General features: G+C 70.9%; 50 protein-coding genes (1 of these 50 running past the window's edge). 25 read left to right on the forward strand and 25 right to left on the reverse strand.

Features of this window, described 5'->3' with window-relative positions; genetic code table 11:
- Together J2W20_RS15150 and J2W20_RS15155 are read right to left on the reverse strand one after the other, a co-directional pair.
- Positions 1 to 1,140, reverse strand: the 5' portion of a protein-coding gene (locus tag J2W20_RS15150) for a glycoside hydrolase family 15 protein (protein ID WP_307007529.1). It extends 699 nt beyond the left edge of the window; 1,140 of the gene's 1,839 nt are visible here — the first part of the coding sequence; its start codon is at positions 1,138 to 1,140; the stop codon falls past the left edge of the window.
- 1 nt (position 1,141) lies between these two features.
- Positions 1,142 to 2,164, reverse strand: a complete 1,023-nt coding sequence (locus J2W20_RS15155; protein WP_307007530.1) for a glucose 1-dehydrogenase — start codon at positions 2,162 to 2,164, stop codon at positions 1,142 to 1,144.
- 250 nt (positions 2,165 to 2,414) lie between these two features.
- Here J2W20_RS15155 and J2W20_RS15160 point away from each other — a divergent pair, with 250 nt between their 5' ends.
- A complete protein-coding gene (locus J2W20_RS15160; RefSeq protein ID WP_307007532.1) occupies positions 2,415 to 3,266 on the forward strand; it encodes a VanW family protein in 852 nt (283 codons plus the stop codon).
- 22 nt (positions 3,267 to 3,288) lie between these two features.
- Here J2W20_RS15160 and J2W20_RS15165 read toward each other — a convergent pair whose 3' ends face one another.
- The 5 genes from J2W20_RS15165 to J2W20_RS15185 all read right to left on the reverse strand — a co-directional run bounded on the left by J2W20_RS15165 (position 3,289) and on the right by J2W20_RS15185 (position 6,912).
- Complete coding sequence (locus J2W20_RS15165; protein ID WP_307007533.1) at positions 3,289 to 3,693, reverse strand: DUF779 domain-containing protein; 405 nt, start codon at positions 3,691 to 3,693, stop codon at positions 3,289 to 3,291.
- Complete coding sequence (gene adhP / locus J2W20_RS15170) at positions 3,693 to 4,721, reverse strand: alcohol dehydrogenase AdhP (RefSeq protein ID WP_307007535.1); 1,029 nt, start codon at positions 4,719 to 4,721, stop codon at positions 3,693 to 3,695. Before adhP ends, J2W20_RS15165 begins: the two co-directional genes overlap by 1 nt.
- Positions 4,722 to 4,822: 101 nt before the next feature.
- On the reverse strand, positions 4,823 to 6,346 hold the full coding sequence (gene adh / locus J2W20_RS15175) for an aldehyde dehydrogenase (RefSeq protein ID WP_307007536.1): 1,524 nt from the start codon (positions 6,344 to 6,346) through the stop codon (positions 4,823 to 4,825).
- Positions 6,347 to 6,469: 123 nt separating this feature from the next.
- Positions 6,470 to 6,709: a hypothetical protein gene (locus J2W20_RS15180; protein WP_307007538.1), complete on the reverse strand. Its 240-nt coding sequence runs from the start codon at positions 6,707 to 6,709 to the stop codon at positions 6,470 to 6,472.
- Positions 6,706 to 6,912, reverse strand: coding sequence for a hypothetical protein (locus tag J2W20_RS15185; protein ID WP_307007539.1), 207 nt, complete (start codon positions 6,910 to 6,912; stop codon positions 6,706 to 6,708). The genes J2W20_RS15180 and J2W20_RS15185 overlap by 4 nt, the downstream gene beginning before the upstream one ends.
- 76 nt (positions 6,913 to 6,988) lie before the next feature.
- On the opposite strand from J2W20_RS15185, the gene J2W20_RS15190 reads away from it, so the two are divergent.
- Positions 6,989 to 7,651 (forward strand): response regulator transcription factor, encoded by a 663-nt coding sequence (locus J2W20_RS15190; protein WP_307007540.1) that lies wholly within the window; start codon positions 6,989 to 6,991, stop codon positions 7,649 to 7,651.
- Between the two features lie 40 nt (positions 7,652 to 7,691).
- Here J2W20_RS15190 and J2W20_RS15195 read toward each other — a convergent pair whose 3' ends face one another.
- Both J2W20_RS15195 and J2W20_RS15200 read right to left on the reverse strand, forming a co-directional pair.
- Positions 7,692 to 8,693: a CapA family protein gene (locus tag J2W20_RS15195; protein ID WP_307007542.1), complete on the reverse strand. Its 1,002-nt coding sequence runs from the start codon at positions 8,691 to 8,693 to the stop codon at positions 7,692 to 7,694.
- 21 nt (positions 8,694 to 8,714) lie between these two features.
- Positions 8,715 to 9,425: a hypothetical protein gene (locus tag J2W20_RS15200; protein WP_307007543.1), complete on the reverse strand. Its 711-nt coding sequence runs from the start codon at positions 9,423 to 9,425 to the stop codon at positions 8,715 to 8,717.
- Between the two features lie 134 nt (positions 9,426 to 9,559).
- Between J2W20_RS15200 and J2W20_RS15205 the strand changes: the two genes are divergently transcribed.
- Both J2W20_RS15205 and J2W20_RS15210 read left to right on the forward strand, forming a co-directional pair.
- Positions 9,560 to 10,063, forward strand: a complete 504-nt coding sequence (locus tag J2W20_RS15205; RefSeq protein WP_307007545.1) for a LysM peptidoglycan-binding domain-containing protein — start codon at positions 9,560 to 9,562, stop codon at positions 10,061 to 10,063.
- Positions 10,063 to 10,521 carry an SRPBCC family protein gene (locus tag J2W20_RS15210; RefSeq protein ID WP_307007546.1) on the forward strand — a complete coding sequence of 153 codons (459 nt, stop codon included), beginning with the start codon at positions 10,063 to 10,065 and terminating at the stop codon, positions 10,519 to 10,521. The genes J2W20_RS15205 and J2W20_RS15210 overlap by 1 nt, the downstream gene beginning before the upstream one ends.
- Here the strand turns inward: J2W20_RS15210 and J2W20_RS15215 are convergent.
- Together J2W20_RS15215 and J2W20_RS15220 are read right to left on the reverse strand one after the other, a co-directional pair.
- Positions 10,472 to 12,280 (reverse strand): glycoside hydrolase family 15 protein, encoded by a 1,809-nt coding sequence (locus J2W20_RS15215; RefSeq protein ID WP_307007547.1) that lies wholly within the window; start codon positions 12,278 to 12,280, stop codon positions 10,472 to 10,474. The two genes, J2W20_RS15210 and J2W20_RS15215, sit on opposite strands and share 50 nt — an antisense overlap.
- A 13-nt stretch (positions 12,281 to 12,293) precedes the next feature.
- Positions 12,294 to 12,770: a hypothetical protein gene (locus tag J2W20_RS15220; protein WP_307007548.1), complete on the reverse strand. Its 477-nt coding sequence runs from the start codon at positions 12,768 to 12,770 to the stop codon at positions 12,294 to 12,296.
- 277 nt (positions 12,771 to 13,047) lie between these two features.
- On the opposite strand from J2W20_RS15220, the gene J2W20_RS15225 reads away from it, so the two are divergent.
- From J2W20_RS15225 to J2W20_RS15260, 8 genes are all read left to right on the forward strand, one after another.
- Positions 13,048 to 14,418, forward strand: coding sequence for an MFS transporter (locus tag J2W20_RS15225; protein ID WP_307007550.1), 1,371 nt, complete (start codon positions 13,048 to 13,050; stop codon positions 14,416 to 14,418).
- Between the two features lie 116 nt (positions 14,419 to 14,534).
- Entirely contained in the window at positions 14,535 to 15,182 is a 648-nt protein-coding gene (locus J2W20_RS15230) for a GntR family transcriptional regulator (RefSeq protein WP_307007551.1), read from the forward strand.
- 36 nt (positions 15,183 to 15,218) lie between these two features.
- Positions 15,219 to 16,007 carry an aspartate/glutamate racemase family protein gene (locus tag J2W20_RS15235; protein WP_307007552.1) on the forward strand — a complete coding sequence of 263 codons (789 nt, stop codon included), beginning with the start codon at positions 15,219 to 15,221 and terminating at the stop codon, positions 16,005 to 16,007.
- Positions 16,004 to 17,539, forward strand: a complete 1,536-nt coding sequence (locus J2W20_RS15240; protein ID WP_307007553.1) for an amidohydrolase family protein — start codon at positions 16,004 to 16,006, stop codon at positions 17,537 to 17,539. Before J2W20_RS15235 ends, J2W20_RS15240 begins: the two co-directional genes overlap by 4 nt.
- 3 nt (positions 17,540 to 17,542) lie before the next feature.
- A complete protein-coding gene (locus J2W20_RS15245; protein ID WP_307007554.1) occupies positions 17,543 to 18,268 on the forward strand; it encodes a maleate cis-trans isomerase family protein in 726 nt (241 codons plus the stop codon).
- Between the two features lie 207 nt (positions 18,269 to 18,475).
- Positions 18,476 to 19,498 carry a 3-oxoacyl-ACP synthase III gene (locus tag J2W20_RS15250; protein ID WP_307007556.1) on the forward strand — a complete coding sequence of 341 codons (1,023 nt, stop codon included), beginning with the start codon at positions 18,476 to 18,478 and terminating at the stop codon, positions 19,496 to 19,498.
- Entirely contained in the window at positions 19,492 to 22,185 is a 2,694-nt protein-coding gene (locus tag J2W20_RS15255) for an alpha/beta fold hydrolase (RefSeq protein WP_307007607.1), read from the forward strand. Before J2W20_RS15250 ends, J2W20_RS15255 begins: the two co-directional genes overlap by 7 nt.
- Entirely contained in the window at positions 22,182 to 23,165 is a 984-nt protein-coding gene (locus tag J2W20_RS15260) for an NAD-dependent epimerase/dehydratase family protein (RefSeq protein ID WP_307007558.1), read from the forward strand. Before J2W20_RS15255 ends, J2W20_RS15260 begins: the two co-directional genes overlap by 4 nt.
- A 51-nt stretch (positions 23,166 to 23,216) precedes the next feature.
- Here J2W20_RS15260 and J2W20_RS15265 read toward each other — a convergent pair whose 3' ends face one another.
- The 7 genes from J2W20_RS15265 to J2W20_RS15295 all read right to left on the reverse strand — a co-directional run bounded on the left by J2W20_RS15265 (position 23,217) and on the right by J2W20_RS15295 (position 28,439).
- Complete coding sequence (locus J2W20_RS15265) at positions 23,217 to 23,507, reverse strand: hypothetical protein (protein WP_307007559.1); 291 nt, start codon at positions 23,505 to 23,507, stop codon at positions 23,217 to 23,219.
- A gap of 103 nt (positions 23,508 to 23,610) precedes the next feature.
- A complete protein-coding gene (locus J2W20_RS15270; RefSeq protein ID WP_307007560.1) occupies positions 23,611 to 24,330 on the reverse strand; it encodes an SDR family NAD(P)-dependent oxidoreductase in 720 nt (239 codons plus the stop codon).
- On the reverse strand, positions 24,327 to 25,094 hold the full coding sequence (locus J2W20_RS15275; protein ID WP_307007561.1) for an SDR family NAD(P)-dependent oxidoreductase: 768 nt from the start codon (positions 25,092 to 25,094) through the stop codon (positions 24,327 to 24,329). The genes J2W20_RS15270 and J2W20_RS15275 overlap by 4 nt, the downstream gene beginning before the upstream one ends.
- Positions 25,087 to 25,263: a hypothetical protein gene (locus J2W20_RS15280; RefSeq protein ID WP_307007562.1), complete on the reverse strand. Its 177-nt coding sequence runs from the start codon at positions 25,261 to 25,263 to the stop codon at positions 25,087 to 25,089. The genes J2W20_RS15275 and J2W20_RS15280 overlap by 8 nt, the downstream gene beginning before the upstream one ends.
- Positions 25,260 to 26,468 carry an MFS transporter gene (locus J2W20_RS15285; RefSeq protein ID WP_307007563.1) on the reverse strand — a complete coding sequence of 403 codons (1,209 nt, stop codon included), beginning with the start codon at positions 26,466 to 26,468 and terminating at the stop codon, positions 25,260 to 25,262. The genes J2W20_RS15280 and J2W20_RS15285 overlap by 4 nt, the downstream gene beginning before the upstream one ends.
- A complete protein-coding gene (locus J2W20_RS15290) occupies positions 26,465 to 27,355 on the reverse strand; it encodes a polysaccharide deacetylase family protein (protein WP_307007564.1) in 891 nt (296 codons plus the stop codon). Before J2W20_RS15290 ends, J2W20_RS15285 begins: the two co-directional genes overlap by 4 nt.
- A 67-nt stretch (positions 27,356 to 27,422) precedes the next feature.
- Positions 27,423 to 28,439: an asparaginase gene (locus tag J2W20_RS15295; protein WP_307007565.1), complete on the reverse strand. Its 1,017-nt coding sequence runs from the start codon at positions 28,437 to 28,439 to the stop codon at positions 27,423 to 27,425.
- 292 nt (positions 28,440 to 28,731) lie between these two features.
- On the opposite strand from J2W20_RS15295, the gene J2W20_RS15300 reads away from it, so the two are divergent.
- A complete protein-coding gene (locus J2W20_RS15300; protein ID WP_307007566.1) occupies positions 28,732 to 29,751 on the forward strand; it encodes a LacI family DNA-binding transcriptional regulator in 1,020 nt (339 codons plus the stop codon).
- A 58-nt stretch (positions 29,752 to 29,809) separates the two neighbouring features.
- Here J2W20_RS15300 and J2W20_RS15305 read toward each other — a convergent pair whose 3' ends face one another.
- Genes J2W20_RS15305 through pxpA form a run of 5 tightly spaced genes read right to left on the reverse strand, consistent with a single transcriptional unit; the run spans position 29,810 to position 34,051 of the window.
- Entirely contained in the window at positions 29,810 to 30,787 is a 978-nt protein-coding gene (locus tag J2W20_RS15305) for a 5-oxoprolinase subunit C family protein (protein ID WP_307007568.1), read from the reverse strand.
- A complete protein-coding gene (locus J2W20_RS15310) occupies positions 30,777 to 31,679 on the reverse strand; it encodes a 5-oxoprolinase subunit B family protein (protein WP_307007569.1) in 903 nt (300 codons plus the stop codon). Before J2W20_RS15310 ends, J2W20_RS15305 begins: the two co-directional genes overlap by 11 nt.
- A complete protein-coding gene (locus tag J2W20_RS15315; RefSeq protein ID WP_307007570.1) occupies positions 31,676 to 33,028 on the reverse strand; it encodes an acetyl-CoA carboxylase biotin carboxylase subunit in 1,353 nt (450 codons plus the stop codon). Before J2W20_RS15315 ends, J2W20_RS15310 begins: the two co-directional genes overlap by 4 nt.
- Positions 33,025 to 33,270: an acetyl-CoA carboxylase gene (locus J2W20_RS15320; protein ID WP_307007571.1), complete on the reverse strand. Its 246-nt coding sequence runs from the start codon at positions 33,268 to 33,270 to the stop codon at positions 33,025 to 33,027. Before J2W20_RS15320 ends, J2W20_RS15315 begins: the two co-directional genes overlap by 4 nt.
- A gap of 31 nt (positions 33,271 to 33,301) precedes the next feature.
- Positions 33,302 to 34,051, reverse strand: a complete 750-nt coding sequence (gene pxpA, locus J2W20_RS15325; protein ID WP_307007572.1) for a 5-oxoprolinase subunit PxpA — start codon at positions 34,049 to 34,051, stop codon at positions 33,302 to 33,304.
- Between the two features lie 111 nt (positions 34,052 to 34,162).
- On the opposite strand from pxpA, the gene J2W20_RS15330 reads away from it, so the two are divergent.
- Complete coding sequence (locus tag J2W20_RS15330) at positions 34,163 to 35,605, forward strand: PucR family transcriptional regulator (RefSeq protein WP_307007574.1); 1,443 nt, start codon at positions 34,163 to 34,165, stop codon at positions 35,603 to 35,605.
- Positions 35,606 to 35,639: 34 nt separating this feature from the next.
- On the opposite strand, the gene J2W20_RS15335 is transcribed toward J2W20_RS15330, so the two are convergent.
- A complete protein-coding gene (locus J2W20_RS15335; RefSeq protein WP_307007575.1) occupies positions 35,640 to 36,062 on the reverse strand; it encodes a ChaB family protein in 423 nt (140 codons plus the stop codon).
- A gap of 233 nt (positions 36,063 to 36,295) precedes the next feature.
- On the opposite strand from J2W20_RS15335, the gene J2W20_RS15340 reads away from it, so the two are divergent.
- The 9 genes from J2W20_RS15340 (at position 36,296) to J2W20_RS15380 (ending at position 48,605) form a co-directional block, all read left to right on the forward strand.
- Positions 36,296 to 37,522, forward strand: coding sequence for a glycoside hydrolase family 26 protein (locus J2W20_RS15340; protein WP_307007577.1), 1,227 nt, complete (start codon positions 36,296 to 36,298; stop codon positions 37,520 to 37,522).
- A 111-nt stretch (positions 37,523 to 37,633) separates the two neighbouring features.
- Positions 37,634 to 38,656: a LacI family DNA-binding transcriptional regulator gene (locus J2W20_RS15345; RefSeq protein WP_307007578.1), complete on the forward strand. Its 1,023-nt coding sequence runs from the start codon at positions 37,634 to 37,636 to the stop codon at positions 38,654 to 38,656.
- A 40-nt stretch (positions 38,657 to 38,696) separates the two neighbouring features.
- A complete protein-coding gene (locus tag J2W20_RS15350; protein ID WP_307007580.1) occupies positions 38,697 to 39,992 on the forward strand; it encodes an extracellular solute-binding protein in 1,296 nt (431 codons plus the stop codon).
- Between the two features lies 1 nt (position 39,993).
- A complete protein-coding gene (locus tag J2W20_RS15355; RefSeq protein WP_307007582.1) occupies positions 39,994 to 40,965 on the forward strand; it encodes a carbohydrate ABC transporter permease in 972 nt (323 codons plus the stop codon).
- Between the two features lie 2 nt (positions 40,966 to 40,967).
- On the forward strand, positions 40,968 to 41,843 hold the full coding sequence (locus J2W20_RS15360; RefSeq protein WP_373458024.1) for a carbohydrate ABC transporter permease: 876 nt from the start codon (positions 40,968 to 40,970) through the stop codon (positions 41,841 to 41,843).
- A 13-nt stretch (positions 41,844 to 41,856) separates the two neighbouring features.
- Entirely contained in the window at positions 41,857 to 42,903 is a 1,047-nt protein-coding gene (locus J2W20_RS15365; protein ID WP_307007583.1) for a glycoside hydrolase family 130 protein, read from the forward strand.
- Between the two features lie 51 nt (positions 42,904 to 42,954).
- A complete protein-coding gene (locus J2W20_RS15370; protein WP_307007584.1) occupies positions 42,955 to 44,016 on the forward strand; it encodes a glycoside hydrolase family 130 protein in 1,062 nt (353 codons plus the stop codon).
- Between the two features lie 22 nt (positions 44,017 to 44,038).
- On the forward strand, positions 44,039 to 45,958 hold the full coding sequence (locus tag J2W20_RS15375; protein WP_307007587.1) for a hypothetical protein: 1,920 nt from the start codon (positions 44,039 to 44,041) through the stop codon (positions 45,956 to 45,958).
- A gap of 97 nt (positions 45,959 to 46,055) precedes the next feature.
- A complete protein-coding gene (locus J2W20_RS15380) occupies positions 46,056 to 48,605 on the forward strand; it encodes a glycoside hydrolase family 2 protein (protein ID WP_307007589.1) in 2,550 nt (849 codons plus the stop codon).
- Here J2W20_RS15380 and J2W20_RS15385 read toward each other — a convergent pair.
- Complete coding sequence (locus tag J2W20_RS15385; RefSeq protein WP_307007592.1) at positions 48,555 to 49,442, reverse strand: LysR family transcriptional regulator; 888 nt, start codon at positions 49,440 to 49,442, stop codon at positions 48,555 to 48,557. The two genes, J2W20_RS15380 and J2W20_RS15385, sit on opposite strands and share 51 nt — an antisense overlap.
- Before the next feature lie 154 nt (positions 49,443 to 49,596).
- Here J2W20_RS15385 and J2W20_RS15390 point away from each other — a divergent pair, with 154 nt between their 5' ends.
- Together J2W20_RS15390 and mmsA are read left to right on the forward strand one after the other, a co-directional pair.
- Positions 49,597 to 50,757 (forward strand): iron-containing alcohol dehydrogenase, encoded by a 1,161-nt coding sequence (locus J2W20_RS15390; protein ID WP_307007594.1) that lies wholly within the window; start codon positions 49,597 to 49,599, stop codon positions 50,755 to 50,757.
- A 41-nt stretch (positions 50,758 to 50,798) separates the two neighbouring features.
- Positions 50,799 to 51,853: CoA-acylating methylmalonate-semialdehyde dehydrogenase (gene mmsA / locus J2W20_RS15395; protein ID WP_307007596.1), on the forward strand; the 1,055-nt coding region annotated here is incomplete at its 3' end.

Here is a 51,853-nt window from a genome sequence, read left to right on the forward strand (position 1 = left end):
GTCCCAGATCTTCTCGAGGTGCTCCATGATGGCGATCTGGAGGTCCCACGACTCGTCGCCGTCGTCGGAGAGGGTGTTGCGGGTCAGCGCGAGGCCGTCGAGCACCTCGCCCCAGACGTCGAGCTGGAACTGGCCCGCGGCCGCGTTCCCCGTGCGTACAGGGGAGGACCCCTCGAAGCCGGGCAGCCAGTCGAGCTCCGCCTCCGGCAGGCGGCGGGCCCCGTGGAGCGAGTACATGATCTGCAGGTCGGCGGGGTCGCCGGCCACCGCGCGCAGGAGCCAGTCCCGCCACGCCGCGGCCTCGTCGGTGTACCCGCCTGCCATGAGGGACTGCAGCGTCCACGTCGCATCCCGCAGCCAGCAGTAGCGGTAGTCCCAGTTGCGGGGGCCGCCGATCTGCTCGGGCAGGGACGTGGTCGCGGCCGCGACGATCCCGCCGGTGGGCATGTAGGTCAGGGCCTTGAGCGTGATCAGCGAGCGCTGGATCGCCTCGCGGTACGGTCCCGTGGCCTGGCTCCGGGCCGTCCACTGCTCCCAGTAGTCCACGGTCCGCTTCAGGGCCTTCTCGGCGTCCACGCCCCGGGGAGGCTTCTCGTGGCTCGGGCCCCACGTGAGGACAAAGGATGCCCTCTCCCCTGCGGCGACGGTGAAGTCGCCCACCGTGCGGAAGTGCTCGCCGCGGACCGGGACGCTGCTGGCAAGGTAGACCGAGTCGGGGCCGGCGACGGCGTGCACGCCCCTCTCGGTGCGCCGCACCCACGGGACAACGTGCCCGTAGTCGAACCTGAGCACGAGCTCGGTGTGCATCTTCACGCTGCCGCTGACGCCCTCGACGATCCGCACCACATCGGCCACCCCGTCGCGCGGGGGCATGAAGTCGATGACCCGGACGGTGCCGCCCTCGGACTCCCACTCCGTCTCGAGGATGAGCGTTCCCTCGCGGTAGTGCCGGCGGGTGCAGGCCCCGGCGCCCTCCGGGGCGATGATCCACCGCCCCGCCTCGGAGTCAGCCAGAAGGGACGCGAAGCAGGCCGGTGAGTCGAAGTGCGGCAGGCACAGCCAGTCGATCGACCCGTCGGTGGCCACGAGGGCCGCCGTGTGCAGGTCGCCGATGAGGGCGTAGTCCTCGATCCGCGCCATCTCAGGCCCCCTGGACGTCGAGGACTACCTTGACGTCGTCCTGCTGGCGCTCGAAGGCCTTCGCGAAGTCCTCCAGGGGCACCCGGCGGGTGATCAGCCGGGCCAGCCAGTCGCCGTCGGCCTTCTTCAGCGCCTCCGCGGCGGCCTCGTAGTGGCCGCGGTTGGCGTTGACCGAGCCGAAGACCACGTCGTTGCCGAGCACGGCCTCGCGGTTCGCCGCGCCGACGTCGACCGGGAGCCGCTTCCCCGTGGACGAGACGCCCGTGAGGCACGTGACGGCGTCCAGGCCGTGCCGGGTGATGGTCTCCATGACCACGGAGGGCACGCCGGTGCACTCGACGAGGACGTCGGCGAGGACCCCCGAATCGGTGAGCGTGTCCGTGTGGTAGGTCGCCCCGAGCGCCTTGACGAGCTCCGGCTTCGGGCCGTCCTTCACCTGGTCGAAGACGTGCACCTCGAGGCCCCGCTGGACTCCCAGCAGCGCGGCGAGCAGCCCGACCGGGCCCGCGCCCGTCACGACCGCGACCTTCGGGTCGAAGAACGCCCGCTCCCCGATGGCCTCGGTGTGCTGCCAGGCCTTGGCCACGATCGTGGTCGGCTCGAGCAGGACGCCCACGTCGGCGAGCGCGGGATCGAGCTTCACGACGGCGTCCGGGTCGGCGCGGTACTGCTCGCGGGCGAACCCGTGGAGGCCCTTGATGCCGTGCTCGGTGTACTTGCCGTTGCGGCACATGTCCCACTGGCCCTGGGCGCACGCTGGGCACGGCACCGGGTCGGGCCGGCGCACGATGCCCACCACGAGGTCGCCCTCCGCGAGGCCGGAGCCCTCGGGCGCCGAGAGGACGCGGCCGAGGTTCTCGTGGCCGAGGATGAGGTGGTCGCTGCCGTCCGGCGCCTCCCCGTACTCGCCGGAGACGATCTCCTTGTCTGTCCCGCAGAGGCCGACGGCGATCACCTCCACCAGCACGCTGCCCTCGCCCTCTGCCGGCGCGTCCACCTGCAGCAGCTCGAGGGAATCCTTCACACCCGGTCGTACGCCCAAAGCCCTCACGGGGTCCACCTTCCATCCTGTCGCTGTCCGTTGTCTCTCTCGCGTGAAGGCTTCCCGCGGGTGGGGGCGTCGAAACGGATTCTGGGCGGACGCCGAGGCAGCTCCCAGCGGACTCCCGGGCGGCCCCGGGGCACCGCCCGGCGGCGCGCGGCCGCCGCACGCCGGCGGGCGCGGTCCACCGCCCTATGCTGGGGCCATCATCGAGGCAGCTGAGGTGGGATCCATGGCGCGCAGGCTATTCGGCGAGATTCACCCGATCACCTACCGCATGTCCGTGGCAAAGGGCAGGGTCCTGCGGAATGTGAGTGACCTCCGGCCGTCCTTGCGCCTGGCGAGGGCCCGCGATGCGGCCGACCTCCCGGCGGTCGTGTACCGGCACAGTTCCCTGATCCGCAGGCGCCTGGGCAACGTGGACCCGGAGCTCCGGGAGAACAAGGCGGTGAGCCTGTCCATCGCGGCGCCGAAGGTGGACGGCGTGCTGATCCGCCCCGGAGAGGTGTTCTCGTTCTGGAAGCTCGTGGGGCCGGTGACCGCCCGGCGCGGCTACAGGGAAGGCCTCACGATCGACCACGACCGGGCCGCGAGCGGGATCGGCGGCGGAATGTGCCAGTTCACCAACCTCATCCATTGGATGGTGCTCCACGCGCCCCTCGAGGTCGTGGAGCACCATCACCACTCCGGGCTCGACCTCTTCCCGGACTTCAACCGCCAGATCCCCTTCGGCACGGGGACCTCGATCGTGTACAACTACCTGGACTACCGCTTCCGGAATCCCACCCCGCAGACGTTCCAGCTGCGGGTCTCCGCCGGGGCCGAATACCTCTCCGGGGAGCTCCGCGCCGAATCCGCCCTCCCGCTCAAGTACCACGTCCATGAGCAGGACTCCTGCTTCTTCCGGCAGGACGGGAACGTCTACCGGCACAACTCCATCTACCGGACCGCGCGGGACAAGAGGACCGGGCTCGAGGTGCTGCGGCAGCACGTGTCCACCACCACGGCGCTGGTCTGCTACCCCGAGGAGCTCATTCGCCACCCGATCCTCGACGGGCGCCCAGCCGCCGTGGCATCCCGGTGACCGAGGCGGGAACGGACGGGCCCTACGGGATGTCCAGGATCTCGCTGCGGATCAGGAACCGCTGCCCCTCAGGGGCCTCGAGGGAGAAGCCGCTCCCCCGCCCCATCACCACATCCACCGTGAGCTGCGTGTGGGACCAGTAGCCGAACTGCTCCCGGGACATCCAGAAGGGCAGCTCCCCGCGCCCGGGCAGGTCGAACACGCCCAGGAGCACGTCCGCGTCGCCCGTGATGAGGTCCCCGTCGGGGTAGCACATGGGCGCGGACCCGTCGCAGCAGCCGCCGGACTGGTGGAACATGAGCGGCCCGTGGCGCTCCCAGAGGGTGTCCAGGAGGGCCAGCGCGGGCGCGGTCAGCGCGACCCGGGAGAAGTCCTCGCCGGGCCGCACCGGCCGTGCCGCGAGCGCTGCCGCGTGCTCGGTGGCCATCAGTACTTGATGACCACGCGGCCGTCGATCTTGGCGTGGTGCATCTCGTCGAAGACCTGGTTGATCTCCTCCAGGTCCCGCGTGTGGAACGTCGGGTGGATGAGCCCGCGCGAGTAGAAGTCGAGCGCCTCCTCGAGGTCCTGCCGCGTGCCGACGATCGAGCCGCGGATCGTGAGGCCCTTGAGCACGATGTCGAAGATCGGCGCCGGGAAGTCGCCCGGGGGCAGCCCGTTGAACACGATCGTCCCGCCGCGCCGCGCCATGCCGATCGCCTGGCCGAAGGCGGCCGGGTGGACGGCCGTGACGAGGACGCCGTGGGCGCCGCCGGTGGCCTCCTGGATGGCCGACGCCGGATCCTCGGCGAACGCGTTCACGGTCACCTCGGCGCCGTGCTTCTTCGCGAGGGCGAGCTTCTCGTCCGCGACGTCGACGGCGGCCACGCGCATGCCCATCGCCACCGCGTACTGCACGGCGATGTGGCCGAGGCCGCCGATGCCGGAGATGACGACCCACTCGCCGGGACGGACCTCGGTCTGCTTGAGGCCCTTGTACACGGTGACCCCGGCGCACAGGACCGGGGCCACCTCGTACGGGTCGGAGCCCTCGGGGATCCGGGCGGCGAACCTGGTGTCCACCAGCATGTACTGCCCGAACGAGCCGTCCACGCCGTAGCCGCCGTTCTGCTGGGCCTCGCACAGGGTCTCCCAGCCGGTGCGGCAGTACTGGCACGTGCCGCACGCGCTCCACAGCCAGGCGTTGCCGACGAGGTCGCCCTCGGCGACGTCGGTGACGCCCTCGCCGACGGCGACGACGGTGCCCACGCCCTCGTGGCCGGGGACGAGCGGGAGCTTGGGCTTGACGGGCCAGTCGCCCTGGGCCGCGTGGAGGTCGGTGTGGCAGACGCCGCTCGAGATGAGCTTCACGAGCGCCTGGCCCGGGCCGGGCGTGGGCACCTGCAGCTCGTCGACGGTCAGCTCGTCCCCGAAGGTGTGGACGACGGCGGCCTTGAAGGTCGTGGGAGTGGTCATGGTCATGCTCCTTTGCATGGCGGGGTGGGGGTGGAAGGCGGGGCGCACGACGGCGGGGGGTCGCCGCCGTCGTGCGCCCTGGGGCAGGCGTGGGGTGCGGCCTAGAAGAAGCCGAGCTTGGACTCGGCGTAGGAGACGAGCAGGTTCTTGGTCTGCTGGTAGTGCTCGAGCATCATGAGGTGGGTCTCGCGCCCGATGCCGGAGGACTTGTAGCCGCCGAACGCCGCGTGCGCGGGGTAGGCGTGGTAGTTGTTCACCCAGACGCGCCCGGCCTGGATGTCGCGGCCTGCGCGGTAGGCGGTGTTGCCGTCGCGGGACCAGACGCCGGCGCCGAGCCCGTAGAGGGTGTCGTTGGCGATCTCGAGGGCTTCCTCGTAGTCGGAGAACTTGGTGACGGAGACGACGGGGCCGAAGATCTCCTCCTGGAAGATACGCATCCGGTTGCTGCCCTCGAACACGGTGGGCTCGACGTAGTAGCCGCCGGAGAGCTCCCCGCCGAGGTCAGCGCGCCTGCCGCCGGTGAGGACCTTGGCACCCTCGGCCTTGCCGATCTCGATGTAGGAGAGGATCTTCTCGAGCTGGTCGTTGGAGGCCTGCGCGCCGATCATCGTCTCGGTGTCGAGCGGATTGCCCTGCTTGATCTTCTTGGTGCGCTCCACGACGTCGCCGAGGAAGCGATCGTAGATGCCCTCCTGGATCAGCGCGCGGGACGGGCAGGTGCAGACCTCGCCCTGGTTGAGGGCGAAGAGGGTGAAGCCCTCCTGGGCCTTGTCGTAGAAGGCATCGTCCTTCGCGGCGACGTCGTCGAAGAAGATGTTCGGGCTCTTGCCGCCAAGCTCGAGGGTGACCGGGATGAGGTTCTGGGACGCGTACTGCATGATGAGCCGGCCCGTGGTGGTCTCGCCGGTGAAGGCGATCTTGCGGATGCGCGGGCTCGAGGCCAGCGGCTTGCCGGCCTCGACGCCGAACCCGTTCACGATGTTGAGCACGCCGGCGGGGAGGAGGTCGCCGATCAGCTCGGCCAGGACGAGGATGCTCGCCGGGGTCTGCTCGGCCGGCTTGAGGACCACGGCGTTGCCGGCAGCGAGGGCGGGGGCGAGCTTCCACGTGGCCATGAGGAGCGGGAAGTTCCACGGGATGATCTGCCCGACCACGCCGAGCGGCTCGTGGAAGTGGTACGCGGTGGTGTTCTCGTCGATCTGGGAGAGCGAGCCCTCCTGGGCGCGGATGGCGCCGGCGTAGTAGCGGAAGTGGTCGACGGCGAGCGGCAGGTCGGCGGCGAGGGTCTCGCGGACGGGCTTGCCGTTGTCCCACGTCTCGGCGACGGCGAGCATCTCGAGGTTCTCCTCGATGCGCTCCGCGATGCGGTGCAGGATGAGCGCGCGCTCGGCCACGGAGGTCTTGCCCCAGCCCGGGGCGGCCTTGTGGGCGGCGTCGAGGGCGAGGTCGATGTCCGCGGCCTGCGAGCGGGCGACCTCGCAGAACACCTTGCCGGTGACCGGGGTGATGTTCTCGAAGTACTCTCCGCCGACGGGGGCGACCCACTCGCCGCCGATGAAGTTCTCGTAGCGGTCCTTGAAGGTGACCTTGGATCCCTCGGTACCGGGGAAGGCGTAGACGGTCATGGCGAAACTCCCTTGTCTCCTGGTGCCGGTGGACCGGCGTTGCAGTGAGCGTAGGAGTGGAGGGGTTGCAGGCTGGTTGCAGATGTGTGGTGCGGATCACGGGCGGCAGCGGCCGCCCCCGGGTCAGCGCCGACGGAGGCGGTACGGGCCGCCGAGCTGGCCGACCGGAATCGGGACACCCGCCCACGGCAGGGTGGTTCCCGGGACGAAGACCGTCTCAGCGTTGAAGCTGCGCTGCCGGCGGCGCCCGGAGGCGACCTCCCAGACGACGTAGACCCGGCGGCCGTCGGTCGCCACGGCGTACCCGTGGACCTCCATCCCGCCGTCCCTGACGATGACCCTCTGGGCGTCAGGGGACGTCACGTGCGGTCTGCCCCCTGGGCGTGGAACGAGAGGCCGCGCTCGTGCAGCGCCGCGACGATCTCCTGCTCGCGCTCCGCCAGCGCGTCAGCGGATCCACGCGTCCCGCGGTCGCCCGCCTGGCGCAGGGCATCCTCCACTTCGGCGAGCTCCACGATGAGTTCGCGGACCGTGGCGTGGTCCCTTTCGGCTGGCCTCTGCAACATAACGTCCACGCTAGGAGGAACAGACAAGTCTGTCTTCACCCCAAAGGGTGAAGGCCGGATGCATAGAATGAGGACCATGGGTGCGATTCGTGCGGCCTTGGTCAACGACTACGAGGTCGTGGCCCAGGGCCTGGTCAGCATGCTGCGGGAGTACCGCGACGCCGTCCGCGTCGTCGAGGTGGACCTCAGCAGGACCGTGGGGCAGCCGGTGGACATCACGCTGTACGACACCTTCGCGGCCACGCAGGGAGACGGCGAGGCGGTGCGCAAGCTCGCGGCCAACCCGCTGGCGGGCAAGGTCGTGGTCTACTCGTGGAATCTGGACCCCGCGCTCGTCTCGGCGGCGCTCGCCAACGGGGCCACGGCCTACGTCTCCAAGAGCCTCCCCGCGCGCCACCTCGTCTCGGCGCTCCAGGCCGTGCACCGCGGTGAGCTGCGGGCGCTGGCGCCAGCCGACGGATCCGGGACCGGAGTCCGCGGCGACTGGCCTGGCAGGGAGGAGGGCCTCACGCCGCGCGAGGCCGAGGTGCTGGCCCTCATCACCCAGGGCCTGGGCAACGCGGAGATCTGCGAGAGGACGCACCTCTCCATCAACTCCGTCAAGACGTTCATCCGCAGCTGCTACCGCCGGATCGGGGTGACGAACCGGAGCCAGGCCATCCTGTGGGGCATCGAGCACGGCTTCCGCCCCGACCGGGCACGGATCCGCGTCGACGAGGCGGGGCGGGAGCAGCGCTAGGCCTCCCGCTGTCCCCGGCCCCCTGCCGTCCCGTCGTGGGTCAGCCGAGCGCCAGGGCCAGGCATCCCTCGGCGGCCTGCCACACCGGACGGGTGCCGAGTTCGGCGCAGAGCCGTTCCATCCTCGCGGCGATGGGCTGCGCGGCGCGGCCGGCGAGGGATGCTCGGCGGTCCATGATGAGGGTCGGCCAGAGCAGGAGCCCCGCGGGAGCGCCGCGGCCGGCCCCGCCGTCGAGGTGGCCGCCGTCGCGCAGCTCGAGCAGGAAGACGAAGGACTGGTCGTTGCGCTCGACCGGGTCGACGGCGTAGTCGTCGATGAAGTCGCCCGCGCCGTAGAGGATGGGTCGCCCGCGGTGGACCTCGACGCCGCGGACGATGTGCGGCGAGTGGCCGAAGACGACGTCGGCGCCGTCCTCGACGAGGGCGTGCGCCAGCGCCCGGTGCGCGGCGGGGACGTCGGAGCCCCAGTTTCCGCCCCAGTGCGCCGAGACGATGAGGACGTCCACCGCGTCCCGCGTGGCCCGGACGAGCTCGCGGAGCCGGCGCCCGAGCGGGTGCGCGGCATCCGCGGGGGCGTAGGCCACCCCCGCGGACTGCGGGGCGGCGGCCCAGTCGGGGGTGTTGTCGGTGAAGGCGACGAGGCCGACGTCGAGCCCTCCGGCGCGCACGACGGCCGGCGACCACGCGGCGTCGTCGTCCCTTCCCGCTCCGGCGTGGGCGATGCCCGCGCCGTCGAGCACCGCGACCGACTCGAGCAGCGCCGCGGCGCCGAAGTCGAGGGTGTGGTTGTTGGCGAGCGAGACCGCGTCGATGCCGGCCGCGGTCAGGCACGCGACGTTCTCCGGGGCGGAGCGGAAGTGGAAGGCCTTCCCGGGCCAGGGCGCGCCGTCCCGCGCGAGGACGCACTCGAGGTTGGCGATGCGCAGGTCGGCGCGCGCGAGCACCGGCAGGGTGTCGCCCCAGACCGACGCGGGCGCCGCGGTGCGCAGCCGCTCGTCGACGAGGCGGCCGAGCATGACGTCGCCCACGAACGCGATCCGCACGTGCGGCCCCTCTCAGGCCCGTCAGCCGGCGGCCGGCGCCCTGCCGCCCACCACGAGCTTCTCCATGCGGCCCCCGAGCGCGTCGATGCTCGAGCCGAACTGGCCCCCGAGGCCCGCGATGCGCACATAGCCCTCGAAGGCCAGCAGGAGGAGCGCGGTGATGTGCGCGTCGAGCGCGGGCTCCCGCTCCTTGGGAAGGAGCCGGAGCAGCCAGCCGTGCCGGTCCGCGGACTCCTCGAGGTACGCCGAGGCGCTGGCCGTGCCCGGGTGGGATTCGCGCTGCGCCCGGGTGAAGAGGCGCAGGAGGTCCGAGCCGCCGTCGGGCTCCACCGCCTGGCCCAGGTGATCATGCTGCAGCGCGCCGAGGAGCTCGAGCTCCTCCTCGCTCAGCCCGCGGCCGGCGTCGAGGTGGACGCCAACGAGGATCTCCACGGCCTCGGAGCGCTCCCGGCGCCCCGCCCATACGAGACGCGCGGCGTGCTCCACGAACGAGCACACGAGCGGCGCGGTCTCGGCGCCGAAGCCGAGGCGGTCGAGCCCGAGCACCGCCTGCGCCGTGCGCTTGGCCCGCATGAGCCAGCCCCAGGCCACGGCGACGGCGCGGGCCTCGTCCAGCTCCTCCCGCGAGCCGTTCTCGATCCAGTGCGCCGGCACGGGGATGGGGTGGTCGATCAGGGCGACCAGGTCATCGAGGGCGTGGGTCCAGCTGTCAGCAGGCACGTTCTCCGCCATGCCACCAGTGTGCGCCCGCGCCCCGGCCCCAGGGGAGGCCCATAGCCTCTGGTGCGCCGGGCCGTGCGGCACGCGCGGGCCGCCCGGGCCCTCCGGCCTTGTCGCGCGCGAGGCGCGGGCCTGAGACTGGGGGCATGTCGATCCTGCCGCAGATCAGCCTCCGCACCCCGCTCCCCTTCGACATCCTCGGCGCCCAGGTGGCCGTGACAGGACTGGGGTCCGCATTCGAGGGCGTGTACGGGTCCGTCGTGGTGCGCGACGGTGCCGGGCACGTGGTCGCCGAGTCGAACCTGCTCGGCGGGGGCAACGGGTTCTCGCTCTTCCACAGCGCGTTCGGACTGGGGGTGCCGTCCACCCCGGAGGGCACCGTGACCGTGCAGGCCACCAACCCCAGCGGCCTGCCCGAGAACGCCGCCTCCGTGACGGTCCCGGTGACCTTCGGCCGGACCCTCATGGGCGGGACGTACTCGGGGTTCACGCTGCACACCGTCCAGGAGGGGGACACGCTCTCGGGGATCGCACGGGACGTCTACGGCGACGAGGGCCGGGCCGGGCTCCTCTTCACGGCGAACCGCGACATCCTCTTCACCCCGGACGTCCTCTACCCGGGCCTCGCGCTGCGGGTGCCGATGGCCTGATGGTCCGCCTTGCGGGGTCCATCACGATCGCGCGGCCGCCGGAGGCCGTGTTCGACGTGGTGGCCGACGAGCGCAACGAGCCGCTCTACAACCCCGCCATGACCTCGGTCGAGAAGCTGACCGGGGGGCCGGTCGGGGTCGGGACACGGTGGCGCGCCACCATGATGGCCCGGGGCCGGCCCACGGACATGGAGCTCGAGGTCACCGAGTTCTCCCGGCCCACCCGGCTCGGGACGGTCACGCGGATGACGACGGCGACCGTCACGGGGGCGCTCACGCTCACCCCTGCGCGGGGCGGGACCGTGATGAGCTGGGACTGGAGCCTCCGGCTCCGCGGGCCAATGCGGCTGCTGGGCCCGCTGTTCGCGCGTGCGGGGCGGCGCCAGGAGGAGCGCATCTGGGCATCGCTCAAGCGCCTGCTGGAGAGCGAGGGGAATCGGCGGCCCGCAGGGCGATAGCGGCCTGCACGAGGGCCGCATGGGTGAGGCACTGCGGGAAGTTGCCGAGCTGTTCGAGGGTCTCCGGATCCATCTCCTCGCCATAGAGGCCGAGGGGCGTCGCCAGCCGCAGGAGGTCCTCGAAGGCGCTCTCCGCCTCGCCGCGGCGGCCGGTGACCGCGAGCGCCTCGACCATCCAGAAGGAGCAGGGAAGGAAGGCCCCTTCTCCCCCGGGAAGCCCGTCCCGGCCCGGAGGGTACCGGTACAGGAGGGGTCCTCCCGCCGCGAGCTCGCGGCCGATCCGTTCGACAGTGGCCGCCAGGCGCGGGGACCCGGGGTCCTCGAACCCGAGCCCGGGCAGCATCAGCAGGGCCGCATCGGGATCGTCCGAGCCGTAGGCGCGGCGGTAGCTCCCGGTGGACGGATGGATCCCCCGCGCCCGGACCTCCGCTTCGATCCCCTCCCGGGCCTCCTGCCAGCGGCGCAGCTTCCGCGCCCGCGCCCCTTGACGCGAGGCGATCCGGAGCGCCCGGTCCAGCGCGACCCACGCCATCACCTTCGAGTGCACGTGGTGTGCGGGGGCGCCGCGGACCTCCCAGATCCCGGCGTCGGGGTCCTGCCAGCGCGCTGCCACGTAGTCGGCGAAGGAGCGCATGGCCCGCCACATCTCCGAGGAGAGGGGATGGCCGGCCTCGACAGACGCCCAGGCCGCATCCAGCACCCAGCCGTACCCGTCGAGCTGATGCTGGGCCGCCGCCAGGTTCCCGACGCGGACGGGTTCGCTGCCCCGGTAGCCGGGCCAGCCCGGCAGGGTCCGCTCGGTGGGCACGGGCGTCCCCCACAGCGTGAGCAGGGCCGGCAGGCGCGGCCGGTCCAACCTGCTGGCATGGAGCAGCCAGCCCAGGAACCGCGCGGCGTCGTCACCCTTCCCGACCGCGAGGAAGGTCCGCGCCCCCAGGCTCGCGTCCCGGGGCCACGTGTAGCGGTAATCCCAGTTCCGCAGGCCTCCCGGTTCCTCCGGCAGGGACGTGGTCGGCGCCGCGACGGGCGCACCAGAGGGCGAGAAGCTCAGCAGCCGCAGCGTCAGCAGGCTCCGGACCACGGCTTCGCGGTGGGGGAGGTCGTCGTCGACTTCCGCGGACCACGCCCGCCACCTCTCCTCGTCCGCGGCGACCAGATCCCAGGCGGCGGCCGGATCCAGGAGCACGAGGGGCTCACCGGACGCGATGGAGAGGACCAGTGTCAGGGGCCTGCCGGGGACGACGACGGCCCGCGACGGTGCTCCGGGCCGGACGGCCAGGGGCGCATCTGCGGAGAACGACAGGGCCAGGCGCCCGGCCTCGGCCACGAGGTGCGCTCCCCGACGGCTCCAGCGGCAGGCGGACCCGCCGGGCCGGGGGTCGAGCATGATCGAGACCTCCACGGGTCCTCGGGAGGCGCTGAGTCGGCGCACCAGGACCGAGGCCGGAGCGAGCGTCCCGGCCGTCTCCGCCACCATCGCCTCCTCCAGCAGCAGCCGGCCGCCGTTGGCCTCCCACTCCGTCTCCAGCGTGGCGGTCCCGCGCCGGTACCGCCGGGTGACAGGCGGCACGGCCTGCTGGGGGCCAACGGCGAAGGACCCGCTCCGCTCTCCTCCGACGAGGGCTCCGAAGACGGGAGTGCCATCGAAGGAGGGCGCGCAGAGCCAGTCGACCGAGCCGGCAGAGGACGCGAGTGCCGCCGTGCGGGTATCGCCCAGCAGCCCGTAGTCGGCGATCGGGACCCCCACAGTGCTGGCCATGGTTGCGGTCTCCCTACTGAGGCCCCAGGAGCAGGCCGAGGACCGTGCCGTACAGGACATGGGCTACCGCGGTCACCACGGGGGTCTGGATCCCGTAGTTAAGTCCGAGCAGGCCCGGAGGCTCGAGGACGGCACGCGTCGACGGGCCGGAGCGCGCCGTCGCCATCCTCGGATGGGCCCCCGGCAGGAGCGGCAGGACCACCGTCAGGGCCACCGAACCGTGCAGTGCCCCCAGGAGGGCCCCCGCCCACCAGCTGCTCGCGCCCAACAGGGCGAACGCCGCCGCGTAGCCGAGGGCGAAGCACTGCCCGGCGGCCAGATGCAGGAAGAAGCCGAGGACCCGTGCCCGGTCCGGGTCCGGGGTGACCATGGTCCCCAGGAGCAGCGGCAGGTCCATCCGGGTGAGCCCTGCCATCTGGGCGACGATCATCGCTGCGGTCAGGGCCCCGGTTGCCATGAGCCCGAAGACCGCCCACCTGGCCCAGTCCACCGCCGCCTCCCTCCTCCCTAGCTTCTAGGATCTTCCATAATTTTATTTCTAGATTTTAGACGCTCCGGCGGCGTCCGAGAAGGTCCTCGGACCCGGAGATCCCAGGATCCCACGTTGGGATCCCAAATCCTTGACTGTGGTGGCCCTCACCCCGTACGCTCCTTTTGGGATCCCAAACCGGTATCCCATCGAGTTCTCGACCGTTGCGCAGCCCGTTCGGGCACGGCCGGCGCCTTCCCGCCTGCCACCTTCTCCCCAATGCCGTGAAGGAGGACGCATGTCCCTTCGAGAAGAACACCCAGACCACCCCGGCCTGGCCGACGCCCCGGCGATCGTCGCCGAGGCCCCGGCTCGGGCCACCGCCCAGGCACCGGCCAGGCCCACCGGCGTCCGCTGGAGGCTGTTCCTCCTGCTGCTGGTCCTCGTGACCGTGAACTACGTGGACCGCGGCTCCATCTCCGTGGCGCTGCCCATCATCCAGAAGGAGTTCGCCCTCTCCCCCGAGCTCGTCGGGCTCCTGCTCTCCGCCTTCTTCTGGACCTACGCGCTCATGCAGGTCCCGGTCGGCTGGCTCATCGACCGGTTCGGCCCCCGCAAGGTCGTCACGGCCTCGTGCGTGGGCTGGGGCGCGGCCACCGCCGCGTCCGGCATGGCCGGCGGATTCCTGAGCATGTTCATCGCCCGCGCCGCCATCGGCGTCACCGAGGCCGGGGTCATGCCCGCGGGCGGCAAGCTGAACGCCCTGTGGATGCACTCGAAGGAGCGCGGACGGGGCGCCACGATCCTCGATGCGGGCGCACCGCTCGGCGCCGGCGTCGGCGGCATCCTCATCACCTGGCTCATCGCCGCCACCGGCGGCTGGCGGATGTCCTTCGTCATCGCCGGCATCGCCACCGTAGTCCTCGGCGCCCTCATCTGGTGGTACGTGCGGGACAACCCCCGCGACCACCGGGCGGTCAACGCCGCGGAGGCGGAGTACCTCGAGGCCTCGCACGCCGCCGAGGACGCCGAAGCCGCGGCCGCGGGCAGCACGTCCAAGCGCGGCCTGCTGCCGTACCTGAGGTTCCGCTCCTTCTGGGCCATGTGCTTCGGCTGGCTCGGCTTCAACGGCGTGTTCTACGGTCTGCTGACGTGGGGGCCGCTGTACCTGGCCCAGGCCAAGCACTTCAACCTGAGTTCGATCGGCTGGTCCACGTTCGTGATCTTCGGTGCAGGGTTCGTCGGGGAGATCCTCGGCGGTGCCCTCGCGGACAGGCTCCGCGCTCGGGGCCACGGCGCCAACCTCGTCATGCGCTCGCTCCTCGGTGTCTCGAGCCTGATCGTGGCCGGCGGCCTCGTCGGGGTGACGGTCGTCGGAGACCCCATCACCGCCGTCGCCCTCCTGTCCGTGGTCCTGTTCTTCCTGCGCTGGGTGGGCCTCTTCTGGGCGGTCCCGGCAACGCTCGGCGGCCGCACCAACGCCGGCGTCCTCGGAGGGGCGATGAACCTCAGCGGCAACATCGCCGGCTTCGTCACCCCGATCGCCGTCGGCCTCATCGTCGGCGCCACCGGCGGCTACACCTGGGCGCTGCTGTACTTCGTCGGGTCGGCGATCATCATGGGCATCTCGGTGCTCACGCTGGACTACAGCCGCAGGCTCCCGGTCTGAGACACAGCAGGGCGGGCGGCCCCGCGCCGCCCGCCCGGGCCCCATCCCACCGTGGTCGAATGGACCACATCAGGCGCGCCGGCCCACCGGCCCCGACCATCCGTCAGGAGCGTTCAATGGCACAGCCAGTCGAGGAGTCCCTCCGGGACCGGCCCCTCCGCGAGGTCATCCGTGACACCCTCCGGACCCGCATCTTCGAGGGCTACTATGCGCCGGGGACGCGGCTGATCGAGCGCGACCTCGCCGCCGAGTTCAAGGTCTCCCGGCTTCCGGTCCGCGAGGCCCTGAGGATGCTCGGTCAGGAGGGGCTGCTCGCGGAACGGGCCACCCGCGGCTCGGTCGTCGCCGGTCTGAGCGAGAAGGAGGTCGAGGACCTCTTCGACGTCCGAGCCTCCCTCGAGGTCCTCGCCTGCCGGCTTGCGTCCCAGCGGGCCACGACCGAGGACCTCGACCGGCTGGGTGGCCTCCTGACGGCCGCCGCCGACGCCCTCGCTCGCGGGAGCATCAACGAGGCACACCGCTTCAACAACGACTTCCACGACGAGGTCACGAGGATCGCGGACAACACCTTCCTCCGCACCGCGCTCGAGCCGCTGCAGGGCCGCATGCACTGGCTCTTCCGCCATGTCACGGACCTGCCCGAGCTGATCGAGGAGCACCGGGACCTCCTCGCGGCCATCGCGAGCGGCGACCCCGAGCGGGCGGCGGCGCAGTCGAGCAGGCACATCGGCAAGTACAGGGAGCAGTACCCGGACACGGTCTGACCGCCCGGCGCCCCAGCTTCAACCCAAGGAACCGCCATGAGACTTCTGGTCATCAACCCCAACATCAGCGAGGACGTCACGTCCCTGATCCGCGCCGAGGCCGAACGGTCTGCCGCCCCCGGCACCGAGCTCCTCGTGCGCACCGCCGGCCACGGCGTCGAGTACATCGAGACCCGCTTCGAGTCCCTCGTCGCCGCGGGGGCGGTGGCCGAGCTCATCGCCGAGCACGCCGGCGAGGTCGACGGCGTCGTGGTCGCCGCGTTCGGCGACCCCGGCATGCCGGCGCTCAAGGAGCTCGTCAGCGTCCCCGTCGTCGGCATCACGGAGGCCGCGCTGTGCGCCGCCGCCCTGACCGGCCGGCGCTTCTCGATCATCGCGATCTCGGACCGCATCACCGCCTGGTACCGGGAGTGCGTCGAGGGCTTCGGGCTGGCCTCACGGCTCGCCTCGATCCGCTCGATCAAGGCCGCGCTGCGGGGCATCGGGAGCGTGCAGGAGGACTTCCGCCCGACCCTCGTGGAGCTCGCGCGGCTCGCCGTCGCGGAGGACGGCGCCGACGTCGTGATCCTCGCGGGGGCGCCGCTGGCGGGCCTTGCCCGGGACGTCGCGGAGGAGCTCCCGGTGCCGGTGATCGACGGGATCGGCGCCGGGATCCGGCTGACGGAGGCCCTCGTGGGCCTGTCCGCCGGGGCGCACCGGGCCGGCTCGTTCGCCGCGCCGCCGCCCAAGCGCCGCGCGGGGCTCTCCCCCGCGCTCGACGCCGCGCTCGACGCCGGCCAGCTGGCCTCCCCGGGCGCCGGCGCCGCAACGGCGGTGCGGGCATGAGCGCCGCCCAGCGGAACGGGGTGGCCAGCCTCGTCATCGCCCACGGCCTCGTGGTCAACGCGGCCGGCCGCCGCCTGGCCCACGTGGTGGTCGACGCCGGCCGCGTCACCGCCGTCGTCGACGCCGCCGAGCCGGTGCCCGCCGCCGAGCGCGTGATCGACGCGTCCGGACGCGTGGTCATCCCCGGCGGGATCGACGGGCACTGCCACGTCGCCCAGGTCACCGGACGGTGGCGGACCCTCGACGACTACGCCGTCACCTCGGCGGCCGCCCTCTGGGGCGGGACCACGACCATCATGGACTTCGGCATCCCCCGGGATGCGCAGGAGACCCCGCTCGAGGCCGCCGCCAACAAGCTCGCCCTCGCCGCCGGGGCGCGCTGCGACGTGGCCCTGCACGGGGCCGTCATCGACTGGGACGAGACCGTCCCGGCCCAGCTCGAGGAGCTCGCGCGGCTCGGCGTCCGGTCCGTCAAGATGTACATGACGAACCGGGGCTCGACCATGGCGGACAACGACACGGTCCTGAAGGTCATGCGCGAGATGGTGCGCCTCGACGGGCTCACCTACATCCACGCCGAGCACGACGCGATGATCGCGGACTGCACCCAGGAGCACGCCGACGCCGGCCGGATCGGCATCGGGCACCTGCACGAGACGCGGCCGGAGCTCGCCGAGGAGGCCTCCGTCCGGGAGGTGCTCGCGATGGCCGAGTACGCCGGCGCGCCCGTGTACTTCGTCCACCAGTCCACCCCGGGCGCCGTCGACCTGGTCGCCGAGGCCCGTGCCCGCGGCGTCGAGGCACACTCGGAGACCTGCCCGCACTACCTCGTCCTCGACGACGGCGTGTACTCCTCGCGGTTCCCCGAGTGGTACGCGTGCTGCCCGCCGATGCGCTCGGCGGAGACCGTCGCGGCCCTGCGCGAGCGCTTCGCCGACGGCTCCATCCATACCGTCTCGAGCGACCACTCGTGCTACGACCTCACGCAGAAGCGCGAGCGCACCGACGACATCCGGCAGATGCCGCACGGCCTCCCCGGCGTCGAGACCCGCATGCCCGTGGCCTTCACCGCCCTCGCCGAGGGCTGGGAGTACGCGGATCCTGCAGGCGCCGGGGCCAGCGGGGACGCGCACGACGGCGGGGGCCTCCTCGAGCGGTTCGTCGACCTCTTCGCCGCCGCGCCCGCGCGGATCAACGCGCTCCCGGGCAAGGGGGCGATCGCGCCCGGATTCGATGCGGACCTCGTGGTCTTCGACCCGTCCGAGGCCCGCACCGTGGACGGCGGCGGGCTGCACATGGGCACCGACTTCTCCCCGTTCCACGGCCGGAGGCTGCGTGGCTGGCCGCAGCACGTCGTCGCCGGCGGCCGCGTGGTGCTCGACGAGGAGGGGTTCCACGACCCCGGGCCTGTGGGCCGCGTCGTGGCCCGCCTCGGGTACCGCGAGTCGCTCGCCCGCGCGCGGGCCCTCCCCGCCGCTGCCGTCCCCGTCCCCGCCACCCCTGTGGGTGCCGCCGTCCCGGAAGGAGCCTGAGCCGTGGTCCACACCGCGCGTCCCGCCCGGCTGGGCATGATCGTCCCCTCGTCCAACACGTGCCTCGAGCCGATGAGCTACCGGATCCTCGGCGGCCGCGAGGACGTCACCCTGCACTCGGCCCGGATCCCCGTGACTCGGATCGCCCTCGATGCGGGCTCGGACCGCCAGTTCGACGTCGAGGGCATGCGGGCTGCGGCCGAGCTGCTCGCCACGGCGGATGTGGACGTCATCGCCTGGAACGGCACCTCTGGCTCGTGGCTCGGGCTCGGGCACGACCGGCAGATCGCCGCCGAGATCACCGCTGCCACCGGGATCCCCGCCACGACGTCCACGCTCGCGTACTTCGACGCGTTCGCCCAGTTCGGTGTCCGGACCATCGGCCTCCTCACGCCCTACACCGAGGACGTCAACGAGCAGGTGATCGCCCGCTACGCGGCGGAGGGCGTCCGCACGGGCGGGCACCGCGCGCTGGGGCTCAGCGACAACGAGTCCTTTGCCCGGGTGGCCCCCGAGGAGCTCGTCCCGGGCTCGCTCGAGCTCGCCGCGGACCGTCCCGATGCGCTCGTGTACCTGTGCACGAACCTCTATGGCGCCCCCGTCGCAGCGGAGGTCGAGGAACGCACCGGCGTCCCGGTGCTCGACTCGGTGGCCGTGACCCTCTGGCGCTGCCTCCAGCTCGCCGGCGCCCCGCTCCTCGAGGCGCACTGGGGCAAGCTCCTCGCCTGAGGCGACGGGCCCGTCGAGGCCCGTCGGGGTGCTGCACCCGCCGCTGGCCACCCACCTCCGCTGCCTCCGGACCGGCCGCCCGGCTACGGGTCCGGGGGCGCCCGGGCGTAAGCTGCGCTTCGTTGGGCCTGCGGTTTCGTCTGGGCCCGCGCTCATGCGGGTACAGTCACCGCATGAATGCAGCACGGACCCGAACAGAGGCATGACTTGGCAGGGAATGCGACCTTCCGCCACCGCAACACGGCGCTGCTTTCAGTGAGCAGCGTCGAGGCTCCGAGGATCGTGAGCTCCACGGACTTCGACCGGAGGCTGGCGTCGACCCTGCGCCGCCTGAAGTTCCCCCCTCGGCTGCTGGAGCGCGTGGCCGGCGTGACGCACCGGCGCTGGTGGGCGGCCGGGACGTCGTTCGACGACGCCGCCCTCGAAGCGGGTGCCAAGGCGCTGGCGGAGTCCGGCGTCGAAGCCTCCGACGTCGGGCTCCTGATCAACACCTCGGTGACCCGGCGCAACCTCGAGCCCTCGGTCGCGGTGAAGATCCACCACGGGCTCGGCCTGCCGTCCTCGGCCATGAACTTCGACCTGGCCAACGCCTGCCTCGGATTCGTCAACGGGGTCATCCTCGCGGCCAACATGATCGACTCGGGCCAGATCAGATACGCGGTGATCGTCAACGGCGAGGATGCCCAGGCCACCCAGGAGGCCACCCTCGCGCGGCTGCAGCGGCCGGAGACCACCCGCGAGGACTTCGGCCGCGAGTTCGCCACGCTCACGCTCGGCTCCGGGGCGGCTGCCGCCGTCCTCGGCCCGGCCGACCAGCACCCCGGCGCGCACCGCCTCGTCGGCGGGGTGATGCGGGCCGGAACCGAGCACCACGAGCTGTGTGTGGGTGGCGTCGACGGCATGACCACGGACACGAAGGGCCTGCTCGACGGCGGCCTCCGGCTCGTGGTGGACGCATGGCACGAGGCCCAGCTGGAGTGGGACTGGGCGGCCATGGACCGCTACGTCACCCACCAGGTCAGCAACGCCTACACGCAGGCGATCATCAGGGCGATCGACCTGGACCCGGACAAGGTCCCGATCACGTTCCCGCATTGGGGCAACGTGGGCCCCGCGTCGCTCCCCATGACGCTTGCCGCCGAGGCGCAGTCCCTGGCCGCCGGGGACCGGGTCCTCTGCATGGGCGTTGGCTCCGGGCTCAACACCGCCATGATGGAGATCGTCTGGTGACTCCGCAGTGGCCCGGGGTCGATCCGGAGTGGTCCCGCACCGTCTCTGTCGAGTCCACCTCCTCCATCGATCCGCCGGGCACCGTGCGCCGCTGGCACGTGCTGGACAACGCGGCCCAGCTCTCCCGCCGAGGCCTGGAGCCGGCGGGGACGCTGCTGTGCGTCCACGGAAACCCGACCTGGTCCTACCTGTGGCGCGCGCTCCTCGGCGCCGGTTCTGACCCGGCCCATCCGTGGCGGGTGGTGGCGGTGGACCAGCTCGACATGGGCTACTCCGAGCGCACCGGCACCTTCCGCCGGCTCGCGGACCGGATCAACGACCTCGGCGACCTCACCGACGCGCTGGGCCTCGCCGGGCCGGTCGTCACCGTGGGCCACGACTGGGGCGGATCCATCAGCCTCGGCTGGGCCCTGGCACACCCGCAGCTCACGGCCGGGGTGGTGCTGACGAACACCGCCGTCCACCAGCCGGCCGGCGCGGGGACTCCGCCCGCGCTGCGGCTCGCGATGCACCCCGCGGTGCACCGGTGGGGCACCACGACGTCGGACGCCTTCCTGCGGGTGACGCACGCCCTGGCGAGCCCGGCGCTGCCGGCGGAGGTCCGCAGGGCCTACATGGCCCCCTACCGCGGTGCGGGCCGGCGGGCCGGCGTGGGGAACTTCGTGGCGGACATCCCGCTCGACGCCTCCCATCCGAGCTTCGCCGCGCTCGGCGCGGTCGCGGAGGGTGTGCGGGACCTGCGGGTGCCGGCCCTGATGCTCTGGGGCCCGAAGGACCCGATCTTCTCGGACCGGTATCTCAAGGACCTGATCGGGCGGCTTCCGCACGCGGACGTGCACCGCTTCGAAGGTGCCGGGCACCTGCTGGCCGAAGACCGGGACATCGCCGCGCCGATCTTCCAGTGGCTCGCCGACCGGGACGTCGCCCACCGCGGCGAGCGGCCGGCGTCGGACGCTGCCGCGGCCGCCGGAGGGCAGGAGGCCGCCCCTGGGCCGGGACCGGACGGGTTCCGTCCGCTGTGGGACCTGCTCGGCGAGCACGCCGCGGGTCCGGCGGCGGCAGACCTGGCCGTGGCGGAGATGTCGCCCGCGGGCACCGTCAGCCGCTCGCTCAGCTGGAAGCAGCTGGACCGCGGCATCACCGAGCTCGCCGCCGGGCTGCGGGAGGCCGGCGTGGGCTCCGGCAGCCGGGTGAGCCTGATGGTTCCGCCCGGTGTGGACCTCACCGTGGCCCTGTACGCGTGCCTGCGTCTGGGCGCCGTCGTGGTGGTGGCCGACGCCGGTCTGGGCACCCGGGGCCTGAGCCGGGCCGTGAAGGGCGCGGCCCCCGATGTCCTGATCGGCATCGACCGCGCGCTGGCCGCCGCGGCGGCGCTGGGCTGGCCGGGCCGGCGGATCAGCGTCCACGACCTCCCCGCGGCGCGCCGCCGCGTCCTCGGCGCCGAGACCTCGCTCGCCGCCCTGGCCCGGCGCGGTGCGGTGCTCGGCCCGGACCTGCCGCTGCCCCTTCCCGACCCCGCGGCCCCCGCCGCGGTCCTCTTCACGTCCGGCTCCACCGGCCCCGCGAAGGGCGTGGTCTACACGCATCGGCAGCTGGCGGCGATGCGGGACACCGTGGCCCGGACCTTCGGGATCCGCTCCGGAGCGCGGCTGGTGGCCGGTTTCGCCCCGTTCGCCCTGCTGGGGCCGGCGCTCGGCGCGGTGTCGGTGACCCCCTCGATGGACGTCACCGCGCCGCGCACCCTGACCGCCCGCGCGCTGGGGGACGCCGCGGCGGCCATCGGCGCCACGGTGGTCTTCGCCTCGCCTGCCGCGCTGCGCAACGTCCTGGCGACCCGGGACGCGATGGACGAGGCCGGGCGGGAGGCCCTGGAACGGATCGACCTGCTGCTCTCCGCGGGGGCCCCCGTGCCGGAGCCGCTCCTGGCGCAGGTGCAGCGGCTGATGCCGCGGGCCTCCCTGCGTACCCCGTACGGAATGACGGAGGCGCTGCCGGTCACCGACATCAGCCTCGAGCAGATCCAGGCTGCCGACGCCGACGCTGCCGCCGGGACCGTGGCGGGGGCCGGCAACGGCGTGTGCGTCGGCCAGCCCGTCCACGGCGCCCGCGTCGCGGTCGCCCCGCTCGCCGCGGACGGCACCGCGCCCGGGTCCCGTCCCGTGACCGAGGCGGGGGTGACCGGCGAGATCCTGGTCAGCGCCCCGCACGTCAAGGACGCCTACGACAGGCTCTGGCTGACCCAGCGGGAGAGCGACAGTCTGCCGGGGTGGCACCGCACCGGGGACGTCGGGCACTTCGACGCCGCCGGCCGGCTCTGGGTGGAGGGGCGCCTCGCCCATGTCCTGACGGTGCCCGGCGGCGTGGTGACGCCCGTCGGCGCCGAGCAGGCCATCGAGCATCTGGACTGCGTCCGGCTGGCGGCCATCGGAGGGGTCGGGCCGGCGGGCACGCAGGCCGTCGTCGCCGTCGTGGAGACGGCGCCCCCCGCGCGCAAGGCCGGCCCCGCCGCGGAGCAGCTCGCACACCGCGTCCGCAGCGCGGCCCACACGGCCGGGGTCGAGGTCTCCGCCGTGCTCGCGGTCCCCGCGCTGCCGGTGGACATCAGGCACAACGCGAAGATCGACAGGACCCGCCTCTCCCGCTGGGCGTCGCGGGTCCTGGCCGGCGGCCGCCCGGGGACGCCGTGAGGATCCTCGCCACCGGGGCCAGCGGGCTGCTCGGGCGCGAAGTGGTCCGGCTCCTCGTCCGCAGGGGGCATGCCGTGACCACGTTCCAGCGCCGCCCCGCCGGGATCAGCGGCGCGACGGACGTCCGCGGGTCCGTCACCGACGAGGCAGCGGTCCGCGCAGCGGTCCAGGGCGCCGAGGCGGTCATCCACCTCGCCGCGAAGGTCTCCTTCACCGGCCGGGCGGCGGAGTTCGACGAGGTGAACGTCGAGGGGACCCGCCGCCTGCTGCGCCTCGCGCGGGCGGCCGGGGTCCGGGACCTGGTCTTCGTCTCCTCCCCCTCCGTGGCCAACTCGGGGGCGGCGATCGCCGGGCTGGGGGCGGAGCCGGCGGACCCCGCGCGTGCGCACGGCGAGTACTCCCGCACCAAGGCCGAGGCAGAGCTCCTCGCCCTGGCGGCGGACGCGCCGGGATTCCGGGTCGCCGCCGTGCGCCCGCACATCGTATGGGGCCCCGGCGACACCCAGCTGGTGGAACGGGTCCTGCAGCGCGCCGGCCGCCGCCGCCTGCCCCTGCTCGACGCCGGGGCCGCCCTGATCGACACCACGTACGTCGACAACGCCGCCTCCGCCATCGTCGCCGCGCTCGACCGCATGGACCACGTTCACGGCAGGGCCGTCGTCGTGAGCAACGGCGAGCCCCGCCCGGTCGGTGAGCTGCTGGCCGGGATCTGCGCCGCGGGCGGCGTCCCGGCGCCGTCGTGGGCCGTTCCGGGCGCGGTGGCTCGGGCGGCGGGCGCGGTCGTGGAGAGGCTGTGGACCTGGGCAGGGCGGAAGGAGGAGCCTCCGATGACGAGGTTCCTCGCCGAGCAGCTCTCGACGGCGCACTGGTACGACCAGCGCGAAACCCGGGAGCTCCTCGACTGGACGCCCTCGGTGTCACTCGATGAGGGCCTGGCGAGGCTGGCGGAGCACTACGGAAGGAACCTTCCGCGTCCGTGACGACGCGCCGCCGAAGGGTCCTATGGCCCGCGGCGTTGAAGACCCCTGTGGCTACAGACCTGCCACAGCCTCCCTCGGCGTGTGCGCGACCCGTAGCCCGGAGGCAGCAACGGCTGCGAGCAGCCGGTGTTCGCCTGCCCGCCGGTACCGCTCCTCGAGCCCGTCGAAGGCGGACTCGAGGAGCGCACCACTCACCGGGGCCTGAGTGTGAAGCGTCGCCCACACGGCGTCCACCGTCGTACAGACGATCTGCCGTCCGCCGGGGACGGAGAGGACGAAGCCCTCCGCCGTGGCCCTGACCTTGACCCGGCCAGCCGGCGACGGGCAGAGTTCAACGATCATCTGGGCTGCTATCAGGTTTCCCCTGGTGGTGCGGCCATCGGGGAACACCGGGTCGTCAGCAACACTACGTCCGCAGGCACCGCACATCTGGGCTTCCCTCCTCTCAGGGCATCACGTCGCCGGAGTTCGGTCCGAGGGTCTGGCCGACGAAGAGATTCCCTCCGGGATCACTGGCCAGGAGAAGTGCGGTCGGGGCGACCTCGGCAGGGGTGCCGAACCGCCCCAGCGGCAACTCGGCCCGCTTCGCCTTCTTCCAGTCCTCCGAGATCCCGTCGACGAGCGGGGTCTCGATCGGGCCCGGGGCGATGCTGTTGACCAGCACGTTGCCCGGTGCGGCCTCAAGAGCCAGGGCCTTGGTGAAGCCGATGACCCCGGCCTTCGCCGCACTGTAGTGGCCGAGTCCTACCCCGCCCTTGATGCCCAGCTGCGAGGCCACATTGATGATCCTGCCCCATCGCTGTGCACGCATGGGCTTGAGGACCTCTCGGCAGCAGAGGAAGACGCCCGTGAGGTCCACACGGATGGTCTCGTTCCACATGGCGAGGTCCATGTCCTCCACCGGTGCCTCAGTGAGGAGTCCCGCGGAGTTCACGAGGACATCCACGGTGCCGAACTGTTCGCGCACCGAGGAGAAGGCGCTGCGCACGCTGTCCTCGTCTGCCACGTCCACCCGGATCACGTCCGGCCCCTCAGCCCGGTCTAGGACCGCCACGCGGTCGCCGTTGGCACGGAAGGCCGTGGCGACGGCCTTGCCGATCCCACTGGCACCACCGGTCACGACGACCGTCCGGCCCGAGGCACGGTGCGGGATGCCGGCGCTCATGCCCGCATCTTCACGGTCAGTCCGCCGTCCACGACGAGTGCCTGTCCGGTGACGTAGTTGGCGGCCGGGGAAGTGAGGAAGCCGATGACTTCAGCGACCTCTTCCGGGCGTCCGACCCGGCCCCATGGGATGTCGTCTCCCGCCCGCTGCAGGCCCTCGGGCCCGAGCGAGTTGACCGGGTCGAGGGATTGCGGGGTCTCGATGAGGCCGGGGATGACAGCATTCGCACGGATCTGCCGTGGGCCGAGCTCAACCGCGACGCTGCGGATGAGCCCCAGGACGCCGGCCTTGGCCGCAGCGTAGTGGGCATGCTCCTCCCATCCGTACACGCCGCCGGCGATCGAGGAGACGGCCACCATGGCGCCGCCCTCCCCCATGCGGGCCGCGCCTGCGCGCAGGGTGCGCAGCACGCCGGTGAGGTCCACGTCGAGCATGTCGTGCCAGCGCTCGTCGGAGAGCTCGGCCAGCGGGGCGTTGCGCAGGATCCCGGCGTTCGCGACGGCGTAGTCGAGCCGGCCGTACTCGTCGACGGCCCGCTGGGCGAAGGCCTCCACGGAGTCTGTGCTGCGCACGTCGACTTCGTGGATCACCGCCTCTCCGCCGGCCTCCTTCACCAGACGGAGGGTCTCCTCGGGGTCGTGGGGATCTCCCGGGAAGGTGCCGATCACTGTGCTGATCTTGCGGGAGGCATAGTGGCCGGCCACTGCCCGCCCGATGCCGCTGGCCGCGCCGGTGACAATGGCTGCTGCTTTTGCTTCAGGCATGGGGGTGATCCTCCAGGAGTGCTTCGACGGGAGGCTTGGCTGCGAGCATCAAGATGCCCGAGAGCAGGGTGCCGAGGGCGCCGACCCACAGGGCGGCGGTCCCCGTTCCGGCGCCGGCGGCGAGGGCCGTGAAGAGCGCGCCGCCGATGATCGTGCCGGGCTGGCTCATGGCGCCAATGAAGGTCGTGCCGGCGCGCGGCAGCTGACCGGGTAGCACTCGGCCATGAAGTACTGGATTGCCGCATAGGGGCCGACGAGGAAGAACAGACCGGCACCGTAGGTGACGATGATCAGGAACGGGTCGGAGGCGATCGGGCTGAGCATGAGGGCGAAGGAGAGGCCCGAGATGATCCAGCCGATGACGATTGTCTTCTTGCGGCCGATCTTGTCGCCGAGCCAGCCGTGGAAGACGTAGCCGAAGTAGGCGAGCAGGTTGATCACGATGAGCATCCAGAACGCGTCCGAGAGCTCGACGCCCTTGGCGTTCTTCAGCACGGAGCTGCCCAAGACGCTGAAGATCGCGATGCCGAAGAAGTTGATGATCCATGCCAGCGAAAGCACGATGGTGTTTCGGCGCAGGTGGGGCTCCCAGAGGCGCTTGAGGGGCGCGGTCGAAGAGTGCTCCACCCCGTAGGAGGCCGCGAGGGCGTGTGCGTCCTCGCGCTTGCCGTGCTTCTCGAGCTCAGTCAGCTTGTGGTGGAGCTCGAACTGGGGGGTCTCCCGGAGCTTGCGGAAGACGAGCCACACGATGATCGCCGCAGGTATAGCCGCCATGACGTAGAGGCTCCGCCAACCCAGCGAGGGAAGGAACGCGAGCGCAAGTGCGCTGGACAGGAGGAATCCGAGAGGCCAGCCGCCCTGGATGAAGGAGTAATGGAATCCGGGCCGTCTGCGCTTCTTCTCGTCCTCGGTGACTTGGTAGACCTCATTCATGTAGGTGGCATTCACGGCCTGCTCAGAGAAGCCGAGGCCGCCGAACGAGCGAACCACAGTGAGCAGGACGCTGCTCAGGACCCCGAGGCCGGCAGGGATCGCGGCGGTGAGGGTCGAGACGATGGCTGTTCCACCGATAGTCGTCATCATGCCCTTGCGCCGGCCGAGGCGGTCGATGATAGGCCCCAGGCCGAACGCCACAATGGCAGTGCCGACGGCGATCCATGTGTTGATCGCGTACGCCTCGGACTCGCTCCAGCCGAAGGATTCCTGCATTGCCGGCAGGAGGGTCCCGAAGAGTCCGTAGTCGAACACCGCGATGGTCCAGGCAAGGAGTGCCAGAACGGTAGCCGTGCGGGTGGCGCCCTTGGAGAAGGACGGGAAGCGGCGCTTCTCGTTGACGGCGGGCGGCGTCAGGTCGATGGTCTGGTTGGTGCTCACTTCGTGGTGGCCTTCCGGGGGCTGCGGGCGAGGAACGAGTCAGCGATCTGGTCGAACTGCATCCAGGTGACGCCTTCGTGGCTGTTGATGTGCTCGATGAGGCGCTCGAGCATGAGGAGGACCTGCGGGCGGCCGGAGACGTCGGGGTGGACGGTCATGGTGAAGACGGCCTGGTCCATCTCGCGGTAGACCCAGTCGAACTGGTCGCGCCACATCTGCTCGATGTCCCGGGGGCTGACGAAGCCATGGGAGTTGGGCGATGCCTTGATGAACATCATGGGCGGGAGGTCGTCCAGGTACCAGTTGGCGGGGATCTCCACGAGATCGGTCTCCTCGCCGCGCACGAGCGGCTCCATCCATGTCTGGGCGGGCTGGGTGTAGTCGATCTTCTTCCAGCTGTCGCCGACGCGGACGTAGTAGGGCTCGAAGTCGCGGTGCATGAGGGAATGGTCGTACTTGATCCCACGCTCGAGGAGGATCTCGTTGGTCACCGGGGAGAATTCCCACCACGGTGCTACATAGCCGGTGGGGCGCCGGCCGGAAACCTTCTCGATGAGCTCGATCGAGCGGTCCAAGATCGCTGTCTCCTGCTCGCGGGTCATGGCGATCGGGTTCTCGTGGGAGTAGCCGTGGACCCCGATCTCGTGGCCGGCGTCAACGATGGCGCGGGTGAGGTCGGGGAAGGTCTCGATGGAGTGGCCCGGGACGAACCATGTGGAGGGCAGGGAGTACTTCTCGAAGAGGCGGAGGAGGCGGGGAGCTCCGACCTCGCCGCTGAAGAGGCCGCGGGAGATGTCGCAGGGCGAGTCCTCGCCGCCGTAGGAGCCGAGCATGCCGGCGACGGCGTCAACGTCGACGCCGAAGGCAACCTGAATGTCCTTGGTCACGGGTGGGCCTTTCTGGAGGTGCAACTGGGGGTGGAACGGAGGTGCTGGGGTTGTGGGGAAGGTTTGCTCAGCCGGTGCCCCCTCTCTCAGCGAAGGCCGCGGCGATCTCCTCGCGCGAGCTCCCCAATCGGAGCAGGAGCGACAGGAGCACCAGGGACTGGGAGGGGCGTAGGAACCCCGACGGGATGGCGCCTGCAGCGAGCAGGTCCTTGCCGCCGCCTGCTCCGTACACAGGGACGACGGGACCGGCGTTGACGCGGGTGCTGGTGACCACGACGGCTCCTCCCGCGGTCGCCTCGGCGACGGCCTGGCACAGCAGCGGGTTGGCGTTCCCGATGCCGGTGCCCTGCAGGACGATGCCCGCAGCCCCGGCGTCGAGGGACGCCCGCAGGTGGGCCCCATCGGCCCCGGGGTAGGAGGCGACGAGGTCCACCCTGCACGCCGCCCCGGGGTGCGGCAGGGGCAGGGCCGCGGGGCGGCGAGCCTTGGCTGCGGCAAGATTCAGCCGCCCGTCGTCGGCGATGGACCCGTCCCGCCCGTAGTCCGGGTTGCCGAAGGCGTGGACACGCACGGTCTCGGTCTTCCGGACCCCGCGGGCAGGGAAGACCTCCCCTGCGAAGCTCAGCAGGACTCCCCGCCCTTTGGCTTCGGCCGACCCTGCGAGCGCGATGGCGCGCGCGAGGTTGGCCGGGCCGTCCGGATCCTCTGCGTCGGCTGCCTTCTGGGCGCCGGTGAAGACCACCGGGCGCGGATCGCCCTGGACGAGGTCGGCGAGGAAAGCCGTCTCCTCCATGGTGTCCGTGCCGTGGGTGACGACGACGCCGACCACCGAGGGATCGGCGAGCGCCTCGCGGATGCGGCTGCACACGAGGAGCATGTCGTCGACGTCCAGCGCGTACGAGCCGACGCGGAGGACGTCGACCACTTGGACTGGGAAGGCGTGCGCCCCGCCGACGCTCCGGAGCAGCTCGTCTGCCCCGTCGGACGCGACCGCTGCGCCGCCGAGGTCCGCTCGGGTGCGCGAGGAGATCGTGCCGCCGGTGGCGAGGAGCACCAAATGCTCCTCGCTCATGCTCGGTGTCATGCCTGCTCCTGCTCGTGACTCTGGCTACTGGGGTGACGGTTGCTGACCGCCGTGCCCAATCGTTTGGGTAGAACCGTCGCCGCGTTCTGGGCGGCGTGTTGGGTGGGGCTTGGATTCTCAGACGCTCCGGACAGGTGGAGCCCTGTCTGAATACGGTGTACCCAATCGATTGGGTAAGCTGTTTTCGACTGTAAGGTGTGGTCGCGGTCACGGTCAAGGGCCACTCGGGAGATTGTTTTCGAGGGCGGCGCGTGGCGGGCAGAATGGAATCCGGGACTGGAAGGGCTTGAGCATGGGCAACAACACGACCGAGAGGGCGGTGACCCTCAAGGACCTGGCACGGGAATTGGGCATCCACCCGTCTACGGTCTCGCGGGTGCTGCACTCTGACCCGGACTCTGCCAGGGGGGCGGCCTCCGCTGCCACCGCGCGGCGGATCCGTGAGCTGGCTGCGGAGGTCGGCTACTCCCCCGACCCCCAAGCCACGAGCCTGCGCACTCGCCGCACGCAGTTGCTCGGCGTCATCGTTCCGCGCCTCTCCGACCTGGTGCTCGCCATCATGTATGAGGGCATCGAGGAGGCGGCCGCCGCCATCGGCTATTCGGCCTTTGTCACCAACTCCCATGATGACGTCGCGGAGCAGCGCCGCCAGGTGGAGATCATGCTGGCCCGACGGGTCGACGGGCTTATTATCGGAGACTCCCACCTCGACGTAGACGTCCTGCCCGAGCTCAGGGACCGTGCCGTCCCGTTCGTCCTCATGAACCGCCGCCACCCCGGATTCCCCTCCTCGACCTGCGACGACACCAGGGGCGGGGAACTGGTCGCCGAGCACCTCTGGGCGAAGGGCCACCGCCGGGTTTCCGTGATCGCCGGCGAACCGTATGCGAGCACCGCAGTGGACCGGACCGGCGGGTTCGTAGACCGCTGGCACGCCCTCGGCGGTGAACTCCCGGACGGGTCCATCGTCTGGTCGCGCTTCGACACCCAGGGCGGTCGCGAGGCCGCCGAGAAGATCCTCTCCGCCCGCTCTGCCCCGACAGCGATCTTCGCGGTCAACGACTTCGCAGCGATCGGGGCGATGGGCGCCCTGCGCTCCCACGGGATGATCGTGGGACAGGACTGCGCTGTCGTCGGGTACAACGACACCTCCCTCGCTGCCGAACTGCCCATCCCGCTGTCGTCGGTACGCTCCCCCATGGCGGAAATCGGCCGCCAGGCCGTAGGGCTGCTCGAGGGAGTGCTCCGCGGCGAAGCAGTCGAGTCGGTCCGACTCGAGCCCAGCCTCCAGGTGCGCGAGAGCAGCGCCTGAGGCCGGTCCTCCGTGCTGCGACCCGCGGGCGGCGGTGGCAGCACAGAAGGACCTCGTCCTAGGTGATTCCGAGGGCGGCGAGCGCACGGGCTGTGAAGGCCGAACGTTCCTTGCGCGCCCCGAGGGCCTCCTCCAGGCTCACCTCGACGAAATGCGTCGAGGTCCCGGGTGCGGCGCGGGCCAGCAGGTCCATGTCGGCACTGATCACGGTCGCGACCATCGCATAGCCGCCTCCCGAGACCGCGTCACGGTGCAGGATGATGGGCTGGGTTCCACCCGGGATCTGGATCGAGCCGACCGCGTAGCCCGCATCGACGATGTTCGAGGGGTCGGAACCTGCCCCGAACGGCTGCTCGCGGTCCCGCCACTCGACGCCGGGCCCGGAATAGCGGATTCCCATGCGGTCGGCCACCGGGGTGACCTTCCACTCGCCCGACAGAAGGCTCTGACGGCCGGCGTCGGTGAGCCGGTGGTCGTAGAGGCCCATCACGACCCGGACCGTCTGCTCCTTGCCGTAGGCGGGCCGGAACTCCTCGGGAAGGGTCGGGGCGTCCGCGGGGACGGGCCCGGCAGCACCGACCGGGACGACGTCGCCTGCCTCCAGTTTCCTGCCGTTCAGGCCGCCGATGCCTCCCAAGATGTAGGTCGACCGGCTGCCCAGGACCTGGGGCACGTCGATCCCACCGGCGAAGGCGACATAGTAGCGCGTCCCGCCGAGCAGCGGTCCGAAACTGAGCTCGTCCCCAGCCTCCACGCGCAGCTGCGTCCACTCCGGGCGCTCCTCGCCGTTGACCTTGATGGGGACCGGCGCCCCTGTCACGGCGATCGTCGCCGAGTCGGTGAAACGCAGGACCGGGCCGAGGTAGGTGCACTCGAGGACGGCCGCGTCGGCGGGGTTCCCGACGAGGGCATTCGCCATGGCCGCCGAATACTGGTCCATCGAGCCGCCCTCGGGAATGCCCACGTTGTAGTACCCGGGGCGCCCCTGGTCCTGGATCGTGGTGGACAGGCCGGGACTCTTGACCTCACACGCCATCGAGGGCCTCCATCAGTTCTCGGTTGTAGCGCTCCGGGTCTTCGAGCGCCCTGTGCAGCTCGAAGACCACAGGCGCCTGCCTGTAGCGGAACGTTCCGTTCTCGACCTCGGCCTGGATCGCGGCATACTCCTGCTCGGTGACCGGCTTGAACTTGACGATGTCGCCGGGTCGGAAGAAGACCATGAAGTCCTTGAAGTCGGCGAGGGTCTGTGCTGGGTCGTAGATCGGGGCCGCGGCGACGCCGAACATCTGGTAACCCCCAGCACCTCTGACCGAGTAGATTGCGCCGAAGCAGCCTCCGTGGCCAACCGTCAGCTTGGGGGTGTCAGTGCGCGGGCTCAGGTACTTCGGCACCTCGAGCTGCTTCTGCCGCTCCACCAGCTGGAACAGGAACGGCAGGCCGGCCACGAACCCGACCATGGAGACCAGCCACGGCTGCTCGTGGTGCCGCCGGATGAATTCGGCGGCGTCCGCGAGGCCGTTGACCTTCGCGGCGTAGTCCAGATCGGTGCCCTCCGGTTCCTGGTGGAATCCTTCGCGGAAGCGCTGGGCGACCTCCGCGGTGAACGGGTCGTCGTACCAGACCGGCACCTCGACGATGCGGGTCTCGAGGGTCTCGGCACCGCCCCGCGCGGCCTCCTGCTCGAACCCGCGGACGGCTGCCTCGAGGACCGAGGGCGCGAGGACGTCCGGGTTGAAGCGGATGAGGAGGGACGCGTTGGCCGGGCAGATGTCGGTGACGCCCTCCAGGGCTGCCCCTGAGAGCTTGGAGGCCAGGGTCATGACCTTGAAGTTCGCGGCAAGGCTCATGGCCTCGTCCACTTCGACGAACAGGAACTCGTCGCCGCCCCAGGTGTAGCGGGCCTCGCGCTCGAGGGCCTGGGTGCTCATGATGCCTCCAGCATGTCGGGAGCTGTCTCGATGAACTTGGAATGGTGGGCCACGTCCGCGAACTCCGAGCGCGCCAGGAGCTTGGAGTGCATGGGGATAGTGGTCTTGATGCCCTCGATCTCGGTCGCCGCCAGAGCCTGCAGCGCTGCGGTGATCGCCGTCGGGCGGTCATCGGCATGGACGATGAGCTTGGCCAGCATCGAGTCGTAGAAGGGCGTCACCACGGAACCCTCGACAACACCGCTGTCGACGCGGATGCCTGGGCCCTGTGGCCACGCGAGACGCCCGATTCGCCCCGGGCTGGGGAAGAAGTTGTTGTCCGGGTCCTCAGCATTGATACGGCACTCGATGGCGTGCCCTCGGAAGGCAATGTCCTCCTGGGACAGGGACAGGACGCCGTCATACGCGATCAGGAGCTGTTCCCGGACGAGGTCCACGCCCGTGATCTCCTCCGTGATGGGGTGCTCGACCTGGATGCGGGTGTTCATCTCGATGAAGGCAGCCTCCTGGCGGACGGGGTCATAGAGGAATTCGACCGTTCCGGCCCCGTGGTACCCGCATTGGCGCGCGAGCTCGACCGAGGACTCACGGATCGTCTGTCGCACGTCGTCGGGCAGGTCCGGCGCAGGGGCTTCCTCGATCACCTTCTGGGAGCGGCGCTGCATGGAGCAGTCGCGGTCGCCGAGGTGGATGAAGCTGCTGCCGTCCCCCAGGACCTGTACCTCGACGTGCCGCGCGGACTCGACGAAGCGCTCGAGGTAGACGGTCGGGTCGCCGAAAACGGCCGATGCCTCGCCTCGCGCCAGGTCGATCGTGTCCAGAAGCTCCGACTCGTCGTGGACGAAGCGGATGCCTCGGCCGCCGCCGCCGGCCGACGCCTTCACGACGAGGGGGTAGCCGATCGCACGTGCGATCTCGAGGGCATCGGCCTCGGGGTCCAAGGGCCCGTCGGTGCCTTTGAGCACTGGAACGCCGGCGCGGCGCGCTGCCGCACGGGCCTCCGCCTTGTTCCCCATCGTCTCAATGGCCTCCGCCGGCGGACCTACCCAGATGAGCCCTGCCGCTACCACCCGGCCGGCGAACACCGCATTCTCGGAGAGGAAGCCGTAGCCGGGGTGGACGGCGTCGCAGCCCCGCTCCACGGCGGCGCTGATGACCGCGTCGTGGTCAAGATAACTGGCTGTCGCCGGTGCCGGGCCGAGGACGACGTGCTCGTCGGCGACCTGGGCGGCGAGGGAACCGAGGTCCGCCTCACTCACGCCTACGACAGTACGGATCCCCATTTCCTTTGCGGTTCGGGCAATACGCACCGCGATCTCGCCCCGGTTCGCGATGAAGAGCTTCCTCATGCCTGCCCCTCGCGCACTACTACCAGGGTGTCGCCGGGATTGACCATCGCGCCGTCGGCCGCCTCGAAGGACTCGATGACGCCTGCAGTATCGGACTGGACCTCCGTGAACTGCTTCATGATCTCGACGATGCCGATCGTCTGGCCGGATTCGATCGTGTCCCCCACCTCCACGAACGGGTCCTTGCCGGGTCCGGGCTTGCGGTAGAAGATCCCGGGCAGCGGGGAGATGACGTTTGCCATGGTGATTCCTGCTTCCTGCCGAGGCGCGTGCTCAGCGGTTGGTGAGGACGTCGCGGACGGCCGAGGCGACTGCGACAGAGTTGGGGGCGTCTGAGTGGACGCAGATGCTGCGGAACGTGATGCTGAGGGGCGAGCCGTCAACGGCGTGGACCGGCTCGCCGGCGATGGCCCGCCGCACGCGCTCTGCAGCGGCGGCGGGATCAGTTGGCTCAGGCCGCCGCTGGATGAGCAGCTGTCCCTGCGGCCCGTAGTTCAGGTCGACGTAGAGTTCGGGGACGAAGTCGACGTCCAGCGCGCGGCAGACCGATTCGTGGGCCGTGCCGGCGAGTCCGTAGAACGGCACGCCGAACTGCCTCGCAACCCCGGCCGCTGCCGCCATGAGCTCCTCATCTCCGGCGAGCATCCCGTAGAGCGCGCCGTGTGGCTTGAGGTGGTGGAGCTCGAGCCCGTGCTTCGACAGGAAGGCGGTCAGGGCGCCCACTTGGTAGAGGATCACGGACTCGACCTCGTCAGGGCTGAGCGCCATGCGGCGGCGTCCGAATCCGGTTGGATCCGGGAGGCCCGGGTGGGCTCCCACCGCCACGTCGTTCTCGGCGGCGAGTCCCACGGTGCGGTTCATGACGTCGGGGTCGCCCGCGTGGAACCCGCAGGCCACGTTGGCGACGTCGATCACCTTCATGAGCTCGGCATCATTGCCGAACTCATGGAGCCCGAAGCCCTCGCCCATGTCCGAGTTGAGGAGCACCCGTGGCTGCGTGGTGGAGGTCACAGATTCTGGCATGCCCATCACGGTAGCCAATCGATTGCGTCCCGTGGAATTGTGCCATGTGCTGAAAGGCACGGCGTCAATTATGCTCGATGCACTACCGCTTCTCGCCCCGATCGGACACCCATGCTCCTTCGCGACCTCAGCGACCTCCCTGGGCTCGACATCGGCCTGCGGGTGGGAGTCTCGGACGAGCGGCTCTCCCGGCCCATCGCATGGTGTGCCCCGACCGAACACATGGACCCCACGCCCTTCCTGTCCGTCAACGCCTTGGTGCTGACCAGCGGGATGGGGCTGAACGTCACGGACTACCGCATCTGGGATGCGTACGTGGAGCGCCTGGTCAGCGTTCCCGTCGCCGGCCTCGTCTTCGGGACTGGGGCCGCGCACCGCCAGCTTCCCGAGGGCCTGGCCAGGGCCTGCGAGTCCCACGAGCTTCCCCTTTTTGAACTGCCCCCGGACGTTCCGTTCCTCCTCGTGATGCGGCAGGTGGAGCAGACGCTGGCGACAGAGCGCTACGACGTGCACCGCCGTGGGTGGGATCTGGCCGATGAATGCACCCGTCTGGCCGCCCAGGGACGCTCGCTCGTCACCGTCGTGGACCGAGTGGCGGAATCCATCGGGGCCCGGGTCGCGGTGACGGACGAGAGCGGTGCGGAGCTCGTCAGCGCTGGGAAGGCGCCGCCCGGTGCACCGCGTTCGGCGCTCAGGCTCCCCAGCGGCGACCCGCACTCCTTCAGGCTCCACGTCGAGGGTGTGAGCAGCAACGTACTGCTCCAGCCCCTGCTGGGCCCGGTGGCCGCCGTGCTCGCCGTGCAGCTCAGCTACACCCTCGGATCACGGACACCCCTGCACTCCCGCGAGGCCGTCCGCTTCATGGATGCGCTCTACGACGAACAGCCCATTCCTGAGGCGACGCTCGAACGGCTCGCTGCCGAAGCGGGGTTCGGGGCGGGCGAGCCGTGGGGCGCGCTCCTCGTCACCGCGGGCGAGGACATGGACCGATTCCGGCTGAGGACGCTGGCGTGGCGGGCTCGCGTGCGCCTCGAGGAGTGGTTTCGCACCGTCCGCTTCATGGAGGAGCCCACGATGACCACGCTCCTCGTCCAGGAGCCGCTCGAGCGCGTGAACCTCCTTGACCAGGCACGGGCCCTCTTCGCCGACATCCCGCAGCTGTCCGTGGTCCTTACCGAGGCAGACAACTTGGAGGAACTGCCCCTCGCCCTCAAGCTCGCCAGTCGCCAGACGGGCACAGCAGGGGTCCGAGTTGCCCCCGCGGCCGATCTCGCCGCCATCGTCCAGAGCCTGCCGCATCGAGGACTCGCCACCATGGCACGTAGGCTGATCGCTCCGCTGGACTCGGACCCCACCGGAGCCCTGCGCGAAACCCTCGAGTCCTACCTGCGCAACGCAGCCAACTCCCGCAAGGTCTGCGACGAGCTCTTCATTCACCGCAATACCTTGGCGTACAGGCTACGCAGGATCCAAGACCTCATGGGCCTCGATCTCGCCGATGGTGAAGCCCGGGCCACGTGCCTTCTCGCCCTCCGGGTTCTCAGCGAGGGCTGAGCATCGCTGTCCAACCGGAGGAGAGCCTGCAGCCCTACTTCTTGCGGCTCTGCGCTGTCTTCTTGGTGTTCGCCTTCTCCAGCGCCTCGACCAGCTGGTCCTTGGTCATGCTCGAGCGGCCCGGGACGTCGAGCTTCTTGGCCAGATCGTAGAGGTGCTGCTTCGAGGCGTTGGCGTCGACGCCGCCGTGGGTCACGCGCCGCGTCGACCGCCCCCCGGCGGCCTGCTCGTCGGAGGGGCCCTTCTGCTCCTTGGGCTCCCAGTGGTCGCCGACCTTCTCGTGCGTGTGCTTCAGGGCCGAGTAGCCGACGCGGTGGGCCCTCTCCTCGTCGTGGTACGTCTCCTCGGCCGAGTCGTGCGCCTTGGCGAAGGTCTGCTGGGCCTTGGCGCCGGAGCGCTGGAGCGTCGAGGGGAGCTCGTCCTTCCTCGCCTTCCCGCTCTTGTCCGTCTTGGGCATCGTGTCCTCCTTGGGCCGATCCGGGAGCGTTGCTGTGCCTGCCTTTTACCCGCCTCGGGACGGGTCAGACCGGCAGAGGTCCGCGGACGACGGCGGGTGACCGCCCGCCGTCGTCCGCTCCCCGAGGATTCCCGCAGGTTTGGGACAGAACGGTGCTCCTGTGGCTGGCGGTGCGGTGGACTGGATGAGACGATTCCCCTCCCCTGCCCATGATCCGGAAGGCTGCCCACACCATGACGAAGACCCTCCGCCGCCGTGACGTGCTCCTCGGCGCCTCGCTGGGGGTGGCCGCCGCCGCCCTGGGCAGCACCGCCGCGAGCGCGTCCGCCGGGGCCCTCGCGCTCAGCCCGACCTCCGGCCCCGTCGGAACCGCCATCACGGTCACCGGGACGAACTTCCCCAAGAAGGCCAAGGGCAGCGTGACCCTCGGCTCGGCGTCGGCCGCCGTCACCACCTCCGCCTCCGGCTACTTCCAGACCACGATCACCGTCCCCGGCGCCCTGTCCGGCACCGCGTACGCCACCGCCACGATCGGCTCCTCCTCGGCGCAGGCGCCCTTCGCCGTCACTGCCGTCGCCGCGGTCCCCGGCCCCAACCTGAACCACCCGCTGCGCTTCGGCGTGGCAACGCCCAGCGGCTACGGCTCCGCCGCCGAGCTGGACCAGGTCGCCACGATCACCGGGGAGGGACCCTCGATCGTCCAGGCCTACTGCGACTGGACGAGCCCGTTGCCCACCAGCGGTCTGGCCTCGGTGGCCGGCCGCGGCGCGACCCCGCTGCTGACCTGGGAACCGTGGGACGCCTCGGTCGGCGGCACCGCCCAGCCCGCCTACGCGCTCAGCGCGATCTACGGCGGAGCGTATGACTCCTACATCGGCCAGTGGGCGAGCGGCCTCAAGGCCTATGGCGGCCCGGTGCTGCTGCGCTTCGCCCACGAGATGAACGGGAACTGGTACCCGTGGTCGGAGCAGGTCAACGGCAACGCCCCCGGCGACTACGTGAGGGCCTTCCGGCACGTGCGGGGCCTCTTCGCCTCCGCCGGCGTGACGAACGTCCAGTGGGTCTGGTGCCCCAACGTCCCCTACGCCGGCTCGACCGACCTGGCCGGGCTCTACCCTGGCGACGCCTACGCGGACCTGGTGGGCCTCGACGGCTACAACTGGGGCACCACCCAGTCCTGGGGCAGCACGTGGGTCATGCCCGACGCGCTGTTCGGGCAGGGCCTGTCCGCACTCGCGGCCCTAGCCCCGTCCAAGCAGGTACTGATCGCCGAGACCGCCTCGGCCGAGCAGGGCGGCGACAAGGCCGGATGGAACCAGGCCCTCATCCAGTACCTCGCCGCCAACCCCAGCATCATGGGCTTCGCCTGGTTCGACCTCAGCAAGGAGGTGGACTGGCGGATCGACAGCTCCTCGTCCTCCGCGTCGGCGTTCGCCTCGGCCCTCGCGTCGAGGCCGTAGGGCCGCAGCGGGCCACAGTCCCCTCAGGGGTTGACGTCCCCGCTGAACCGGTTTAGTTTGGACCCACTAAACCGGTTTTGTGGCAGCAGTCACAGGAGGGAGGAACTCGCAGTGGCCGTAACGATCAGCGATGTGGCGGCTGCTGCCGGCGTCAGCAAGGGCGCCGTGTCCCTGGCCCTGAACGGGCAGAAGGGCGTCGGAGAGGAGACCCGGAACCGGATCCTCGCCGTTGCACGGGGGCTCGGGTGGACACCGAGCCTGAGGGCCAAGGGATTGGCCTCGTCGCGGTCCTTCGCCATCGGGCTGATCCTCGAGCGCGACCCGCGGCTGCTCGGAACCGACCCGTTCTTCGCCGGCTTCATCGCCGGAATCGAGACGGTGCTCGCAGCCCATGAGTACACCCTGGTCCTGGCCGTGGCCCACGGGGAGGCTGCCGAGGCCGGCTACCGCAAGCTCGCGGCGGGACGGGTGGACGGCTTCATCCTGACCGACCTGCGCACGGACGATCCGCGCGTGGAACTCCTCAAGGGCTTCGGGCTTCCCGCCGTGACCCTCAATCGGCCGGTCATCCATTCGCCGTTCCCGGCGGTCTGCATGGACGGGAGCGAGAGCGTCAAGGAGGCCGTGCGCCATCTGGTCAGCCTCGGCCACCGGCGCATTGCCCACGTCGGCGGGCCGCAGGCGTTCGTGCACGGGCACGGGCGCAGGCTGGCCTGGGCTGACGCCATGGCGGAGGCGGGCCTGGAGCCCGCGCTGTTCCTCGAAGCCGACTTCACCGCCGAGGCGGGCGTGGAGGCCACGGCCCAACTCCTGGCCCTCGCGAAGCCGCCGACGGCCATCGTCTACGCCAATGACCTCATGGCGACCGCGGGCCAATCGAAGGCCCAGACCCTCGGCTTCTCGATTCCCGACCAGCTGTCGATCGTGGGCTACGACAATGCAGAGTTCGCGCAGTACCTCAATCCCCCTCTGACCACGATCGCCGCCGATCCCATCCCGTGGGGGCATGAGGCCGCGACCGCGCTTCTCTCGCTCATCCACAACACCAGTACCGGTGAGGACATCATGATGCCCCCGCCCCGCCTCATCGTGCGGGCGTCGACGGGACCGCCCCCGGTCACCGCCGACGCCTGAACCCCTTCCAAGAACTCCATCCCCACCACAAGGAGACGCAATGGTGCGTGCGATCACGCCTGCCCGAATTCTGTCCGCTGCCGCTGTCGCGGTGCTCGGAGCCAGCCTCGCAGCCTGCGGCGGCGGCGCCTCGTCGGCCCAGTCGGCCGCCACGGCCAAGGGTCCCATCAAAGTCTGGTACTCGAACAACGCCGCCGAAGTGAAGTGGGGCAAGGAGATGGTCTCCGCCTGGAACGCGGCGCACCCCGACCAGCAGGTCGAGGGGCAGGAGATCCCGGCGGGCAAGAGCTCGGAGGAGGTCATCGGGGCGGCGATCTCCGCCGGCAGCGCGCCGTGCCTGGTATTCAACACCTCGCCCGCAGCGGTCCCGCAGTTCCAGAAGCAGGGCGGACTCGTCCCGCTCGACTCCTTCCCCGACGCCGCGCAGTACATCAAGGACCGCACCGGGGCGCTGGCGGACCAGTACAAGTCCTCCGACGGCAAGTTCTACCAGCTGCCGTGGAAGTCGAACCCGGTGGTGCTGTTCTACAACAAGGACCTGTTCAAGAAGGCCGGCCTCGACCCCGAGCACCCGCAGCTGGCCACCCAGCAGCAGTTCCTGGACACGGCCCGCGCTCTGGTGAAGTCCGGGGCCGTCAAGACCGCCGTCTGGCCGTCTCCCGCGAGCGACTTCTACCAGTCCTGGTTCGACTTCTACCCGTTCTACGCCGCGGCCACCGGCGGCAGCCAGCTGGTCAATGACGGCAAGGCGACCTTCGATGACGACCAGGGCAAGCAGGTCGCGAACCTGTTCCAGACCCTCTACAAGGAGAACCTGGCCTCGAAGGAGACCTACCAGGGCGACTCCTTCGGGGAGGGGAAGTCCGCGATGGCCCTGGCCGGCCCGTGGGCGATCGACGCCTACAAGGGCAAGGTCAACTGGGGCGCCGTGCCGATCCCCGCTCCCGAGCAGCAGGACAAGGTCTCGACCTTCTCGGACGCGAAGAACGTTGCCATGTACTCCGCCTGCAAGAACAGGGGCACGGCATGGGAGGTCCTGAAGTTCGCGACCAGCAAGGACGAGGACGGCAAGCTCCTCCAGGAGACCGGCCAGATGCCGATGCGCCAAGGGCTCACCACGGCCTACACGGACTACTTCGCGAAGAACCCGTCCTACAGCCAGTTCGCAGACCAGGCCTCACGCACCGTCGAGGTCCCCAACGTCTCCAACTCCGTCCAGGTGTGGCAGACGTTCCGCGATGCCTGGTCAAAGGCCGTGATCTTCGGCAACCAGAGCATCGACGACGCGTTCAAGGGCGCCTCGGACAAGATCAACCAGCTCGTGTCGCAGAAGTAGCATGATGGCCAACCCCCAGACGACGTCCCCCGTGCCGGCGGCCGCGGAGGCGAAGACTGCCTCCACCGCCCGGCACGGGGGCCGACGCCCCCGTGGCAGGCTGCTCGGGCAGCACCCACTCGGAATCGTCTTCTCCCTCCCGTACGTCGTGTACGTGATGGGCGTGCTCGCTGTCCCGTTCGGGTTCGCGGTCTACATCTCGGTCCACCAGTACTACTTCACCGCTCCCGGGGTGGACGTGGACCGGCCTTTCGTGGGACTGGACAACTACGTCAACGTGCTCTCGGACCCGGCTGTCCAGCAGTCCTTCCTGAACATCCTGGTGTTCCTGGTGATCAACGTCCCGCTGACGGTCGGGCTCTCCCTCGTCCTCGCGACTGCCCTGAACCGAGTGCAGTGGCTGCGCACCTTCTTCAGGGTCTGCTACTACGTCCCGTACGTGACCGCCAGCGTCGCCGTCGTCGGTGTATGGCTGTTCCTGTTCCAGCAGCACGGCCTGGTGAATTCGGTGCTGGGTCCGCTCGCGCCCGAGCCATCCTGGCTGGTCAACTCGTGGCTCGCCATGCCCACGGTGGCGCTCTTCGTCACCTGGAAGCAACTGGGGTTCTTCATCCTGCTCTACCTAGCAGCTCTGCAGAACATCCCGAACGAGCTCTACGAATCCGCCGCCGTGGACGGAGGGAGCAGGTGGGTCCAGTTCTGGAACGTCACCGTTCCGGGCGTCCGCTCCGCCAGCGTCCTCGTCGTCATCCTCGCCACCATCACGGGAGCGAACCTCTTCACTGAGCCGTACCTCCTCACCGCGGGCGGCGGCCCGGACGGGGCCTCCTCCTCGCCGGTGTTCCTCATGTACCAGAAGGGGATCCTGCAGGGGAACCCGGACGTCGCCGCCGCCCTCGGTGTGGTGCTGGTGGCCGGGATCCTCGTGGTCACGCTCATCCAGAAGAGGCTCGTCGGGGGGAAGGAAGAATGACCATGAGCATTACCAGAAGCACGCACGGGGCGCCCCGCCGCCGCACGCGCCGCCCCCTCGGCGCCGGGAGCATCGTCCTGCTCTCCCTCGGGGCCCTGGCGTTCCTCTTCCCGTTCTACTACATGGTGGTCGGGTCGCTGCAGTCGAGCCCGGACACGAGCGTCGCCGGGGCCTTCCCTCAACCGGGGAACCTGACGGGGGAGAACTACGCCAACATCAACGACTCGATCAGCCTGCTCCGGGCCCTCGTGAACTCGGGGATCTTCACGGGAGGGGTGATCCTGTGCACGGTGGTCTTCGGCATCCTCGCCGGATACGCGATGGCGCAGATGCGATTCCGGGGACGCGGGTTCGTCTTCGCCCTCATGCTCCTGGTGCAGATGATCCCGTTCCAGCTCCTGCTCATTCCCCTGTACATCATGATCGTGCGCGACTACGGCCTCGGTGACAGCTACCTCGGGATGATCCTGCCCTTCGCGATCAACTCGACGGCAGTGTTCGTCTTCCGCCAGTACTTCCTGCAGGTCCCGGCGTCCCTGTTCGAGGCCGCCCGGATCGATGGCGCCGGTGAGCTGGGCATCCTCTTCAGGATCGCACTGCCGCTGGTCCGTCCCGCGCTGGTCACAGCCGTCCTCCTGACGTTCATCGGCCCCTGGAACGAGTTCCTCTGGCCGTTCCTTGTGACCAAGGACGCCTCGATGCAGCCGCTCGCAGTGTCCCTGGCCAACTACATCTCCACCGTCGCCTCGGCCACATCGAACCCCTTCGGCGCGATCCTGGCGGGTGCCTGCGTGCTCGCCCTGCCCGCCGTGGTGCTGTTCATCGTGTTCCAGAAGCAGTTCACCGCCACCGACCTCGGCTCCAGCATCAAGGGCTGACCCGGAAGGACCCATGCATCCCCTCACTACGGCAGCGCTCCGAGACGGCCTGGCCCGCGCCCTGAGCCACGCCAACGCGTCCACCGATGCGCTCTCCACCGACCAGTTCTCCGCCGGCTGGGACGACCGTCCGGACTGGGCGATCGGGCCCTTCGCGAAGGACGAGGACCTCACCTTCAGGCCTGAAGGCCAATGGCCGGACCCGACCGGGATCGGCTGGACGAGCGCCTCGATCTTCAACCCGAGCCTGATCGAGCATGACGGCGTGCTCCACCTCTTCTACCGCGCCTCGCCGCGGAAGGAGAGCCTCGAGAGCCGCATCGGCTCCGCCGTCTACACCCCGCGCCACGGGTGGGCCGACGGGGAGAACCCGGTCATCTACCCCACCCTGGACAATGAGCTGCTCGGCGTGGAGGACCCCAAGGTCTACTCGGCCGACGGGCGCTACTACCTCTTCTACAACGGGATCTGGCCGCTGGCCGGGACCAGCGAGGCCGAGGCGTACCCCTCCCCCGGGTGGCCCCTCGGAGAGGTGGGCTGCGACATCAATCTCGCGGTCTCCGACGATCTGGTGCACTGGGAGAAGCGCGGACGGATTGTCCCGCACGAGGTCTCCCACCTCTGGGCGAAGGGCGCCGTGATCCCGACCGATGGCACCGGCGAAGCGGTGAAGATCGGCGGCGAGTACCTGATGTTCCTCTCGGAAGGGTGCGACGGCAGGGCCGTCGTCGGCCGGTCGAAGGACATGGAGCACTGGACCTTCGCCGAGCAGCCCTACCTGGACGTCTCCACTCTCGGGTCCCTCCACGAGGTCGCCTGCGCAGTGGCCGCGGACGGGAAGCTCGTCCTGGACTTCTTCTACGGCGACCACGACGGCGAGTTCGCGGCGGCCCAGGCGCTCTACTCGCTCGAGGAGCCCTTCACCCAGATCGCCCTCCACCGCGGAGGCTCCCTCGCCTGGGGCGGCCTGATCCGCTACCGCGGCCGGTGGGCCTTCGCCCAAGGATGGGACGCCCCCGCCGGCCAGCGGGAGCTGTACGTCTACCGCTCAGAGAACTGACCCCGCCTCTTCCCGACCGCCTCCGTACCGAGACTCCTGGAGCACCACACCATGACCACCACCCAGTTCCCCTATGCCCTCACCCGCGCCGGCGTCATCATGTCCCCCGAGCCCGACAACGAGCTCGAGGCCGAGGGTGTGCTCAACCCCGCCACCGTCAGGGGCGCGGACGGCACCCTCTACCTGCTGCCGCGTCTGGTGGCCGCAGGGAATGTGTCCCGCATCGGCCTCGCCGAGATCAAGGTCGCCGACGGCGTGCCCGTGGACGTGGCCCGCGAGGGCGTTGTCCTTGCCCCAGACCGTTCCTGGGAGCACGGGGCGCAGAATGCGGGCGTCGAGGACCCGCGCGTCACGTTCATCCCGGAGCTCGGGCTCAACGTGATGACCTACGTCGCGTACGGACCCCTCGGCCCCCGCACGGCCCTCGCCGTCTCCCCCGATGAGAGGTCCTGGCGGCGGCTCGGCCCCGTCTCGTTCGAGTACGACGACGGCCTCGACGTCGACCTGGGCCTGTACCCGAACAAGGACGCCGTCTTCTTCCCCGAGGTCGTGCGCGACCCGGACGGGGTGCCCAGCTTCGCCGTCCTGCACCGCCCCTCGTGGGACCTGCAGGACGTCCGTCCCGGCGAGGTCGCCATGCCGCCGGTAGGCCTGCCGGACGAACGGCCCAGCATCTGGATCAGCTTCATTCCCGTCGACCAGGTCCAGGAGGACATCAGGGCACTCGCACGCTGGCGCGGCCACCGGGTCGTCGCCTCGCCCGAGGCGCCGTTCGAGCAGACCAAGATCGGAAGCGGCCCCGCGCCCATCCGGGTTGAGGAGGGCTGGCTGCTGCTCCACCACGGCGTCGTCGGCGAGCTCGTCCCCGGCGTCGCCCAACAGAAGAATGTCAACTACGCGGCCGGCGCCATGATCCTCGACTCGGAGCAACCGTGGCGCGTCACGGCGCGCACGGAGGCTCCGCTGCTCTCCGCCGACACCGACGACGAACGCGACGGGATCGTGCCCAACGTCGTCTTCCCCACCGCGATCGAAGAGGTGGACGGCACCCTGTTCGTCTTCTACGGCATGGCCGACTCCAAGATCGGCGTGGCCCGCCTTGACCGCAGGTGAGAACCCGACCGGAGGACATCCCGTGATCAGACCCGCCCTGGCATCCCTCGCCGCGCTCGCCCTGGCCGCCGCGGCCGCGCTGCCGGCTCAGGCGCAGGTGCCCGCGGCGCACGCGTCGCCACCGTCTGCGCCGGCCGCCGACGTCACGCATCTGGCCCATCTGGACTTCCTGCTCGATGCGGCGCCGCTCCTGCCCGGCATCCCGGGCCACACGACCTACCGGCAGTCGCAGGAGCCGTCGGCAGAGGCTCCCTGGGTCTACGCGGACCACCAAGCCGACGGCTCCTTCAAGCGGGTCGGCGGCGGGGCGCACGATCCGGTGACTGGCCACTGGGGGCAGGGGTCCTTCGACGCCGATGACATCGCCCGTGCGGCAGTCGTGTACGTGCGCGACTGGCAGCAGAACCGTTCGCCCTCGAGCCGCGACCATGCCTACCAGCTGCTGCGCGAGCTCACCTACCTGCAGACCTCCTCGGGCCCGACCGCCGGCAACGTCGTGCTGTGGCAGCAGCCGGACGGCACCCTGAACCCGAGTCCCACCCCCGCGGACAGCCCCAACCCGAGTGATGCCGGCGAGTCCTTCTGGCTCGCCCGCACCCTCTGGGCGCTCGGGGAGGCCTACCCCGCCTTCCACGACGCCGACCCGGCTTTCGCCTCCTTCCTCAAGGACCGCTACAGCCTGGCCCTGGCCGCCCTCAACCGAGGATCGCTGGCGAAGTACGGCCAGTGGGACACCGCCAACGGAGCCCGCGTGCCCGCGTGGCTCGTCTCCCAGAGCACGACCGCGACCTCCGAGGCCGCCCTGGGTGTGACCGCGTTCCTCAGGGCCGATCCGACCGATGCAGCAAGCCGATCTGCACTCGAGAAGGAGGCAGCCGGCATCGCCGCGATGGCCGCCGGAGATCCCGGGCGCTGGCCCTTCGGGGGATTCCTCGCCACGACGACGTCGCGGTCCATGTGGAACGGCTGGGGAGGGGAAGCGCCCGCGGCCCTCGCCGACGCGGCAGCAGCTCTGGACCGGCCCGACTACCAGCGGACCGCCGAGAACGCTGTGCGGAACTTCATCCCGCAGGTCCTCGCGACAGGAGGCCCGGACAACGGCTGGACCCCGACCCCGTTCGACCGCTCGCAGATCGCCTACGGAGCCGACGCCGTCGTCCAGTCCGTCCTCGCCGTTGCGGCCCAGTCGCACGACCCGGCCCTGAAGGGCCTCGCCGGAATCGCCGCCGGCTGGTTCTTCGGAGCCAACCGCACCGGCAGGCCCCTCTATGACCCTGCCACTGGCGTATGCGTCGACGGCATCGGCGGCGACGGGACGGTGAACCACAACTGCGGCGCCGAGTCGACGATCCACACCGAGATGACGATGCTGGCCCTCGACGCCCATCCCGAGGTCCGCGCCGTCGCCACCCGGGCCACCTCGATCGAATCCGCCGCCGGACTGAACGTGGTGGAAGCAGAGGGCGGAACGCTCAGCGGCCCCGCCAAGGTCTCTGCACCCATCAGCGCCTGGACGGGTTCCGCGAACTGGTCGGGATCCTTCGTAGACGCCGCCGACGGATCGACCGTGACCATCCCGCTGGGCCAGCTCGTCGGCGCGACCCGCGTGCACCCAGTCGTGGACGTCGCCGCTGCCCCCTCCGGCACCACCACGTGGACGGCAACCCTGCGCGACGGAACCACCCTCCGCCTCGGCACCACGGACAACGGCGGCCTCGGCAGCCAGGGCATCGCCCCCACCCCCGACGCCCTGCTCCCCCTGACGCTCCCGGGCACCGTGCCGGCCAGCGCGGTGAGCATCACCGCCCAGGTCAGCGGCGGATCGGCAAAGATCGATGCCCTGCTCCTCCAGCCGTCCACCGCGGCCCTCTCCCTCGGCGGCAGCTCCGGGCTGACTCTCCGGGCCCCCGCCACCGGAGGGTTCAGCATCTCCCGCCGCTGACCCCCTCAAGACGTCGGACCGCCCCGTACCCCCCTCGGGCCGGTCCGACCCCTCCATGCCCTGCCCGGGACCAGCCCGGCCGACCTCGGAGCCTCCCATGAAACGCACCGCCCTCTCCCACGGCTGGGCCCTTTCCCACACGGCGGGCCCGCGGCCCTCGTCCGTGGGCAGCCTCAGGGGCATTCCCGCCACCGTCCCGGGCACTGTGCACACCGACCTCCTGGCAGCCGGGATCATCGAGGACCCCTACCTCGACGGCAACGAAGCCCTGCAGGCCTGGATAGCCCGGTCCGACTGGCGCTACACCACGTCGTTCGAGTGGCAACCCGGGGACGAGCGGAGCGAGCTCGTCTTCGAGGGCCTGGACACCGTGGCCGCTGTCGACCTCAACGGACACCCTGTCCTCCACGCGGAGAACATGCACCGCACCCACAGGGTCGATGCCACGGCGTACCTCGTGCCCGGCACCAACCACCTCGCGGTCGAGTTCTCCTCCGCCGTCAGGGAGGCCGACCGGCGCTCCCTCGAGCTCGGCTCCCGCCCCCACGCCAACCACCACCCGTACAACGCCCTGCGGAAGATGGCGTGCAGCTTCGGCTGGGACTGGGGCATCGACACCGCCACGGCAGGGATCTGGAAGCCCGTGCACCTGGAGCAGTGGTCGACGGCGCGCCTCGCCTCAGTGCGCCCGGTCGCCACCGTGGACGGGGCCGACGGCGTGGTGGAAGTCCACGTCGAGGTCGCCCGGGCCGCCGGGCACCAGCCCCTCGTGGCCACGGCGACGGCGGGCGGTGCCAGGGCCACGGCCGTGATCTCCCCCGGCTCGTCCTCGGCCGTCCTCACGCTCCGGCTCCCGTCCGTGGACCTGTGGTGGCCCCGGGGCTACGGTGGGCAGCCGCTCTACCGGCTCGACGTCGAGCTCAGCCCCGCGGACGGCCGACCCGCGGGGGCGCTGGACACCTGGAGCCAGGCCATCGGCTTCCGCACCGTGACGCTGGCCATGGCCGAGGACAGCGCGGGCACCGGGTTCGGCCTCGAGGTGAACGGCCGGCCGGTATTCGTCAGAGGCGCCAACTGGATTCCCGACGATGCCTTCCCCCACCGCGTGGATCGGGCACGCTATGCCCACCGCATCGGCCAGGCCGCCGCGGCCGGCCTGAACCTGCTGCGGGTGTGGGGCGGAGGTATCTACGAGTCCGAGGACTTCTACTCCCTGTGCGACGAGCGCGGGATCCTCACGTGGCAGGACTTCCTCCTGGCCTGCGCCGCCTACTCGGAGGAGGAGCCCCTCCGTTCGGAGATCGAGGCGGAGGCGCGCGAGGCGGTCGCCCGGCTCGCGGCACACCCCTCGCTGGTCGTCCTCAACGGCAACAACGAGAACCTCTGGGGCTACACGGACTGGGACTGGCAGACCCTCCTCGAGGGCCGTTCCTGGGGCAGGGACTACTACTGCACCATCCTGCCCGGCATCGCGGCCGAGCTGGCCCCGCACGTCGCCTACACGCCGGGCTCGCCCTTCACCCCCGCACCCTCCGGCTTCGACCCGCGGGCGGACCCCAATGATCCGTCGAGGGGCACCATGCACCTCTGGGACCTGTGGAACGAGAAGGACTACCTCCACTACCGCGACTACCGGCCACGCTTCGCCGCGGAATTCGGCTGGCAGGGGCCGCCCGCCTGGTCCACGCTCACCCGTGCGCTCAGCGACGATCCGCTCACGCCCGAGTCACCGGGGATGATCTCGCACCAGAAGGCCGCGGACGGGAACACCAAGCTCACCCGTGGGCTCGTGGGACACCTGCCGCTGCCGGACGAGATGCACGACTGGCACTGGGCCATGCAGCTCAATCAGGCCAACGCCGTCAGGACGGGCGTCGAGTGGTTCCGCTCCCTCGCCCCGCACTGCACCGGGTCGATCGTCTGGCAGCTGAACGACTGCTGGCCGGTCGTCTCGTGGGCCGCCATCGACGGCGACGGCCGGGAGAAGCCGCTCTACGCCGCCCTCCGGGCGGCGAATGCGGACAGGCTCCTGACGATCCAGCCGGCGGACCCCGCCTCGGCCCAATCCCCGCTGGAGGTGGACGCCGTCAACGACACCGACCAGGCCTGGGAGGGCGAGCTCCGCATCGAGCGCCGCACCCTCGCGGGCGGGGTCCTCAGCGATACCCGGGTGCGGCTGGAGGTTCCCCCCAGATCGGTCGCCAGAACCCCGCTCGCACAGAACCTCAGCCTCCCGGAGGACCCGGCCTCGGAGATGCTGGTCGCCGTCCTGGGAGCGGTCCGGGCACTCTGGCACTTCGCCGAATACCGCGACCAGGACCTCGAGGCGGCCGACTTCCTGGCGGAAGCCGAACCGCGCGAGGACGGCACCCTGCTCCGGATCACCGCCCGCACCCTCCTGCGCGATGTCACGGTCCTCGCCGACAAGCTCGACCCGGTCGCCACCGTCGACCGGGCACTCGTGACGCTGCTGCCCGGGGAATCCGCCGAGTTCCGGATCAGGACCACGCAGCCCCTCACCGTCTCCGACCTGAGCGACCGCCGCGTCCTCCGCTGCGCGAACCAGCTCGTCCCAGTCGGCGAGGACCGTAGCGGCTCACACGGCGCGAAGGTACCTGTGCCCGCGGACGAGCTCGACCAGGGCTGACTCGGCGGCCCTGGTCCGCGCGAGCCGCTGGTGCTCCGAGGGCACCGCGATCCAGTAGGTGCGCTGGATGGTGATGCCCTCGAGGATGCGCACCAGCCGCGGGTCGCCCGCCACCACGAAGTCAGGCAGGACGGCAACGCCGAGACCGGCAACGGCGGCCATCCACTGGCCGGTGACGTTGTTGGTCTGCACGGCCGGCCGCACTCCCGGGAGCGTCTCGTCGAGGAACCGCAGGGCCGGGATGTCGAGCAGGGCATCGACGTATCCGATCATCGGATGGCTGGCCAAGTCGGCAAGGTCGGCAGGCCACCCCCGGCGGTCGAGGTAGTCCCGGCTCGCGTAGAAGCTGAGCCCGTACGTCGCCAAGGGCCTCGACCGGACCCCTCTGGTCGTCGGCTCCTCCAGTGCGATGCCGATGTCGAACTCGCGCGTGGCGAGCAGGCTCAGGCGCGTCTCGGTGACCACCTCGATCGTCAGGTCGGGGTAGTCGCCCCGGAGAGGGCCGAGGCCCGGAGAGAGCACGAACGCGCCGAAGCCGTCCGGGGCGGCGACGCGGAGCGTGCCCGAGAGCCGGCCGCGGGCCGAACCGAGTTCCTCGGCCGCCGCAAGGAGGGACGACTCGATGGCCTCCGCGTGGACGAGGAGACCCTGCCCTGCCTCGGTGAGTTCCCACCCGCCCGGGGTGCGGTCGAACAGGCGGGTGCCGGCAGCCCTCTCGAGCTGGCTCACCCTCCTGCCCACGGTAGTGTGCTCGACTCCCAGCGCTCTCGCGGCGGCGACGAGCCTCCCGGTGCGGGCCACTTCGAGGAAGAAGCGGAGATCGTCTGCTTGGATCACGCAGCCACCCTATGGCCGGATGTGCGTGCGTGCACACCGCTGGGCTGAAATCACCCTTGCCGTCGGCGCCAGGTGCACACAGACTGAAGGCGTTCCCGGCGCCGCGGACCAGGCCGCCGGGAGGTCCAGCCCACTACTGCCGGGAGGCGCCGCGATGACCTTTCAGATTTCCCTGCCACGACTCATGGCCGTGGGCGCCGGTGCCGTCCGCGAGCTGGGAACCACCGTGAGGGACCTCGGGGCAACGCGGCCGCTGGTGGTGACGGACCCGTTCATGAAGGATTCCGGAACGGTCGACGCCGCCCTGGCCTCCCTCCGCGATGCCGGGCTGGCGACCGGCCTGTACGCCGAGTGCGTCCCCGACCCCACCACGGACTCCCTCCAGGCCGGCCTCGCCGCCGTCCAGGAGCACGGCGCGGACCTCCTCATCGGCTTCGGCGGCGGCAGCTCCATCGACACTGCCAAGGCCCTCGGCTTCCTCTCCCAGAACCCCGGCCCCATGAGGGACTACAAGGCGCCCCGCGTCAACACCGGCCCGGCGCTGCCCGTCGTCGCCGTCCCGACCACGGCCGGCACCGGCTCCGAGGCCACCCAGTTCACGATCATCAGCGACTCCGCGACCGACGAGAAGATGCTCTGCACGGGCCCCTCATTCCTGCCGGTCGCGGCGGTGGTGGACTACGAGCTGACCCTGTCCATGCCGGCCCGGCTCAGCGCGGACACCGGCGTGGACGCCCTCACCCACGCCATCGAGGCCTACGTGAGCCGCCGTGCGAACCCCTTCTCCGACGGCTTCGCCCTGGCCGCCATGGCCGCGATCGGCGCGAACCTCCGCGAGGTCTACAAGGACGGCTCGAACCAGGCGGCCCGCGAGGCCATGATGCTCGCCGCCACGCAGGCCGGCATCGCGTTCTCCAACTCGAGCGTGGCCCTCGTGCACGGCATGAGCCGGCCCATCGGCGCGCACTTCCACATCGCCCACGGCCTCGCCAACGCGATGCTCTTCCCGGCCGTGACCGAGTTCTCGGTCTCAGGGGCCGAGTCCCGCTACGCCGACTGCGCGCGGGCCCTCGCCGTCGCGGGAGAGGAGGACGACGACGCCACCGCAGCCCAGGCGCTCGTCGACGAGCTCAAGGCCCTCGCCCGCGACCTCGCCGTGCCCACCCCTGCCTCCCGCGGGATCAGCCGGGAGGACTGGGACCGCGCCGTCCCGGTCATGGCCGAGCAGGCCCTCGCCTCCGGCTCGCCCGGGAACAACCCGGTGGTCCCCACCGCCGAGGAGATCGAGCAGCTCTACGCGGCCATCTACGGCTGAATCCCCCAGTCCCCTTCCACGTCACCCAGGAGCACAGAACCATGACTGTCAAGACCATTCCGCACTTCCTCAATGGTGAGGAGACCCAGGGCGTCGGCGAGCGGACGCAGCCGGTGTTCAACCCGGCCACCGGGGAGCAGACGGGCGAGCTGCGCCTGGCCGACCGGGCGGACCTGGAGGCTGCGGTCGCGAACGCCCGCAAGGCCGTCGAGTCCTGGGGGGACATCTCCCTGGCCAGGCGCACCGCGGTCCTGTTCCGCTTCCGCGAGCTCGTCGCCGCCCACGTCGAGGACCTCGCGGCCCTGGTCACGGCCGAGCACGGGAAGGTGATCTCGGATGCGAAGGGCGAGATCGGCCGGGGCCTGGAGGTCATCGAGTTCGCCTGCGGGATCCCGCAGCTGCTCAAGGGCGCCTACTCCGACCAGGCCTCCACCGGCATCGACGTCTTCTCCTACCGCCAGCCCGTCGGCGTCGTCGCCGGGATCACCCCGTTCAACTTCCCCGTCATGGTCCCGCTGTGGATGGCCCCGGTCGCGATCGCCACCGGCAACGCCTTCATCCTCAAGCCCTCGGAGCGGGACCCCTCCGCCGCCATGCTCCTGGCCCGCCTGTGGACCGAGGCGGGCCTGCCCGAGGGGGTCTTCCAGGTCCTCCACGGCGGGAAGGAGACCGTGGACGGGCTCCTGACCCACCCCGACGTCGACGCGATCTCGTTCGTCGGCTCGACCCCGATCGCCAAGTACGTCCACGAGACCGCCACCGCGCACGGCAAGCGCGTCCAGGCCCTGGGCGGGGCGAAGAACCACGCGATCATCCTCCCCGACGCCGACATGGACAACGCCGCCGACCACCTCGCCGCCGCCGCGTTCGGCTCCGCCGGGGAACGCTGCATGGCCATCTCCGTCGCCGTGGCCGTCGGCGAGGCCGCCGACGCCCTCGTGGGCAGGGTCAAGGACCGCGCCCAGGCCGTCAGGGTCGCCGAGGGCACCGAGCCGGACGCGGAGATGGGCCCGATCATCACCGCCGCGTCCAGGGACCGGATGAAGTCCATCGTCACCGCCGCGGCCGAGGCCGGCGCGGACCTGGTCGTGGACGG

The organism is Sinomonas atrocyanea (assembly GCF_030812675.1).
Classification (GTDB): domain Bacteria; phylum Actinomycetota; class Actinomycetes; order Actinomycetales; family Micrococcaceae; genus Sinomonas; species Sinomonas atrocyanea_B.

Coding starts and splice junctions, on each gene's coding strand:
- J2W20_RS15185 (WP_307007539.1), bottom strand. CDS start 6,912: ATGTTGCAGAGGCCAGCCGAAAGGGACCACGCCACGGTCCGCGAACTC.
- J2W20_RS15350 (WP_307007580.1), top strand. CDS start 38,697: ATGGTGCGTGCGATCACGCCTGCCCGAATTCTGTCCGCTGCCGCTGTC.
- J2W20_RS15390 (WP_307007594.1), top strand. CDS start 49,597: ATGACCTTTCAGATTTCCCTGCCACGACTCATGGCCGTGGGCGCCGGT.
- J2W20_RS15165 (WP_307007533.1), bottom strand. CDS start 3,693: ATGGCCACCGAGCACGCGGCAGCGCTCGCGGCACGGCCGGTGCGGCCC.
- J2W20_RS15235 (WP_307007552.1), top strand. CDS start 15,219: ATGAGACTTCTGGTCATCAACCCCAACATCAGCGAGGACGTCACGTCC.
- pxpA (WP_307007572.1), bottom strand. CDS start 34,051: ATGCCAGAATCTGTGACCTCCACCACGCAGCCACGGGTGCTCCTCAAC.
- J2W20_RS15370 (WP_307007584.1), top strand. CDS start 42,955: ATGACCACCACCCAGTTCCCCTATGCCCTCACCCGCGCCGGCGTCATC.
- J2W20_RS15315 (WP_307007570.1), bottom strand. CDS start 33,028: ATGAGGAAGCTCTTCATCGCGAACCGGGGCGAGATCGCGGTGCGTATT.
- J2W20_RS15280 (WP_307007562.1), bottom strand. CDS start 25,263: ATGAGCCAGCCCGGCACGATCATCGGCGGCGCGCTCTTCACGGCCCTC.
- J2W20_RS15200 (WP_307007543.1), bottom strand. CDS start 9,425: ATGGCGGAGAACGTGCCTGCTGACAGCTGGACCCACGCCCTCGATGAC.
- J2W20_RS15320 (WP_307007571.1), bottom strand. CDS start 33,270: ATGGCAAACGTCATCTCCCCGCTGCCCGGGATCTTCTACCGCAAGCCC.
- J2W20_RS15215 (WP_307007547.1), bottom strand. CDS start 12,280: ATGGCCAGCACTGTGGGGGTCCCGATCGCCGACTACGGGCTGCTGGGC.
- J2W20_RS15190 (WP_307007540.1), top strand. CDS start 6,989: ATGGGTGCGATTCGTGCGGCCTTGGTCAACGACTACGAGGTCGTGGCC.
- J2W20_RS15270 (WP_307007560.1), bottom strand. CDS start 24,330: ATGAGCGCCGGCATCCCGCACCGTGCCTCGGGCCGGACGGTCGTCGTG.
- J2W20_RS15330 (WP_307007574.1), top strand. CDS start 34,163: ATGCTCCTTCGCGACCTCAGCGACCTCCCTGGGCTCGACATCGGCCTG.
- J2W20_RS15295 (WP_307007565.1), bottom strand. CDS start 28,439: ATGACACCGAGCATGAGCGAGGAGCATTTGGTGCTCCTCGCCACCGGC.
- J2W20_RS15240 (WP_307007553.1), top strand. CDS start 16,004: ATGAGCGCCGCCCAGCGGAACGGGGTGGCCAGCCTCGTCATCGCCCAC.
- J2W20_RS15310 (WP_307007569.1), bottom strand. CDS start 31,679: ATGAGCACCCAGGCCCTCGAGCGCGAGGCCCGCTACACCTGGGGCGGC.
- J2W20_RS15360 (WP_373458024.1), top strand. CDS start 40,968: ATGAGCATTACCAGAAGCACGCACGGGGCGCCCCGCCGCCGCACGCGC.
- J2W20_RS15300 (WP_307007566.1), top strand. CDS start 28,732: ATGGGCAACAACACGACCGAGAGGGCGGTGACCCTCAAGGACCTGGCA.
- adh (WP_307007536.1), bottom strand. CDS start 6,346: ATGACCGTCTACGCCTTCCCCGGTACCGAGGGATCCAAGGTCACCTTC.
- J2W20_RS15355 (WP_307007582.1), top strand. CDS start 39,994: ATGATGGCCAACCCCCAGACGACGTCCCCCGTGCCGGCGGCCGCGGAG.
- J2W20_RS15380 (WP_307007589.1), top strand. CDS start 46,056: ATGAAACGCACCGCCCTCTCCCACGGCTGGGCCCTTTCCCACACGGCG.
- J2W20_RS15365 (WP_307007583.1), top strand. CDS start 41,857: ATGCATCCCCTCACTACGGCAGCGCTCCGAGACGGCCTGGCCCGCGCC.
- J2W20_RS15265 (WP_307007559.1), bottom strand. CDS start 23,507: ATGATCGTTGAACTCTGCCCGTCGCCGGCTGGCCGGGTCAAGGTCAGG.
- adhP (WP_307007535.1), bottom strand. CDS start 4,721: ATGACCACTCCCACGACCTTCAAGGCCGCCGTCGTCCACACCTTCGGG.
- J2W20_RS15305 (WP_307007568.1), bottom strand. CDS start 30,787: ATGGCGTGTGAGGTCAAGAGTCCCGGCCTGTCCACCACGATCCAGGAC.
- J2W20_RS15340 (WP_307007577.1), top strand. CDS start 36,296: ATGACGAAGACCCTCCGCCGCCGTGACGTGCTCCTCGGCGCCTCGCTG.
- J2W20_RS15335 (WP_307007575.1), bottom strand. CDS start 36,062: ATGCCCAAGACGGACAAGAGCGGGAAGGCGAGGAAGGACGAGCTCCCC.
- J2W20_RS15275 (WP_307007561.1), bottom strand. CDS start 25,094: ATGCCTGAAGCAAAAGCAGCAGCCATTGTCACCGGCGCGGCCAGCGGC.
- J2W20_RS15230 (WP_307007551.1), top strand. CDS start 14,535: ATGGCACAGCCAGTCGAGGAGTCCCTCCGGGACCGGCCCCTCCGCGAG.
- J2W20_RS15160 (WP_307007532.1), top strand. CDS start 2,415: ATGGCGCGCAGGCTATTCGGCGAGATTCACCCGATCACCTACCGCATG.
- J2W20_RS15210 (WP_307007546.1), top strand. CDS start 10,063: ATGGTCCGCCTTGCGGGGTCCATCACGATCGCGCGGCCGCCGGAGGCC.
- J2W20_RS15225 (WP_307007550.1), top strand. CDS start 13,048: ATGTCCCTTCGAGAAGAACACCCAGACCACCCCGGCCTGGCCGACGCC.
- J2W20_RS15205 (WP_307007545.1), top strand. CDS start 9,560: ATGTCGATCCTGCCGCAGATCAGCCTCCGCACCCCGCTCCCCTTCGAC.